Below are 50,712 nucleotides of genomic sequence, written 5' to 3' on the forward strand. Positions count from 1 at the left end.
TTCAACACAGGCAGATGGCAGACTGTCAACGGGCAAGCGTGGCTGTTGCAGCGATTTTGCTACCACCCGTTGAACCGTTCTGCCAGGCGATAGTTATACTGCCTACGTAGCAGCTGCAGCCATTGCTCCATTAGAGCTATCTGGCTGGTGGTAGGACGCAAGCGGTACTGGTAAGCGGTTCTCATGATGAATGCATTGTACCTGTTGAACGCTCCCGCCTCTCATCCTGACTCTGGCCGGCCCGCCCCCCTACATCCCCCCGTATACGGGGGGACTGGGGGGCTGGGGGGCTGGGATATAGGGGGGTACAGAGCGGGGCTTCCAGGACTACGTCCCGCTAGCGCGAACGGCGGATTAGCTAAAACTTGGCGCAACGTTTTCCCGGCGTCTCCCCTCGCCGCATCCCACCCTAGGTGAAGGTCTTCGGAAAACCTGTCTCCAAAGTCCTTAGGGATCCCCCCCTTTCCCCTACACTCAAGAGGGAGCTACCCTTAAGTTGGGAAATCGTCCAGATGGGCTATCGCCGCCGCGATTGGTTGGCCTACTGGCTGCTCAAGTGGCTGGTGGTCAACCCTTTATTTCGGGGACTGTATTTTGGCCGCACCTATGGCCAGGAAAACGTGCCGCGCCACGGATCCCTGATCATCGTCAGCAACCACGCCAGCCACTTGGATCCGCCGCTGGTGGCCAATGCGGTGCGCCGCCCGGTAGCCTTCATGGCCAAAGAAGAGCTGTTCCAGGTGCCGGTGCTGAAGCAGGTGATCCGGCTCTACGGGGCTTACCCGGTCAAAAGGGGAGGTGCGGATCGCAGCGCCTTGCGGGCCACAGAGGCAGCCCTGGCCCAGGGCTGGGCGGTAGGGATCTTTCTCAACGGCACCCGCACCCCCGATGGCCGCATCCCCCAGCCTCACCTGGGGGCAGCCTTGGTGGCAGCGCGCACCCAGACACCCTTGCTCCCCGTAGCCCTCTGGGGCACCGAGAAGGTGCTGCCCAAGGGATCCCGCTGGCCGCGCTTGTTTTGCCCCATCACGGTGCGCATCGGCAGGCTGATCCCCCCGCCGGCTTCCAGCGACAAAGCTGAGCTGCAGCAGGCAACCGCGGCCTGCGTGGAGGCCATCCATGCCCTCCTGGATCAGGGGCGCTGAGGGGCAATCAGAGTATCTTGAGCAACCAGATACTCGGCCACCGGCTTTCCCCCCAAGATGTGCTCTTGCAGCACCCGCTCTATCACCGGCGGCGTGGCCGAGTGGTACCAGAACCCGCCGGGGTACACCAACAACACCGGCCCAGGAACACCGTAGTTGCAGGCCCGCAGACAATTGGCCTTGGTGCGGTTGACGCGCAGAGGGCCCACGCCCGCCAGCTCCAGGTTCAACTGCTGGATCCGCAGCCTCAGGTATTCCCAGGCTTCCAGCCCCACCGCCTTTTCACAGCACTTGGGCTTGGTCTGGTCGGCGCAGAGGAACAGATGCCAATGGTAAGACGGAATCGGATCCGGCTGAGGTTCTGCAGATGGGCTTGCCGGCGTGGGAAGGGGAGCGGAAAGCTGGGTCATGTGAGGATCCGTGTCTCCTACTGCCACCGAATAATCACTAGATAATTATATGAGTAGTTAAAGAAGACGTCGGGCATCCCGACAAACCTTCTGACCCCTAGGAAATGGGGTAGAGGCCTGGGGATGTGCTGCCCTAGCCTGGATAAAAGGATCCCTCACCTGTCCGGCAATGCTGATCGATGCTCCCCAACAGCGGCTATTTCTCGCCCTCCTTCCCCCACCAGACCTGCAGGAGCAAGTGACCGCCATTAAACAACAGTTTGCCGAGCAATTCGCCAGCCGCGCAGCCCTGCGCTCGCCCCCTCACATCACCCTGGTGCCTCCTTTCGAGTGGCCCACTGCCCAGCTGGCGGCCCTGACAGGATCCCTAGAAGCATTTGCTAAGGAGCAGGCGCCAGTTGCCGTTGAGCTCTGTGGCTTCGGCGCCTTCCCGCCACGGGTTATTTATATTCACGTCGAGCCCTCCCCCGAGCTGCAACAGCTTCAGGCCAAGGCCCAGCGGCACATGAGCCTCCTTCTCAAGCAAGAAGAAGCAACGGCTCCAGCCCGTCCCTTTGTGCCCCACATGACTGTGGCCTTCCGGGATCTCCAGCCGGCCCAGTTCCGCGCCGCCTGGCCGCAGTTCAAGGCTCGCCTCTTCCAGGGATCCTTTCTCGCCTCTGCCCTGACCCTCCTCCTCCATGACGGCAAGCGCTGGCAGGTTTTTGCCGAATTCTCCCTCTCCGCCTCTGAGGGATTGAGGCAGGAAACAACAGCCTACTCAACCCAGTGAGCAGCCATATATTCAGCTAGATCCAGCACCCGCTGCGAGTAGCCCCACTCGTTGTCGTACCAGGCCATCACCTTCACCAGATCCCCGTCCAGCACGCTGGTCATCTCGGCATCCACAATCGCCGAGCAGTCGTGGCCGCGGTAGTCGATGGAGACTAAGGGGATATCGGAGTAGGCAATGATCCCTTTCATCGTGGTCTCTGAAGCGTCCTTGAGAGCCGCGTTCACCTCCTCGGCAATCACGCGCCGCTCCGTTTGCACCACCAAGTCCACCAGCGACACGTTGGGCGTGGGCACCCGTACCGCCACCCCGTTCAGCTTGCCCTTCAGTTCGGGGATCACCAGCGCCACCGCCTTGGCCGCCCCGGTGGTGGTGGGCACCATGCTCAACGCCGCCGCCCGCGCCCGTCGCAGATCGCGGTGGCCGCCATCCAAAATCCGCTGGTCACCGGTGTAGCTGTGGGTGGTGGTCATCGTGGCCCGCAAGACGCCGAACTTGTCCAGCAACACTTTGAGGATGGGGGCAAGGCAGTTGGTGGTGCAACTGGCGTTGCTGACAATGTTGTGCCGCACCGGGTCATAGGTGTGTTGGTTAACGCCATATACAAACGTGGGAATGTCGCCCCCCTTGGCCGGAGCGGTGATCACTACTTTTTTGGCTCCCGCCTCAAGGTGCTTAGAGGCCCCTTGATAGTCTACGAACACCCCTGTAGCTTCAATAACAAGATCCACCTTCCACTCTTTCCAGGGCAGGTTGCTGGGGTTGCGATCGGAAACGGCGTGGATATGCTTGCCGTTAACCAGCAGGCCACCCTCGACGGCCTCCACTTCCGCCCCTTGCAGCGGCCCGAGAATGGAATCGTATTTGAGCAGATGGGCAGCCGTGCGGGCGTCTGATGTGTCGTTGATGGCAACAATATCGAGATTGGACTGGGAGCGACCCAGCCAACACCGCAAAAAGTTGCGACCGATACGACCAAATCCGTTGATGGCTACCCTGACCACTGCTCTTAACCTCGCTGCTTGAAGTGCTTTGGGGCTGCTTAGCACATAATACCGCAACCCCTGGCTATTCTGAAGATAAAATTTGGGATCCCACCGCTTGATTTCTGGCCTCTTTTTTGAGTAGTATCAACTGATATTTAACTTTAGGGATCCCGGCCTGCCTGCAGGGGTTGGCTTTCCTCAAGCGGGGTAGCGCTGCTGCAGCAAGGCCATAGCCGAGGCCACGTTTTCGGCTCCCCGCTGTTCCAGCAGATCCGCGAACATGCTGTCGAGCCAAAAGAGGCGCTCGCCGATGATCTGGGTCCAGGCGCGGTAGAGCTTCAGCTGGACTTCCAGGGGCAATAGGAGCAGCCCCTCGCGGGAGAGGCGCAGGGTTTGCACTTCGGTCAGGCTCACCGCGGTAAAGGAACGTCGCCGTCCCGTCAGCAAGGAAAGTTCCCCAAACACGCGCCCGGCATGCAGCGTGGCCAGCCAATAATCGCCGGGATGGCGCATGTACTGGCGACGCAGCTCCACGATCCCGCTGAGAACTACGTATAGGTCGCTACTGGGATCCCCTTCTTGGAAGATCACCTGGCCGGGGGAAAAGCGGCTGGGCAGTAGGGCAGCCGTCAATGCCTTCCACTCAGCATCTTCCAAAAACTGAAAGAGCAAGTGCTCGCGAACGCGCTCAAACGGATAACGGCTGCTGCTCATCGGGCAAGCGGCTGGAAGTGCTTGGGGCCAGCTCTGTTTCATCCTACCGTCACCCCACGTTTTGGGTAGGAGGGATCCCTGCAAAAGGCTTGGGCGAGACCCAACTGGGCCATTTTCCAACACGTAGAATTTTTGCCGGCCATGGCGCCGGCAGAAGTTCTGTCCAGGCAGGCTGTAGGGGGTTCTCAAAAAAGCCGCAGAAGCTCGGCAGTCATTCCCGGAAAGCGGCAAAGATGTATACAAATCTCAAATGGAGAAAGCTCTCTAGGGATCCCGATCGATGCAGCCTGGCTCAATTGTTTGCTGCCGCCACCGCGAGTGGGTGGTGCTCCCCGCTGATTCCGAAGAAGGGGTAGTGCTGCGGCCCCTTACTGGTACGCCAGAGGATGCGATTCACATTCACCGACAACTGATGAACCTTGTAGGCGGCACCTTGCCCTTTGAGCGCATCGAGCCGGCCTTCTTCCCGCTGCCCTGCGCCGACCGAGTTGCCGATGCTGCAGCCGCCCATCTCCTCTGGCAGGCAGCGCGGCTTATCTTGCGCGAGGGCGCCACTCCCTTTCGCTCGCTGGGGCGCATCTCCATCCGGCCCCGAACCTACCAGTTTGTGCCGTTGCTCATGGCGCTGCGCCTTGATCCGGTGCGGCTGTTTATTGCCGACGACGTGGGAGTGGGCAAGACCATCGAAGCGCTGCTGATAGCCAGAGAACTTCTGGATCGCGGCGAGATCCGGCGCTTTTGTGTCCTTTGCCCGCCTTATTTGTGCGAGCAGTGGGCCAGGGAGCTGGCCGAGAAGTTTCACCTCGAGCCGGTAGTTATCCGCTCGGGGACGGTAGGGCAACTGGAGCGGCAAACCCCGCTGGGACAGAGCCTCTACGAATACTTCCCGGTGCAGGTGGCCAGCATTGATTTTGTCAAAACAGAGCGCAACCGCCCTCAATTTTTACAGTTTTGTCCTGAGCTGGTCATTGCCGACGAAGTGCACGGTGCGGCGGCGGCCAGTTCCGGCAGAGCTCAGCAGGAGCGGCATGCCCTTTTGAGAGCCATTGCCCAAGCGCCCAACCGCCACCTGATTCTGCTGACGGCTACTCCCCACAGCGGCATCCCAGAGGCCTTCCGTTCCTTGCTGGGGCTGCTGCGGCCTGAGTTTGAGGCGTGGGACTTTCAGGATCTCACTGAGAGCCAGCGCCTCGAGCTGGCCCGTCACTTTGTCCAGCGCACGCGGCGGGACATTAAGGAGACCTGGCAAGAAACCGCCTGCTTCCCAAGCCGAGAAGCTGAAGATGAGACCTATGACCTTTCGCCCCGCTACCGCGAGCTGTTTGAGCGCACCTATGCCTTCTGCGCGGAGCTGGTGCGCACCGGCCAGCAGATGGAACAGCGGCGGCGGCGAGTACGCTACTGGGGGGCGCTGGCTCTTTTGCGCTGTGTCATGTCCAGTCCGGCAGCGGCCTTGGCAGCGCTGGCCAATCGCGGTGCAGGCTCCCGGGAGGAAGAAGCTGAAGAGGCCGAGGAGAGCTTTAGCCGCTGGGTGTTCGAGTCAGCAGAAGAGCGTACTGACGACGAATTACCGCTGCCAGCCCTCGAAGCAGCAGATCAAACTCTGCCCGACAGCGACCGCCGCCGGCTGCGCGAGCTCGCCCGCCTGGCTGGTCAACTGCGTGGCGTAGACCAAGACACCAAGCTGGCGCGGGCCATCGAGCTAGTGAAGCGGCTCCTCAAAGAGAGCTTTCACCCCATTCTCTGGTGCCGCTATGTGGCCACGGCGGAGTATCTTGCCGACCACCTTCGACAACACCTGGGATCCGCAACTCAGGTAGCCTGCGTAACCGGCCGCATGGGCGACGAGGAGCGGGAGGCCAAGATTGCGGAAATGGCCGTTGACCAGCCACGGGTGCTGGTGGCCACCGACTGCCTCTCGGAAGGGATCAACCTGCAGGAAAAATTGACAGCCGTCATCCACTACGACCTGCCCTGGAACCCCAACCGGCTGGAGCAGCGGGAGGGGCGGGTGGATCGCTACGGCCAATGGGCCCCCCGGGTCAAGGTCATTCGTTTTTTTGGGCGAGATAACCCTGTGGACGGCGTGGTGCTAAAGGTGCTGCTGGACAAGGCGCGGGAAATTCGCCGCACCCTTGGCCCCCACGTGCCTGTTCCCGAAGCGAGTGAAAGCGTTACCCAGGCGGTACTGGAGGCGCTTTTTTTGCGCCAGGGATCCGGCTCAGGGGAGCGCCAGTTGGAGCTGGATCTGGGGATGGCAGAGGTGAGCCGGTTTCACGCCCGGTGGGATCGCTCTGCCGAGCAGGAGCGGCGCAACCGCACCCGTTTTGCCCAGCGATCCCTCAAGCCTGAAGAAGTGCAGCGGGAACTGGAGGCTACAGACGCCGTGCTGGGGGATCCGCAGGCAGTACAGCAATTTTTTCTCGCTGCCGCCCAGCGCCTGGGCCTGGCCGTGATCCCTGACCGGCAGTCTGGAGTCTTCCAGGTCAACCTCAGCCGAGAGGGCACGGCAACCCTGCCGGAGGCCATTCGTTCAGCCCTGCCCCAGCCCAAGGGTGGACACTGGCGGATTAGCTTTGTCTCCCCCACGCCAGAAGGAGCGGAGTACGTTGGCCGCAACCACCGCCTCATCGCTGCCCTGGCCCACTTTTTGCTGGAGAAGGCTCTAGATAATCCTGAAGAGGCCGTCGTCTCCCGCTGCGGGGTTGTGCGGACGCGGGCTGTGGCCGAGCTCACCACCCTCTTGTTGCTGCGCGTGCGCTACCTGGTGGAGCAGCCGCTGGCTCAGCCTCTGCTGACGGAGGAGGTGCTGGTGCTGGGAGGGGTTGGCCTGGAAAGAGGCGCAGCCCGCTGGCTGGAAACTGGGGCAGCGCTCCAGCTTTTGGCCAAAGCCACGCCAGATGCCAACCTGCCGCTCGCGGAAAAGCAGGAGTTGGTGCAGCATGTGCTAGACAGCCTCAGCCCCTGGCCGCCGACTGCAGAAAACTGGGGCCTAGGACACCCCCTTCAGCAAGGGATCCGGGAGGCCATTTGCCGGCGGGCTGGCGAGCTGGCTGATGCCCACAGGCGCATCCGACAGGCTATCTCCCAGCGCGTGCGCGGGCTGGAGGTTAAGCCGCAGTTTCCCCCGGATCTGCTGGGAATTCTTGTCCTACAACCTCTGCTGTCCAGATGAGCCAATTTCCTGCACTACGCCTTGAAGGGGGCCTCTTGGGGCCGGACATCCTGGAGCAGCTTTTGGCCGGCGAGCTGCCGGGCCAGAAGCCGAGAGACTTTGGGCTAGACGACAAGCGCAGCCTGACCGAGGAGATGGCCAGCGTCTTTGCCGATGCCCGCACCCAGTGGGAAGTTTTCCGCCGTCGGCTGGCCCGTCTGCCAGAAGGGGATCCGGCCACGTCGGTTACCCGCGATGCCTGGGTCATTCCCTTTCTCAGCCTTCTGGGCTACGAGCTGCGCTACAACCAGCGGGCCTACGAGATTGACGGCGCCACCTTTGCCATCTCCCACCGAGCTGGCGAAGCAGAGGACGCTCCGCCGGTGCACATTGTGGGGGTGCGCCAGGAGCTGGGACGGCTGGCTCCTACTGGCAGGCCGCGTCTAGCCCCTCACTCGCTGCTGCAGGAGTATCTCAACCGCAGCGAGCACCTCTGGGGCATCGTCACCAACGGGCTGATCCTCCCCCTGTTGCGAGACAGCACCTTTGTGCGCCGGCAGGCCTATGTGGAGTTTGACCTGCAGCAGATCCTGGAGGAGCAGCGCTTTAACGACTTTGCCATCCTGTTTCGCCTGTTGCACCGCAGCCACCTGCCCCAAAGGGCGGAGCAGGCGCGGGAGTGTTGGCTGGAGAAGTACTACCAGCAAGCTCTGGAACAGGGGGGGCGAGTCCGCGAGCGGCTGCGGGATGGGGTGGAAGAATGCCTCAAGGGCTTGGCCAACGGCTTTCTTGCCCATCCCAAAAACTCCCAACTGCGGGAGCGGCTGGCCTCTTCTGGATTGAACCGCCTCACCCCGGAGGAGTTCTACCGACAACTGCTGCGGCTGGTCTATCGCTTTTTGTTTCTCTTGGTCTCGGAGGAGCGGGGGCTAATTAGCGCCAGCCCCCTCTACCGGGATCACTACGGCGTGGGTCGGCTGCGGCGGCTTTTGGAGCGGCGCAGCGCTTTTACGGAGCATGAGGATCTCTGGTGCAGCCTGCGGGTGCTCTGGCGGGTGCTCTCCCAGGAAGAGCTGGCAAAGCATCTGGGGGCTGCGCCTCTCAACGGCGAGCTGTTTGCCCCTTTGAAGCTGGATGAGTGCAGCCTGAGCAACCGGGATCTGCTGCAGGCCTTCTGGCATCTGGCCTACTACCGAGAAAACGCGACCTCCCCGCCGCGCCGGGTTAACTATGCCGCTCTCGATGTGGAAGAGCTGGGATCCGTCTACGAAAGCCTGCTCGACTACCGGCCCCAGATCTTGTTTACTGCGCAGGCGACGCCTCAGTTTGAGCTCAGCTACGGCTCCGAACGCAAAAGCACCGGCTCCTACTACACCCCGCCAGATCTGGTGGCGGAACTTGTCCGCTCGGCCCTAGAGCCGGTGCTACAGGAGCGGCTGAAGTCTGCAGCCAGCCGCGAGGAAAAGGAACGGGCCATCCTCTCGCTGCGAGTTCTGGATCCCGCCTGTGGCTCTGGACATTTTCTCCTGGCGGCTGCCCGGCGTCTGGGCAAGGAGCTGGCCAAGGTTCGCACCGGGGAAGAGGAGCCTGCCCCTGAGACCGTGCGCGAGGCCATCCGCGACGTGGTGGCCCACTGCATTTACGGCGTGGACAAAAACCCCTTGGCAGTGGAGCTCTGCCGCGTGGCCCTCTGGCTGGAGGCCCATTGTGCCGGCAAGCCGCTTACCTTCCTCGACCACCGCATCAAATGCGGCGACTCGCTGGTGGGGATGTTGGATCTAAAAGTTCTGGACAAGGGCCTTCCCGACGCTGCTTTCGAGGCGGTGAGTGCCCACTCCAGGGAGGCTGCCCGCTCTCTGAAGAGGCGAAATCGCGCCGAGCGCAGGGATTTGGAAACGGGCCAGCTTTCTCTTTCTCTTGAGGCGGACCAAGTGGTGGCCCAGCTCAGCCAGGAGCTCCAGCAGCTCGAAGCCATCCAGGACGACTCGCCAGCCAACGTACGCCGCAAGCAGGAGCTCTACACTCGCTACTGTCAAAACCCAGAACACCAGAAACTGACAGAAGCCTGCAACCTCTGGACGGCGGCTTTTTTCCAGCACTTGACTTCAGACTTCTCGGCGGCCATTACCACGAAAGCAGTCAGCGAGCGGCTGCAAAATCGAGCCAACTCCCGCGCTCTGGCCACCGCCGTAGCCCTGGCCTGCGAGCAGTACTTCTTCCACTGGCCGCTGGAGTTCCCGGAGGTGTTTCACCTTACCCCCTCGCCCAACGCCTTGGGAGAGGGGGGCCAGGGGGGTGAGGGCGGCTTCGACATCATCCTCGGCAACCCGCCCTGGGAGCGCATCAAATTGCAGGAAGAAGAGTTCTTCGCCGTCCGCGACCCGCAGATTGCCCGCGCCGCCAACGCCGCCGCCCGCAAACGGCTGATCGCCGCCCTGCCGCAGACCAACCCTGCCCTGTGGGAAGCCTATCAGCGCGCCCTGCATGCCGCCGAAAGCGCCAGTCGCTTCCTGCGCGGCAGCGGACAATACCCCCTCACCGGCCGCGGGGACATCAACACCTACTCGGTCTTTGCCGAGCGCGTGCGAAGCCTCCTTAACTCTAAGGGACAAGCCGGCCTCATCGTCCCCACCGGCATCGCCACCGACGCCACCAACCAATTCTTCTTCGCCGACCTGGTGGAAAAGGGGCAGCTAGTTAGCCTGTTTGATTTTGAAAACCGCGAAGCGCTCTTCCCCGGCGTACATCGCAGTTACAAATTCTGCCTGCTCACCCTCACCGGCGGCCGCACCCCAACCGACGCCACTACCTTCACCTTCTTCGCCACCCATGCCGATCACCTGCGCGACCCGCGTCGCGTTTTCACCCTCACAGCGGACGACATTGCCCGCATCAACCCCAACACCCGCACCCTGCCGGTCTTCCGTACCCGGCAAGATGCCGACCTGACCCGCGCCATCTATCAGCGCGTGCCGGTGTTGGTTAACGAACACACGGGAGAAAACTCTTGGGGCGTGCGCTTCCTGCGCATGTTCGATATGTCCAACGACTCGCACCTCTTCCGCACCCGTGCAGAGCTGGAAAAGCAAGGTTACCGGCTGGTGGGGAATGTGTTTGTGCCCTCACCCCCTAGCCCCCTCTCCCACGCTGCGGGAGAGGGGGGAAGGATCGCAGCCCCCGACCTCTCTTCTCGCGCTGCGGGAGAAGGAGGGTACGAATTACCCAAGGCCAGCCAGGAACTGATTGCCAGGGCGCGGCAGTTGCGTCGCGAGGCGACGACCGCCGAAAGCCTGCTCTGGGAATTGTTGCGTGACCGTCGGCTGCTAGGCCGAAAATTCCGACGTCAACATCCGATTGGACAATTCATCGCTGACTTTTTCTGTGACGATGCCCGCCTGATCATTGAGATAGATGGCGCCGTGCACCGTGAACCCACTCAGCAGGAACGCGACCGTTTGCGGGAGGAAATCCTGCGCGAACATGGCTTTGCCATTCTGCGCTTTACCAATGACCAGATACTCGACCGCACAGAACAAGTCCTCCAAGAAATTGCTGCCTATGTCACTGCCCATTCCTACGAGCATCCTTCTCCCCTCTCCCAAAGCCTTGGGAGAGGGGCCGGGGGTGAGGGCTACCTCCCCCTCTACGAAGCCAAGATGATCTGGCACTATGACCACCGCTACGGGACGTATGAGGGCGTGCGCGACCGGAGCAGCACCCAACTGCCCACGCCTGATGAGCACCAGCACGCCGACCCGCACTTCGTCGTCCAGCCCTGGTACTGGGTGCGGGCCGAAGAAGTCGCAGCCCGCCTGGGCGAGTGGCAACGCGGCTGGCTGCTGGGCTTCCGGAATGTGGCACGTTCTACGGATGAGCGCACCGCCATCTTCAGCCTGCTGCCCAGGGTGGGGGCGGGACATAAAGCACCCCTTATCTTCTCTGAATCCCAATCTGCTGTGCTTGTTACAGCATGGTTGGCAAATTTCAGCAGTCTGGTCTTGGATTTTGTCACTCGCCAGAAAATTGGCGGTACTTCGCTTGGATTCTTCATCCTCCGCCAACTCCCCGTCCTGCCGCCGGATGCCTACACCCCCGAGGATTTGCGCTTCATCGTCCCGCGCGTGCTGGAGCTGGTCTACACCTCCTGGGACATGAAACCCTTCGCCGACGACGTATGGCGAGAGGCAGACGAAGGATTGCGGGCTGTGATTAGACCTCACCCCCCGACCCCCTCGCCCGCAGCACTGGGTGAGGGCTTCCCCTTCCCGCCGTTCACCTGGAACGAGGAACGCCGCGCCATCCTCCGCGCTGAACTGGATGCGTACTACGCCCGGCTCTACGGCCTCACCCGCAAGCAACTGCGCTACATCCTCGACCCGGCGGATTTGACCGAACGCGAACTGGAAGACATACTCGACCCGCGGGAAGAGGTGGCAGACCCGCTCGACCCGGCTGGCTACGCTACCCGCGCTGCTGCTAGCACCTTCCCCGGCGAAACCTTTCGCGTGCTGAAGGAGAAGGAGATACGTCAATACGGCGAATACCGCACCCGGCGGCTGGTGCTAGAGGCATGGGAGAAGCTGGCGCAACACTAATTTTTTCATTATGCGTAAACAGGGGAGCTTCCCATGCGGACTAACGTTGTCTTGGATGACGAGCTGATCGAGTTGATCGAGCGGGCTCGCCAGCTAACCGGCCTCAAGACCAGGCGCGAGATAATTCACGAAGCGCTGCGCACCCTCATTCGGCTCTACGAGCAAGCCGAGATCCGCAACTTACGCGGCAAGTTGAAATGGGAGGGAGATCTGCACGAGCAACGCCTCTCCTCTCCCTAAGATCTCCCAGCCCAAGCCTCAGGGCGATCCTCTTGCAGTCGCTAGAACACCTGCTAGGCTTAACCTAGCCAAAATGGCTTTGGAGAGCCCCGATGGCCACCATTTTTGACCTGCACGAGAGGGTTCTAAAGGACTACGCCAATTTCGTCCGCTCCTTTTTTCTCATTGCCGACCCACGGGCACAGGCGTTTGTAGACCAAGCTCTGGAAGAAGGGATCCACCTCTGGCCAGAGCCGCTTGTGCAGCTTAGCCCTGCCTACGTAGCCGGCCCAACCGTTGATGAGTTGGCTGAAACGGGGCGGATTGCTGAAGAAACAGCCCGCATCTTCCGCTCTGAGGACGGCAGACCCTTTCGTCTCTACCGCCACCAAGAGGAGGCCATCGCCAAAGCCTTGGCCGAGGAAAGCTTTGTGGTAACCAGCGGCACCGGTTCCGGCAAAAGCCTCTGCTATTTCCTACCCATCATCGACAACTGGATCCGCCAGGGGGGATCCGTGGGCCAGGTAACGGCCCTGGTGGTCTATCCCATGAACGCTCTGGTGAACTCCCAGTACCAGTCTTTACAAACTCTGCGCGAGCGCTACGAGCGCGCCTACCATCGCCCCTTTCCGCTGCGCTTTGCCAAATACACCGGCGAAACCGAGGAAAGCGAGCGGGAAAACCTGCGGCGGGATCCACCCCAGCTCCTGCTGACTAACTACGTGATGGCCGAGCTACTGTTGGTGCGCCCCGAAGATCAGCGCTTCCTCAGCCCCAACGGCCTGCGCTTTCTGGTCTTTGACGAGCTGCACACCTACCGGGGTCGGCAGGGGGCCGACGTGGCCATGCTGGTTCGCCGCCTCAAGGGACGCTGCGCCGCCAAGAACCTGGTGCACATTGGCACCAGCGCCACCATGATCTCCCGCCCCGAGGCCAGTGCCCTGGAGCGCCGCCAGACCGTGGCCGACTTCGCCAGCCGCTTCTTTGGCCATCCCTTCACACCGGAGCAGATTATCGAGGAGACCCTGGCCCCTTTGAGCGAAGGTGGCCCGCCTTCACCTGAAGAGCTCAAACCCGCCCTCGATCCCCCCTGGCCCACCGACCTAGCTAGCCTGCGCCGCCACCCCTTGATGCGCTGGTTGGAGTACGAGCTGGGCCTAGAGTTAAGTCCCGACGGCATCAAGCGCCGCGTGCCCAGGGAGCTCTCCGAGGTGGCCGCCCAACTGGCCCAACTGACCGGCACCGCTAGCGAAAACTGTGCGGCAACGCTGCGCCAGTTCCTTGCCCACGCCAGCAGCCTCAAAGACGACCGCAGCCGAGGAGTGGCCTTCAAGCTGCACCAGTTTATCTCCCAGGGCCGCACCCTCTACGCCACCCTGGAGAGTCGGGAAAAGCGGCAATTTTCCCTAGAAGGGCAGATGCAGGCGGGGGAGGGCAAGCTCTTTTTCCCCGTCAAGTTCTGCCGCCAGTGTGGGCAGGACTACTACCACGTCCTCAAGTCCAGGGATCAGTTCCTGCCCTATCCCGTGGGAGAAGAGGTAGAGCAGGACGAAGACCAGCAAGCCGGTTACCTGAGCTTGGATCCTCTTGACAACGAGTGGTCGCTGGAGCAGATCCCCGAAGACTGGTACACCCCTGAGGGCAGACTCAGGTCCGACTGGGGAAAGCGCGTCCCCCAAGCCGTCTGGGTGCGCCCGGATGGCTCCTTTTCCGAGTACCCCCAGGCGGAGGCGCAGAAGATGTGGTGGCAGCCCCACCCCTTTTCCCTGTGCCTGGCCTGCGGCGAGTACTACAGTGAGCGGGAGCGGGAGTTCGCCAAGCTGGCTTCCCTCTCCAGCGAAGGCCGCTCCAGCGCCACCACCATCCTTGCCACCTCCCTGCTGCGCCATGCCGAGCAAACCCAGGCCGCTTGCAGCAAGCTGCTGACTTTTACCGACAACCGCCAGGATGCCTCCCTGCAGGCCGGCCACTTCAACGATTTTGTGCATGTGGCCCTTCTGCGGGCCTCGCTCTATGCTGCCCTCCTCAAGAAAAAAGAGCTGGGCTTTGACGAGGTGGCCCAGGAAGTGGTGCGGGCTTCTGGCCTGGAGCTTGCCGACATTGCCCAAAACCCGGCTTTGGACCCTGCCTCGCCCAGTGCCGAGGAAGTGTGGCAGACCTTTAGCGAGCTAACCGAGTACCGGCTCTATGAAGATCTGCGGCGCGGCTGGCGGGTTACCCACCCCAACTTGGAACAGGTGGGCCTGCTGAAAATCGAGTACCGCGGCCTCGGGGAGCTCTGCCAAAATTCAGCCCTGGCTTCCCTTCACCCCTGGTTTGCCCAAGCCAGCCCTGAGGAGCAAGAGCAACTGCTGCGGGCTCTGTTGGATCGGTTTCGGCGCCAATTGGCCATCGATGTGCCCGTGCTCAAGGCAGAGCCCCAGAGAAGGCTGCGCCGGCGCGCCCAGCAATATCTCAATGAGTTTTGGGGCCTGGAAGAGCATGAGGAGTTGCGGACGGCTCGCTGCTTTGGCCAGAACCCTTCCCGGGAAAACGGGCAAATGCTCAGCCTGGGCCGCCGCAGCACCATTGGTCGCTTCCTCTGCAGGCGCCTTGATCTGAACCAAGAAGCCTACGACAGGTTTTTGGAGTCCCTGCTGTCTCTCCTGGTCAGCCAGGGCCTGCTACGGCGCCACGTGGAAAATGGCCAGGTAGCCTACCAGCTAGACGCCGGCTGTCTGCGCTGGTGTCTGGGGGATGGCCTGCCGCCGCCGGATCCTCTGTATTCCCGCAGCGCCCAGCAGGAGGGCTACACCTCTGTCCGCCGTCCCATCAACCCCTTCTTTCAGGAGCTCTACCGAGCCGGGGCAGCAGGGCTAGGATCCCTGGAAGCCAGAGAGCACACCGCCCAGGTGGTCCAGCCGGGGGAGCGGGAGCGGCGAGAGAGACGCTTCCGCAATGAGCCCGGGGAGCGCCGCCTTCCCTACCTCATTTGCTCTCCCACCCTAGAGCTGGGGGTCGACATTGCCGATCTGGATCTGGTGCACCTGCGCAACGTTCCCCCAACGCCAGCCAACTACGCCCAGCGCAGCGGTCGGGCCGGTCGCCAGGGGCAGCCGGGGCTCATCCTCAGCTACTGCGGCGCCTTCAACAGCCACGACCAGTACTACTTTCGCCGCCGGGCCGAAATGGTGGCTGGACGAGTGCGACCTCCCCGCCTGGACTTGGCCAATGAGTCGCTGCTGCGGGCCCACATCCACGCCGTCTGGCTAGCCCAGGTGCGCTTGCCCTTGGGCAACTCCATCGAAACGGTCATCGACTCAGCTCGGCCAGAGCTGCCCCTGCGGGAAGAGGTAGTTGCCTCCATTCAGCTAGGGGAGGCGGCGCGCCAAGAGGTGGCGGAGCGGGTGGAAGCGCTCTTGGCTGCTGACCGGGAAGTGCTAGAGCGCAGCGGCTGGTTTAGCCGGCGCTGGATCCAGCAGGTTATTGAAGAGGCCCCCCGCGCCTTTGACCGCGCTTTTGACCGCTGGCGGGAGCTCTATCGGGCCGCCACGCAACAGCTAGAAGCCGCCAACCAGCAACTGCAGACGGCTCGCCGCCGGGAAGACCAGCAGGAAGCCAGGCGCCGCCAGCAGGAGGCTCTGCGCCAGCGGAACCTGCTGTTGCAAATCGATACCCAGCGGGAGGAAAGCGACTTCTACCCCTACCGCTACTTAGCCAGCGAGGGGTTCCTGCCCGGCTACAACTTCCCTGCCTTGCCCGTGCGCGCCTGGGTGCCCCGCGGCAGCGAAGGGGAGTTTATCGCCCGGCCCCGGTTTTTGGCCATTCGCGAGTTTGCCCCCCACAACTTCCTCTACCACGAGGGCTGCCAGTGGGAATCGGTGGCCTTTCAGGCTCCGCCCGGCGGCCTGGAGGAGCGCAAAAGCAGCCACAAGCTCTGCTTTAGCTGTGGGGCCTTTGGGGATCCCTCCCTCGACCGCTGTCCGGTCTGCGGCAGTCAGTTCGATGGGCAAAACAGCCTCTTTACCCAGCTTCTGGAAATGCCCAATGTGCGCATGCGGCGGCGGGATCGCATTACTGCCGACGAAGAAGAGCGGCGGCGACAGGGATACGAGCTGCAGACTTTCTTTCAGTTTGCTCCCGAAAGTTCGGGCTACCGCGTCCAGGAAGCCGACGTGCTAAGGGGCGAAACTCCCTTGCTGCAGTTGCGCTATGCCCCAGCCGCCACGCTACTGCGCATCAACTCCGGCTGGCGGGGCAGTGGGGGGCGAGGTTTCCTGGTCAACTTTGACAACGGCGAAGTCCCTTCTCGAGCTCAGCTGGAGGGCCGTAGAGCCAGCTCGTCTAGCCAGATGTCCTTGCAGCCCATCCGCCTGGCAGTGCGCGCTACCCAAAACCTCTTGCTGGTGCGGCTGGTTCAGCCCAGCCTGGGGAATCTGCAGGCCCTAGAAACGACCCTGCGCTATGCCCTCAAGCGGGGAATCGAGGAGACCTTTGAGCTGGAGGAGACGGAGCTGGCGGCCGAGTCCATTGGCCAGGGATCCCATCGCGCCATCCTCCTCTACGAGACCGCCGAAGGGGGAGCTGGCGTTCTGCGGCGGCTGGTGGAAGAGCCCCATGCCCTTGCCGAGGTGGCCCAAGTGGCTCTGGAGATCTGCCACTTCCAGCTTTCGGAAGAGGGGATCCAAGATCGGCGACCGGAGTGCCGGGCAGCCTGCTACGAGTGCCTGCTCAGCTATGCCAACCAAAGGGAGGCGTTGGAACTCGACCGATACAAGATTCGAGATCTTCTGGGGGAGCTGGCCAACAGCCGCACCGAGCTGCGCTCCCTGGGCCGCTCCCGCCAGGAGCACCTGGAGTGGCTGCGCCAGCTCATCGATCCCCGCTCGGAACTGGAGCGCCGCTTCCTGGAGCTGCTGGCCGAAGGGGGCTATCGCCTTCCCGATGAGGCCCAGAAAGCCCTCGCCGAGCCCCGCTGCGTGGCCGACTTCTTCTACGATCCCAACATCTGCATCTTCTGCGACGGCGCAGTGCACGACGATCCCGCCCAGGCTGCCCAGGATCGCCAACTGCGCTCTCAGCTTTTGGGGCACGGCTACCGAGTAATTGCCCTGCGCTACGACCAAGACCTGCGGGAGCAACTGGCTCGCTACCCAGAGGTGTTTGGCAAGGGCAACTAATCCTGCTGGTGGGAAAACAGGTAAGCTCCCACCAGGGCCAGGATGGCCGCCAACCCTGCCAGCACCGCCACGGTGTACCAAGGGAACTCCGCCAGGGGCTGGTAGGCGGCTGCCCGCATGCCGATGCTGGCGTAGGAAAGGGGCAGGCAATAGACCAAGACCTCCAGGTAACTTGGCAACTGACTGGGATCAAAAAACGTGGCCCCCAGAAAGGACATGGGCGTAATCAGAAAGTTAGTCAGCACCCCCACACTCTCCAGGCTGGGCACCTTCAAGCCGGCGATTACCCCAATGCCGGCAAAGACGGCGCAATCCAAAAGCAGCACCAGCAGCGACAGGGGATGGAGCAGGCCCCAAGCACCGGTGCCCAGCACCCCCACCGCCAACACCCCCAAAGCCGTGAGCAAGCCGCGGACAATGCCCGCCAGCACCTTGCCCAAATGCAGCGCCAGCGGGTGTACCGGCAGCAACAGCAATTCCTCAAAGCTTTTGGTAAACAGCCGCGATCCGCAAATGGAGAAGGTGGTGCCGGCAAAGCTGATGGTCATGGCCGAAAGAGCCACCATCCCCGGCAAAATGAAGCGCAAGTAAGAACCGGCTGCGGTGGTTCCGGCCACGTCGGCCAAAGCCTCGGCCCGCAGGGATCCACCCAGCCCCACCCCAAAGGCGACGATGTAGATGAGGGGGGCCACCAGCCCCGAAGCCACCACCTGCCAGACCCGCCCGCGCAGATCCAGCCAGTCGCGCCAGAAGATGGTTAAACTGTCTTCCCAGATTTGCCGATAGGGTCGGTGCAAGGCCTGGTTCAGCATAGATCTTCCTCTTGCCAGCGCAGCTAGTAGCCGTAGTAGTTGGAGCGCCACGACCGCCACCAGGCCACCGGCAGCGCCAGCGCCTTGCTCAGGGTAGACACATAGGCGCGGGTGCGAAACACCTGGTAGTGGTTGCGCTCAATGGCGTTGAGGATCTGCCGGTAGAGCATCAGAGATGCCGCCACCGGCCAGCGGGAGTCCGGCTGCAGCGTGGGGATCCCCCGTTCCGCTTGGGCATAGAGCTCTCGAGCCCGCCGGATCTCGTAGTCCATCAGGGCCATCCAGCGCTCGTCGATGACGTAGTTAAACAGATCCCGCTCCGAGTAGTTGAAGCGGCGCAGATCCTCTAGAGGGAGGTAGATCCGCCCGCGGCGGGCATCTTCCCCCACATCGCGCAAGATGTTGGTCAGTTGCATGGCGATCCCCAGCGCCACCGCCTCCTCGCGGCCATCCCGGCCCGGCACAAACCCCATGATCTCCGAGCACATCAGGCCCACTACCCCGGCCACCCGGTAGCAGTAGACCCGCAGCTCTTCCCAAGTGGCATAGCGCCGAATGTCCAGATCCATGCTCTGCCCCCGCAGCATCTCGCGGAAGGGCTCAATCGAGAGGCGGTAGGTGCGGATGGTGTGGATGAGGGCCAGGTCGGTGGGAACTTGCGGCTCCCCCCCCTGGAACAAAGATTCCAGGTGGGATCCCCACTGCTCCAGCTTGCTGCGGGTGACCTCCACCTCAGCCTGGCTGGCCTCCAGCCCGTCCAGCAGCTCGTCCGTCTGTCGCAGCCAAGCATAGATAGCCCAGATGGCCCGCCGCTTAGGTCGGGGCAGGAGCAGGGATCCCAAATAGAACGTCTTGGCGTGCTTGGCCGTAATCTGGCGACAGAGGGCAAAAGATTGCTCCAGCGGACTCATCGGGCTTATCTCCAGGGGCGCGGGGCCAGATGGGGACAGCGAGGGCACATCTCAACACTACGGGAAAGCGGACAGGCTGGATAGCCCAGACGCTCAAGTTCCAGGAAATTGCCTTTCGGCGGCATTAAACCCCTGCTGTCGCCAAGCTCGCAGGCGAAGCAGAAGCTGGCTGAGACGGGATCCCTTTGCTGATGGCCTCAGCCGCCCACTTGCCGGAGAGGATAGCCCCCTCCATGCTGCCCAGAAAGGGCTGCAAGGTGTAGCTGCCGGCCAGGAAGAAGTTGGGAATGGGGGTGACTTGGGTGGGGCGGTATTGCTGCCGACCTGGCGTGGCTTTGTAGACCGAGCGCGGCGTTTTCACCACCACCCATTTGCGCACCCGCGCGGGGTTGGGGCCGGTGAGGTGCTGGGGGAAGAGTTTTTTCAGCTCCTCCAGCGTGGCGGCAAAGATCTCCTCATCGCTGCGCTCGATCCACTCGGCAGCCGGGGCCAGCACCAGCTCCAGCATCGAGCGCTTTGGATCCGCATAGGCGCGGCAGGTGTTGCTCATGTCGGCATACACGCTCAAGAGCGGCGAGCGGGAAAAGAGCGAGTGGTCGATGTGGGTGAGCTTGCGGTCAAACCAAATCTGCAGGCTGATCACCGGCACCCCTTCCAGCTCGCGCAGTTGCTGGAAATAGGGCATTTCCCACCACCGAGCCGGCAGCAGCTCCTTGAGCGCATCCACCGAAAGGGCCGACACGTAGGCGTCGGCAGTGACCTGCAAGGGCCCGGCAGGGGTGGCGAAGCGGAAGCCAGCCACGCTGCCATCGGGGTTGAGGTCGATGGCCTGCAATGCCGCATTCAAATGCACCTGGCCGCCGCGGGCTACGATATAGTCCACCATCGGCTGGCAAAGCCGCTCCGGCGGGGCGCCATCCAGATAGGCAATCTTAGAGCCGTCCTTTTGCCGCAAAAAGCGGTTTAGAGCCGTTAGGGGCACCATGGCCGAGATCTCGTCCGGGTTGATGAACGCCAACGCCTTGGAGACGGCAATGAAAATATCCGTGTTGACCCGCTCATCGATGCCCTGCCGGCGCAGCCATTCTAAGAGGCTGTAGCGATCCATCTGCTCCACGTAGCGCTGGCCGCGCACCATGGCCGGCACCAGCCCCAGGGCAAATTTCACCTTTTCGCTCCAGGTGAGCATGTCGTTGTTGCGCAGGATGCCGACAATGGCGTTAAAGGGAGCGGGAATGTCCGGCAGGTCAAAGCGGGAGTAGGTGCCCGGCTTGTCCGGCTGGTTGAAGATCAAGCTGTGTTCCTTCCACTGCAGGCGGTCGGAGATGCCCAGCTCCCGGAACAGTTGCAGGGTGTTGGGGTAGGCGCCGAAAAAGTTGTGCAGCCCCGTCTCGATCCAGTCCCCGTCGGCATCTTTCCAGGCGGCCACTAGCCCCCCCAGCACCTCCCGCCGCTCAAACAGCAGCGGCTGATGCCCGGCATCACAGAGATACTTGGCACAGGCCAGCCCCGCCAGCCCTCCCCCAGCAATGGCAACACGCATGATGATGACGATCAAGCAACACTTTCATTCTATTTGCAAACCGTTACAATCGCTCAGGCCGCAGGCAGGGAGGAGAGGATTTCCAGAGCCCGGGTTTCCCGCCGGGATCCGATCCCTGGTAGGATACGGGAGAAAAACTAGAAAAAAATTCTCTTGGCTCCAGGGGGAGGGACGACGATGGCCAAACAAACACTGGGATCCCTGCTGTCATCCGGCTTTGATCTCAAGGGCAAGCGTGTGCTGGTGCGGGCCGACTTCAACGTCCCTCTGGATCCCCAGGGCAACATCACCGACGACACCCGCATTCGCGCCTCCCTGCCCACCATCCAAGCCTTGGCCCAGGCGGGCGCCAAGGTCATCCTCACCAGCCACCTGGGCCGCCCCATCCAGAAAGACAAGGCGACCGGCGCCATCCAGATCGCCCGCGAGGGCAATAGCCTCGCCCCTGTGGCCGTCCGCCTTGCCCAGCTCCTGGGCCAGCCGGTGGCCTTTGCCCCCGATTGCATTGGCCCTGAGGCCGAAGCCGTGGTCAGCTCTCTGGAAAACGGCCAGGTGGCCCTGCTGGAAAACGTCCGCTTCCACCCCGAAGAGGAAGCCAACGATCCAGAATTTGCCCGCAAGCTGGCCTCCCTGGCCGACTTGTTTGTCAACGACGCCTTTGGCAGCGCCCACCGCGCCCACGCCTCCACTGCCGGCGTCACCGCCTACCTCCAGCCCGCTGTGGCCGGCTACCTGGTGGAAAAGGAGCTGCAATTTTTATCAGGCGCCATCGAGAACCCCCAGCGACCGCTAGCGGCCATCATCGGCGGCTCCAAAGTCTCTACTAAGATTGGCGTCATCGAGCGCCTGCTGGAAAAAGTGGACAAGCTTCTGCTGGGCGGCGGCATGATCTTCACCTTCTACCAAGCCCAAGGGATCCCAACCGGCAAGTCTTTGGTGGAAACCGACAAGCTGGATCTGGCCCGCTCCCTGATGGAGAAGGCCAAAGCGCGGGGCGTGGAGCTGCTGCTGCCGGTGGACGTGGTGGTCGCCGATAGGTTTGACAAAGACGCCAACGCCCAGACGGTTTCCATCCACGCCATTCCGGAAGACTGGATGGGCCTGGACATCGGCCCCGAATCGGTCAAAGCCTTCCAGGCCGCCCTGCAAGGGTGCAAAACCGTAGTCTGGAACGGGCCGATGGGTGTGTTTGAGTTCGACCGCTTTGCCGCTGGCACAGAAGCCATTGCCCGCACCCTGGCCGACCTCACCCAGGCCGGTGCCATCACTATTATCGGCGGCGGCGACTCGGTGGCGGCTGTGGAAAAAGTGGGCCTAGCCGACAAAATGACCCACATTTCCACCGGCGGCGGCGCCAGCCTGGAGCTGCTGGAAGGCAAAGAGCTGCCCGGCATCGCCGCCCTTAGCGAAGCGTAGGGTAGCTCGGCTCATTAACCCAAAAGCAGCAAAAAGCAAAAAAGTAGGGGCTGAGTTCAGCCCCTCTTTTAATCTGCTCGGCGCAGATGGCCGCAGCAATGGCGAGACGGGATCCGGCTTAGTGCATCACCACTTTAACGTTGGCGTTGTTCAAGCCAGGGCGCTTCACCTCGGCCAAGGTCTTGTTGACGGCGTACTTCTGGTTGATGGAGTTGATCAACTCGGTTTGGTTGTGCTTCTTGGCCACGCCCCACAGATCGGCGATCAGGTCGTAGGAACCGTCGGGGTTCTTGGACCAGCCCAGATCGTAGTCGCCCTCCAACTGGGCCACGATGTCGGCACGAACACGCTGGCCGTTGTAGCCACGCACATCGGCGTTCAGCTTAACGGTGTAGCCGAGATCGCGCAGGGAGTTAACCAGGATCTGGCCATCGGTGATCTTGGTGCGCAAGGTGCTAAAATGAGACATGGTGTTTCTCTCCTTTGTGTATGTGTAGGGGTTGGAACATCAACACAAACAATGGGCAACGCCTAGCGGGGAAGGTTGAGCTTTAGCCGTCTCTGCCTCTGCCAAGGCGATTCTGGCCTTTCACCCCCCTGCTAGAACTCCAGCCGCTGGTACTCGGCTACAGAGGCTGCTGCAGGCCGAGCCCGCTGCTGGGCCCATTCCCTCAACGCTACCACTTGCTCCGTCATGGTGCGAGATAGCGGTTGAGTTGCTTTCGTTGCTGCCAAAATGTCCAGTTGGGTAAATTCGCGGTTCTGGGCAAACGCTTCGTACATGGCAGCAATCAAAACTTGTTCGATCTCCGCGCCGGAGAAGCCCTCGCAGGCGGCGGCTAGCTGGCGCAGATCAAAGCGGCTGATGTCGCGCCGCCGCTTCTTCAGGTGGATCCGGAAAATCTCCATGCGCTCGTTAATGTTGGGCAGATCCACGAAGAAAATCTCGTCAAAACGGCCTTTGCGCAGGAATTCGCCCGGCAGGCGATCCACGCGGTTGGCCGTGGCCATGACAAACACCGGCGAGCGCTTCTCCTGCATCCAAGTGAGAAAGGAGCCAAAGATACGACTGGAGGTGCCGCCGTCGGAGTCGCTGGAACCTGCCGCTCCGGCGAAGGCTTTGTCCAGCTCGTCGATAAAAAGGATGGCCGGCGCCAGCGATTCAGCAGTGCGCAGGGCGCTGCGCAGGTTGGCCTCCGACTTGCCGACCATAGAGCCATCGTAGACCCGGCCCATATCCAGGCGCAGCAGCGGCAGGCCCCAGAGGCGGGCGGTGGTCTTGGCGATCAAGGACTTACCACAGCCAGGTACGCCCAGAATCAAGAGTCCCTTGGGCTGAGGCAAGCCATAGGCGCGGGCCCGCTCGGTAAAGGCCTCAGAGCGCTGCAGCAGCCAGCGCTTTAACTCCTCTAGGCCGCCGACAGCGTCGATGGTCTCGTCTTCTTCGATGAATTCGAGGATGCCGTTGCGCCGGATCAGCTGCTTTTTCTCAGAGAGGATGATATCCACCTCTGCCTCGCTGAGGCGGCCGTGCATCACCACCGCCTTGCGGTAAACTTTTTCCGCCTCGTCTTGCGTTAGGCCAAGGGCTGCCTTGACCAGCTTTTCCCGCGCCTCAGGGCTCAGGGATCCGCCGCGGGGAAGCTGCTCCAACTGCCGGTTGAGGGTGCGCTCCAGGGTGGCCATGTCCGGCAAGGGAAAGTCCACCACGCAAATGTCTTTTTCCAGCTCGACGGGAATTACCTGCACCGGCGACATCAGCAAGATGGTTTTGTGGGATCCCTTCAAGCTGGCGATGGCATCGCGCAGCCAGCGTTTGACTTCGGTGTTGTCCAAAAAGTCGTGCAGATCTTTGAAGACGCAGATGGCGGGATCTTTTTGCTCCATCACCCACTGAATAGCCGGCTGGGGGGATTGGGTGTTGTGCTGGGTGAGGCTGCGGGGGTTGCCGTATTCAACAATGCCGTGGGTAACCGTCCAGACAAACAGGCGCCGCTGCGGCTTGAGGGTGCGAGCGATCGCCGCCAGAGCTGCCTCCGCCCGTTCTTCCTCTGGAGTGACCAGGTAGAGCAGTGGGTATTGAGCTTGGATGAGAATGCTGAGCTCTTGCATGGGAAACACCAACTGCGCGGAGGGAAATCTAAGCGAAACCGACAGAAAGGAAGGAAAACGGCGTCTGGAGTTTGCCTGTCTTCAAAGTACTTGAGATATCCTGACTTGCTCTTTACTAACCCTTGTTTTATACCCCTCCTGTCTGCTCAAGCTCACAAAGAGGCATACCTTTGAAACAGCGCAAAAAGCCTTAGCAGGGCACCAGCTCGTCTTGTCGTTGCTCTTCGGAGGCCGAGGCCGCTCCCCAGTATTCCGGCTCCACCTCTTCGAGGATGGCTTCAGAAGCGGACTGCTGGTGAAGCGAAACCACCTCCCCATTGCGGATGACAAACGGATGGCCGCACTCAGGGCAGCGGTGGACGCGGTAGGCGCTGCCTTGCACCCCTTCGATGACCTCCGGGTGAAGCAGGTAGAAGGTGAGGGCCTTCTCCGCTACTGCCGACATCGGCTCCCGCTCCACGGCAGCCCGAATCTTCAGATTCCGGTGCAACTCGGGTGGGAGATACAACGTCACCTTTTGCTTGGCCTCTGCGCCTTCCACAACCTCTGGCCGCTGACTCATGGCTAACTGTTTCTCGTTGTATGCCGGACTTGCGGTTCATGATAGCTAGTCTGCCGCCTTGACAGCAAGTTTTTAATAATCTGTAACAATTTTCTCGGGAATTGCTCAGGCTTGCGGAGATCGCTTGCCGGCGGAGTAGGCTAAGTAGGAGACTCAAAGCGGAACGAGCAGTCCCCATGGAACGCCTGATCAACACCTTCAGCAAAAACTTCTCCACCTGGAGCCGTCGGTTTCTGGTGCAGGCCGGCGACGGTTTGGCCAGCCTGAAAGACACGGCTTTAGATAATGGCAATCTGCTCCTCTGCAAAGCCCGCATCGCGCTTGCGGATGCCAGCTTCACCACCCTGCGGGCGCTTCGGTCTCGCTTTGGTTCTGGTCGCTAGCTGCCCAAATCTTGCAGCCGGTAGAGGTGGGCGTAGAGCCCGTTGAGGGCCATGAGCTCGGCGTGGGATCCCTGTTCTTTCAGTTCCCCTCGCTGCAGCACGAGGATGCGATCCACGTGGCGGATGGTGGAGAGGCGGTGGGCGATGATCAGGGCGGTGCGATCCCGCAGCAGGGTTTCCAGGGCGGATTGGATCAGGGCCTCGGTGCCCACATCTAGGCTGGCGGTGGCCTCGTCCAAGACCAAGATTTTCGGATCCCGCCACAGGGCCCGCACAAAGCTGATGAGCTGTTTTTGGCCGCTGGAGAGGTTGCTGCCCCGCTCCCGCACGGGGGTGGCGTAGCCCTGGGGCAGATCGCGGATGAGCTCGTGCAGGTGGAGTTGACGGGCCACCCGCTCCACTTCTGCCAGCTCGCCCTCCTCTCCTAGAGTGATGTTTTGCTGGATATCTCCAGAGAACAAGAATCCATCTTGCAGGATCACGCCCAGGTGACGGTGCAGCTCGGCCTGAGGCAGGTGGCGAATGTCCACGCCGTCGATGCGGATGCAGCCGCGAGTTACTTCGTAAAGGCGGCAAAGTAGGCGAATGATGGAGCTTTTGCCAGCGCCGGTGGGCCCCACGAGGGCGACCTTTTCGCCGGGGCGGATGGTGAAGCTGAGGTCTTTGAGCACCCACTCGCCGGGGTTGTAGGCAAACCAAACATGCTCGAACTGCACCTCTCCTTTGGCGGTTGGGGGCAGGTGGCGGGGGCTGACGGGATCCCGGATGGCGACGGGCAGGCGGAGGATGTGGTCGATGCGTTCCACGGCGGTGAACCCCGCCTGCAGGGCGGTAAACTTTTCCGCCAACTGGCGCAGCGGGTTGAAAAAGCGCTGGGAAAAGAGGATGAAGGCGTAGAGGCTGCCGAAGGTGAGAGGTTCTCGGGGCAGGGATCCCAGCCACTCCCCCCTGCCGGCTGCCAGCACCTGCTGCCCGCCCACCCAGAGGAGAGCGGCCACCGCCAGCCAGGCAACCCACTCCAAAACGGCGGAAAGGGCAGCGTCGTAGAGGATGGTCTGATCCACCTCTTGGATGTAGCGGCGGTTGATGGTTTGAAAAATCTCGCTGTTGAGCCGCTCCCGCCGAAACAGTTGCACCACGGCAATGCCCAAGACGTTTTCCTGGATCCAGGCGTTGAGCTTAGAGAGCTCTTCCCGCACGCGAAAGTTGGCATCGCGAAAGCGGCGCTGCAGCTCGACCACTACAGCGCTGGCTGGCAGGACGATGAGGATCAGCAGCAGGCCCAGATCCCAGCGCTGGCTGAGCATCACCACCCCGATTACCAGCAGGGTAAAGAGGTCGCTGACGATGCCGACCGCGCCGGTGGAAAACACATCTCCCAAGGCCTCCACATCGCTGGTGATGCGGGTGATCAACTTGCCCACCGGGGTGCGATCGAAAAATTGGGCCGGCAGGGCCAGCACGTGGGCGAAGAGATCGTTGCGGATGTCGCGGGTCATCAACTGCCCCAGCTTCTGGCTGCTATACCCTTCCAGGGCCTGAAAAACCCAGCGGGCCAGCAGGGTGAGGATCAACAGGCCCGCGTAGGGCCAGAGGCCGGCGAGGATCCCACTGTCGCCTTGGGCAAGCGCTTGGGCGATGGGGCCGTCCAGGGCCCGCTGCAGGATCAACGGCTGCACCGCATCGGCTAGGGCCAGGGGCGGCAAAAAGGCCAAGGCCGCCAACAACAGCTTCAGGTGCCGACGGGCATAGGGCCAGAGCAGCCGCAGCAGCCGCCAGTCGCTGCGGGGATCCCTACTCAAATCGGCATCGGGGGAAGAGGTGGCAAGGCTCACGGACTTACACCCAAAAAGATGAAGACGACTCATGGAGAGCCCTGATCTACTCTAAGCTCTCTCCCTGATGAGGCTTGGCCCTCACCCCCGTCCCCTCTCCCTCTGGGAGAGGGGGGTTGGGGGCGCCGCTTGTTGCTGGGGGGACAGATGGAAAACCGGCGGTTTCAGGGCCTGCCGGGGCAGGTTTCAAAGAGGCCTAGAAGACAAGCCTTAGCGGAAGCCGTTGCTCTGCTCCCGCAACTGGGCAGAAAACTGAGAGGGGATCAGCTTAGTGCCCACACCGGCATCGGTCAGCAGCTCCAGGAGCAGGGAGTGAGGGGAGCCGCCATCCAGGATGTGGGCAGCGCGCACCCCTTGGGCCAAGGCGCGAATGCAGCACTGCACCTTGGGGATCATTCCCCCTCTGACCACCCCTGTCTGGATCAACTGGCGGGCCGTCTCGATATCCAGGAGCGTAATCAGGGAGCTGGGATCCTCAGGATCCCTGAGAATGCCTGGGGTATCGGTAAGGAGGATTAACTTCTCTGCCCCTAAAGAGGCTGCCAGCTCCCCGGCCACGGTGTCGGCGTTGATGTTGTAGGCTTGGCCGGTCTCGTCAGCGGCCACGCTGGAGATCACCGGGATCTGGCCGCCCTCCAACAGAGTTTGCACCAACTGGGGGTTGATGCTGCTGACTTCCCCCACAAAGCCGATTTCCGCCCGGCCCTGGGAGCGGGCTCGAATCAAATTGCCGTCCCGCCCGCACAGCCCCACCGCCGAGCCGCCGGCCAAGCTGATGAGCTGGACAATCTGTTTGTTGACTTTGCCCACCAGCACCATCTCCACCACCTCCATGGTGGCCGCATCGGTCACCCGCAGGCCGTCCACAAACTTGAAGGGGATGTCCAGCTTCTGGAGCCAACTGTTGATTTCCGGCCCCCCGCCATGCACCAGCACCGGCCGAATGCCGACACAGGCAAGAAAAACAATATCCCGCAGCACCTCAGCTCGGCGCTCCTGCTGCACCATGGCGGCGCCGCCGTATTTGATGACCATGATGCGCCCCTGGTACTGCTGGATGTAGGGCAGGGCTTCGAGGAGAATCTGCGCCCGTGTTAGGGGATCACAGGCCACAGCCTGAGAGCTGGTTGCTGCCGAAAGAGAGGCGTTGCTCTGCACGGCCAAAAGTCCCGTGTAAAACTTCCCGAAGATCGTACTAGAAACTAGCAGACGGCTAGCTGCGCAAGGTAACCGGAAAGTGCTTTTCTAGCTGGGCCCTCACCTGGTTTTGCGCAGCTTCCACTTCGGCATCGGTGAGCGTGCGATCCAGAGCGCGGTAGACCAGCCGGAAGGCCAGACTGCGCTGCCCTGGCGGTACCCCTTGGCCGCGGTACTCGTCAAAAAGCTGCACCGACTGCAACAGAGGGCCTGCCGCCTGGCGGATTACTTTCTCGATGTCTGCCACCGATAGCTCCAGCGGCGCAAAGAAGGCGATATCCCGATCCGAGGCCGGAAAAGGCGAAAAGGGGGAAAATTGCACTAGGCCCCGCTTCTCCAGGCTGGCCAACAAGGGATCCAACTCCAGCTCAAACCCATAGACCTCCTCCGGCAAATCCTTCTCCTGGCAAAGGCGGGGGTGCAACTGCCCAAATAGGCCAATGCGGGATCCCTCGATCCAGATGCCGGCCTGGCGACCGGGGTGCAACAGCGGCGATTGCGCCTCAGGGGGATCCGGGCGAAACTCTGGGGTAAACCCCAGCCGCTCCAGCGCCGAGACCAAGAGCCCCTTGGCCTCAAACCAGTCCATGGGCCGGTTGTGGTGCCGCCAGTCATTGGGGTTGAGATCCCCGCCCAGGATGCCGCCCAAGTGCTCCGCCTCCTGATAGGGCTCAGGGCTGGAGGGAGGGGCATAGGCAAAGACGTGGCCAATCTCAAAAGCCTGCAGCGGGCCGTTGCCCTGATCCCAGTTGAAGCGAAAAGCCTCCACCAAGCCCGGCAACAGCGCCTTGCGCACAGCGGAGTACTCGGGGGAAAGCGGATTGGCGATTTTGACCAAGGAGCTGTCCTCCTCTGCCGGACAGAGGGAGATGTGGTACACCTCCGTCAGGCCGATGCCCCGCATCACCTCGCGAATTTGCCGGGTCAAAGTTTCCCGTGCAGAGAGGGATCCCACCTGCGGCTCCGTGGGCAGGGTTTCCGAGAAGCGGTCGTAGCCGTAGAGACGGGCAAATTCCTCAATCAAGTCGATCTCCCGTTCGACATCCCGCAGGCGGTAGGGGGGAACAGACACCTGCCAAACGCAGCCGGCCACGCCTGCTGTCTCCGTAGCAGGGAGGGGGGGAGCCTCCGGGGCAACTGCCTGACAGCGGGAAAGCTGAAAGCCCAAGGCCGGCAAGATCTCCTCCACATCCTCTGGCCGCACCTCTTCCCCCAACACGTCGATGAGGCGCGACAGCCGCAGCTTCAGCGTCCGCTCCAGCGGTGGCCGTTGGTCAAAGGTGGTGAGGCCAACCACCGATCCTCCCGCCAGCTCCAAAATCAACTGCACCGCCCGATCCCGCGCCAGGTCGAGGGTGGCAAAATTAACCCCCCGCTCATAGCGGGCCGAGGCTTCCGTGCGCAGTCCCTGCGAGCGGGCCGAGCGGCGCGTCACCACCGGGTCGAAGAGGGCGGCCTCCAAAAAAATGCTGGTGGTGGCCGAGCTCACTTCTGTCTCTTCTCCCCCCATCACACCTGCTAGGGCTACCGGCTGGCCGCCGGCCACGATGAGATGGCTTTCAGGGTGCAAGGTGCGGGTTTGGCCGTCCAGGGTTTTCAGGGTTTCTCCCGCCTGGGCAAAGCGCACCTCAATAGTGGGCTTCTTCTTGCCCATGACCTGCAGCAGGCGATCCCAATCGAAGGCGTGCAGGGGCTGGCCCCATTCCAGCAAGATCAAGTTGGTAACATCGACAACATTGTTGATGGAGCGCATGCCAGCGGCGGCCAGGCGATGCTTGAGCCAGTCGGGAGAAGGGCCGACCTTCACTCCCTCGATCAACACGCCACTGTAGGCGGGGCAGGCCTTGGCGTCGGCAATGCGCAGGTTGAAGTTGGGGATGGGCTTGGCCTGTAGGGGCTGAACCGGCGGCAGGCGCAGCGGGTTGCGGGTGAGGGCGGCCACCTCGCGGGCGATCCCCACCATGCTCAGAGCATCGGCGCGGTTGGCGGTGGAAGTGAGATCCAACACCACATCGTCCAGGCCTAGCAGCGGGCGGGCGTCAGACCCCAGCGGGTGGGCCTTGAGATCCAAATCAGGCGGAAATTCGTGGATCCCTTCCGAAGCCCTCTCCAGCCCCAGCTCGGCCAAAGAGCAGATCATGCCTTCCGAGAGCACTCCCCGTTTCTCCGCTTTGGCAATGGTCAGGTTCACAGCGGGCAGATGAGTGCCCGGCGTGGCCACAGGAACCAGCAAGCCGGCGCGGGCGTTGGCCGCTCCGCAGACGATGGTGGCCGGTTGCTCAGATCCCAAGTCCACCTGGCAAACGCGCAGCTTGTCAGCATTGGGATGGGGCTCGGCGGCTAGGATCCTGCCCAGCACCACCCCTTCTGCCCAACTGCGGCGATCTTCAATCTCCTCCACCTCAAACCCCACCAGAGTGAGGGCTTCTGCCAATTCTTCCGGGGAAAGCTCAAAGTCCACCAATTCCCGCAGCCACTTCAAGGAAATGCGCATCGCTGAGCCATCGCTGCAAACGCCGCACCCATTATCGCTCACTCCGAGTTCGGGCCAAAGGCAAGCAAGGCGCGCAAACTTCCCCTCGCAGGTAAGATGGTTACGCCGTGCCGAGGTACTGGCATCGAGGCAAGACGGCGCGTCTTTCAGGCTGTGGATGTGGGTATGGGACAACGGCAACTCTTGCGCGGGATCCTGATCGGTCTGGGCCTTCTGGCTGCCCTGGTGGTGTGGGCTATCACCTGGCTGCTCACCCAAAGCCCTCTGGCTTTGTTGCTATCTCGCCCGGCGCTGCCGCCGATTGTGGGCCTAGCTCCCCGTTCCACCCAGGCGCTGTTGCTGCTGGCCGCCCCTCTCGAGGATTTGCAGGCATTTTGGCAAGCGGCAACCCCCGCTTCCCAGCGACGCGCCACTCGTCAGCAGTGGCGGAAGTTTTTCTCCGGCGCAGGCCCGGGCTGGTTGGGAGCCATGCTGGCCGGGGGAGCCCTGGATTTCGAGCGGGAGGTGCAGCCCTGGCTGGGGAAAAGCACCCTCTTGGCCAGCTTGCCGGAGTGGGGCACCTTGGTTGCCTTGGAAACTCGCGACGCGGCGCTTGCCCAATTCGAGCTGAACCTGTTGTGGGAGCGGCAGAGCTTGGCCGGCTTGCCAGTGCAGGTGGATACCTACAAGGGCATTCAGGTGGTGTCCAGCCCGCTTCCGGAGTTGCAGGGGTTCACGGCAGCCCTTTTCGGCGAGCGCTATGTGCTGCTGGCAGAACAGGCTGCTGCCATTCGCGCCGCCATCGATGCGTGGCAGTTGCCGCAGTTGTCGTTGGTGAGCAAGCCGCAGTTTCGGCAGGTGATCCAGCCGCTACAGGAGGCGCATGTGGGTTGGGCTTTCTGGCAAAATCCGGAATCGCCCTCTCCCGACGCTCTGGCGTTGCAGGCAGTGGGGCTGGGGCTAGGGGTCAACTTTCGGGGGTTGGTGGCCGAAACTGCCGCCCTTTGGCATACGCCTGCTGAGTTCGCTTTGCCGACGGTAGAAGCTTTTCATCCGCAGGTTATTCGGCATCTGCCCGACGAGACGCTAGCGCTAATTTCCGGACAGAACTGGGCCAACCTTTGGCAGAGCTTGGGGCGGATGCAACCCCTGAGCCTCTTCGGCCTGCGGCTGGATCCCGGCCAATGGCTGCAGCAGTTGCAATTGCAGGTGGAGCTGGACTGGCAGCACTTGTTGCCGGAAAGGGGAGAGTTCGCCCTTGCCTTTTTGCCCACGGATGGGGAACTGGCCTGGCTGTGGGTTGGCAAGAGGCCGGATGCGCCAACGCTGGATGAGCGGGCAATCGCCCAGGGCTGGCAGGTGGTGTCGATTGCAACTAAGCATGGCACCGCCACTGTCTGGAGCAAGCCGGCGGCCCAGCCGCAACCCCAGCCAAGCCACTCCACGCCGCGAGAAGACATCCCCCTCTTGGCCGGTGGGCTGCTGCAGGTCAGCGGCAGGGGAGGCTCTCCCCGGGTGCAGGCGGCAGAGGCTCTTCCCCAAGCCCTGCCCGCCATCCCGGAAGCATCGCCTCTCTCGGCCCAGGTGTACCACACCGACCGGGAAGGCTACTCCTACCTGGCTTCTTCTTTGGCGGCTTTGGAAGCGGCCCTGGCGGATCCTCCCTTGAGCGCCAGCCGCGCCTGGCGCAGCCTGGTGGCCCCCCTGCCCCACCGCAACCTGGGCTATGGGTACGGATCCCTGGGGGTTCTACCGGAAACTTGGCTGCCCCAACTGCAGGGATCCCGCTGGTCGTCCACGCGCCTGGCCTTCGCCACCACTGCCCTGACGCTGTCCGAGGCTCCCTATCCGGATCGGGGGCACTGGCTCCTCCAGAGGGGCAAGCTATTTTGGCAGTGGTACTGAGTGGAGCCCGTCAAACTATCCAGGGATCCCGGCAGCCGGGGTGAATGTACTTGCCCAAGTAGAGCTGGTTGCCCGTCTCGTTCCACTGCACAAAGTCGAAAATTTGGGTGAGCAGGAGCATTCCCCGCCCTGACTCTTCCGTTTCCAGGATGCCGCAGCGGCAGCGGTTTAGCTCCTCCTGGGGACGAAAGCCGGATCCCTGATCCCGCACCAGCCACTGATAAAACGGCTCGGAGCTGGCGTATTCGACGATCACCCTCTTGTTGGGATCCAGGCCATTGCCGTGGCGAACGGCATTGATGATCGCCTCTTGCAGGCCCAAACGCACCTCCGCCCTCCAGGGGGGGGGAACTTTGGCAATCAACAAATCCAGAACCGGCTGGGTATAGAGGGTGGAGGGAAAGCTGATAACGCTCCAGGAGCAGTGGGCTGGCTTGAGGGAGAGGGCAATCACAGGGGCAGTCGGGGGCACAACGCTCTTTTTCCATCCTAGCCAATCCCCGTTGGCCTCAGCCCGGTCGGGCCAGATTCCGGCAGGGATCCTTTTTGGCGTACCATCTTGAGTGGTAAAGCTCTTCGCGGTTACCCTGATCGACTATGGTGATCAAAGTTGGGGATAAGGTTAGGGTGCGCTCTATTCAGGATCGCGGACAAGAAGAGGTGAGCGCGCTGGTGGGCAAGGAGGCTGTGGTGCTGGCACGGCGGGTGGTCGATGGCAGTGGCATCGGCTACATTTTGGAATTTCCCGATCGCTCCCGGCACTGGTTTTTCGAGAGCGAGCTGGAAGTGGTCGATTCCGGCCACGCCAAGGATGAGCCGAGTTGAGCAGTCTGGCTACCGGCTAGACAGTGGATTAGTGGCAGTTGCGGTGTCGGATCCTCTCTGCGTGTAAGTTGCCGCAAGGTGGCCGCCCCAGCTCTCAGTTTCCTCAAGCCTACATTTCAGCTTCAGGTAGCCGGCCTGGGAGATGCCGTTCTCTTTTCCGATGGAGTTCTCGCCATATCAGGTTGGGAGCATCAAGCTCAGGGCCGCTGTTGTCCCGTTGCCGTTGTCTGGATAAGTGGTCGTGGCTTCTCTTCCCCATTTGAATCGTCGTTTGCTGGCCCGCCAGATGGCCGCCCAGGTGGATGGCCTGACCGTCAAAATGGCTGCCGCTGCTCTGGAGGCAATGCTAGACAGCATCAGCCAATGTCTGGCGGAAGGAGGATCGGTGCGGCTGGCGCGCTTTGGCACCTTCTCGTTGCGCTACCGCCCGGCCCGGCAAACCTATCACCCGCGCACCAAGGCCCCCATCCACATCCCCGCTGCCCAGGTGCCCCATTTCGTCCCCAGCCCGGAACTGGGGCGACCCAGGAGGGATCCCCAAGAAGAAGCGGAAGCGCTGGCATCCGTCTAGAATGGCCGTTTTGCTCTGGTTTCGCACCGATTTGCGCCTGCTAGATCACCAGCCGCTGACGCGGGCTTGCCAGCAGGGATCTCTCCTCATTCCCCTCTATTGCCTAGATCCGCGCCACTTTGGACAGACGGCCTTTGGCTTTCCCAAGACCGGCTCTTTCCGCGCCCAGTTCCTGCTGGAGAGCCTGGCCGACCTGCGGCAGCAGCTCCGGGCCCGCGGCTCTGACCTAGTCATTCGCCAAGGCCAGCCGGAGCAGGTGATCCCGGCCCTGGCGCGGGAGTGGGGGGTGGAGGCCGTCTATGCCCACGAAGAGGTGGGCACCGAGGAGGAGGCGGTTGCTGAGGCCCTGCAGCAAGCGCTGCAGCCCTTGGGGATCCGGCTCCATCTGGACTGGGGTCACACCCTCTACCACCCCGAAGATCTCCCCTTTGCCCTGGCAGACCTGCCGGAGGTGTTTACCCGCTTTCGCCAGCAGGTGGAAGCCAAGGCCGAGGTTCGCGCTCCCCTGCCCATCCCTTCCCTGCCGCCCCTGCCGCCGGGGCTAGATCCTGGCCCCCTGCCCACCCTGGCGGCGCTGGGGTTGAGCTTGCCGCCGCCGGATCCCCGCGCCCGCTTTGTCTATGCCGGCGGCAGCACCGCCGCCCAGGCCCGCCTGCAGACCTATATCTGGGATCTGGACCGGCTGCGCGTCTACAAAGAAACCCGCAACGGCATGCTGGATCCCAACGACAGCTCGCGCCTTTCTGCCTGGTTGGCGTTGGGCTGCATCTCCCCTCGCGTTGTCTACGCCGAAGTCAAGCGCTACGAGGAGGAGCGGGTGCGCAACGAATCCACCTACTGGCTGGTGTTTGAGCTGCTGTGGCGGGACTACTTTCGCTTCATCTTGGCCAAGCATGGGGCCAAGCTGTTTCGCCCCGCAGGGATCCAGGGGATGCCCATCCCCTGGCAGCAGGACGGGGATCGCTTCCAGGCTTGGTGCCGCGGCGAGACCGGCTACCCCCTGGTGGACGCCAACATGCGGGAGCTGGCAGCCACCGGCTTCATGTCCAACCGCGGGCGGCAGAATGTGGCCAGCTTTCTCACCAAGAACCTGGGGATCGACTGGCGTCTGGGGGCGGAATGGTTTGAATCGCTGCTGATTGACTACGACGTGGCCAGCAACTACGGCAACTGGAACTACACCGCCGGCGTAGGGAACGATGCCCGCGGCTTCCGCTACTTCCACATTCCCAAGCAATCCCGCGACTACGATCCCCAGGGCCACTACCTGCGCCACTGGCTGCCGGAACTGGCCGGGATCCCCGGGGACAAGATCCACGAGCCCTACCGCCTCAGCGCCGCCGAGCAAAAGCAGTTTGGCGTGCGGCTAGGGGTGGACTATCCCCGCCCCGTGGTGGATCTGGAAAAGTCCCTGCAGGCCAGTCGGCGGGCTTACGAAGCGGCCCTGGCCCGCCACCGTGGCGGCTAGGGGGATCCCCTCGAAACGGGAGTGGCGGGCTGGGGGACGACGCGGCTAAGACGCCGCAAGCCAGGCAGGCCAGCATCCACCACCACCAAGCTGCCGTCTGGCAAGGCAAGTAGAGAGCCAGGCCGCTGGAAGCGAGCTGAGACCACCGGGCCATCCTGCCAGCCCGGCTCATCCCCCCCGGCCAGGGTAGAGACCTGCCCGCTGGGCTGAAGACGGCGAATGCGGCGGTTGTCTTGGTCAGTCAGCCAGAGGACCCCCGCACTGTCGAAAGCCAGCCCCGCAAGGGTTTGAAAACGGGCCTCCGCCAGAGGGCCATCGCGGTAGCCTGCTTCCGCCTGGGAGAGGGTGGTCAGGTGTCCGTCGGCAGAGAGCCGGCGCAGGCGATGCCTATCGGCAATCCAGAGGTTACCCGCCTTGTCCACTGCCAGAGCTGTCGGCTCCAGAAGCTGGGCTTGGTCTGCCGGCCCATCCGCGGATCCCGGCTGGCCGGTGCCAGCGGCCGTCGTCACTTTGCCCGTGGGAGTGATGCGGCGGATGCGGCGGTTGGCGCGATCGGCCACGTAAAGGCTGCCGTCCAGACCCAGGGCCAGGCCAAAGGGTTCGCGAAACTGCGCCTCGTCGCGCTCTCCATCTCGGTGGCCGGCTGCACAAGTGCCGGCAAAGGTGCTCACCCGCCGCTGTCGGCTGATGTAGCGCAGGCAATAGTTGCCGCTGTCGGCCACCCACAACCCCCCCTTGGGATCCCAAAGTAGCCCTTGGGGGGAGTGAAACTGGGCCTGCTCCGCCACCCCATCCCGGTGGCCGGCCTTGCCGCTGCCCGCCCACACCTCCAGTTCCCCTTCGGGGGAAAGCCGGAAAATGCGGTGCTGGGCCGGGTCGGCTAAGTAAAAGAACCCCTCGGGGTCTGCGGCAATGCCGCCGATCTGCTGCAGGGAGATCCCGGCCTCCCCCTCGTTATCGGAGCTGCTGCCCTCCGGCTTGGCTGCCGCAGCGGTGCGGCCATCGAGGAGGGTCTCCACTCGCCAGCCCGAGGCCGCTGTAGGAGTGGGGGTGGGAGTGGGCCACTCGTAAATCCAGGTTCCCAGTCCTTGTCCTTCAGCGTCGGCCACCGCCACCCAGACCGTGCCGGAAAGGGAGGCTGGCGGCATCACCGTCAGACTGTTGCGGCTGCGCAAGCGAATTTCCCCCCTCAGGATGCGCTCCGGATTGGCGGCTGAGGCAAAAAGAACGCTTTCCACCCGCTCCAGATTTTCCCCCGACAGCAACAACGGCTGGCCAGGCGCCGGCACCCCTGCCCCTGCGTGCAGCAGCGGCACTTCCACCTCGGAGAGCACCAGCAGGCTCAGGCGGCGACTGCTGCTGTCAGCGCTTCCAGAGCGGGCAGAAAGAGTCAGGGATCCCTTTCCTTGTGCCAAGGTGGTGGATCCCCGATAGGCGACAGCCCTAAGCTCGGCTTCGCCAGCGGGCGGGTCGGTAAAGGTGAAGGTGGCTGGTTGCCCCGGGCGTAGGGGCGCGTTGGCAGTCTGGCGATAGCTGCCCAGGTTAATGCTCAGGTCGATCCCTTCCACCCCCGGCCAGGTGGGGGTGCGGGCCAGCCAGCGCTCCACCTCAGAAGCCGGCAGCTGGGCCACCAGATCGGATCCCTGTTCTTGGAGCAGCAAAACGATGCGGTTGCTGGGCACCGCCAAACCCGATTGGCGGGCCTGTTCGAGCGTGAGGGCAAAGGTGGAAAGACCAAGGGGAGTTGGCGTGAAAACTGGCTGCAGGGTAGAAGGGGGAACAAGGCTGGGAGAGACATTCGAGGAAGAGAGCTTGCCGCAGGCTGAGAGGGCCAGCACCAGGGAACTGAGCGCAGGCAGGGAGAGCAGCGCAGGGGAAACCCGTCGTTGCATCGTGCAGCTCATCCTCTTCCACAAACTGGGAAGTGGCAGCAACCCAAACCCCTCATGTTGACACCGACTACCTAAAAGCCGGCAGAAATTGCCCCGCTGCCTTCCTTCCGACAGCCACGCCCCAGCGTCTATTGGGCAAGGAGAAGCCCCCGAACCACCGTCCTGGGCCTTTAACCCTAACTCTATTCATGCTTAACCTGTCTCACCCAAGGGTGAGTTGCACCCCTCACTCCCTCTATCCTTACGCAAATCCCTTTCGAAAAGCCAGCTGCAATCTGATGCTTACTAAGCCAGGTCTGTTTTTGTTCGCCCAACGGTCAGAGAGGGGATCCCGAGCAGAAGCTTTCGCTGCCGTCGCTTCTGGGGATCGGTGCCCCTCAGCTTGCCTCCGCCCCAGGCAGATCTGAGGACTACCGGCACCCCTAGCGCAATTCAGGTTTCTGCCGCCAAAGAGGTGAGGCTGCCCCAAGCGCCAGAGCAGCCAGAAGCATCAAGCTCCCCCACTGGCGACCCGCAGGGCTTGGGTTCATCTTGCCCTTCTAGTAGCAGGACACTGCCGGATGCCCCTTAATGTACCAGCGCCACGGGAGCTCCGCACCGCGGGTAATGCCGATGCGGGTGGTCTGGACAATGGGGAACTGTGCCTCCCAGGCAGGGGATCCCTCCAGCCAAATGCCTTCCTGGCCGACTGCCACCGGCTCCAGCCGCCAGCCATTGTGGGATCCGTCGATGCGCAGCGCTTGGCAGAGCAGGCCCGGCCCCGCCGCCACCCGCGCCGGTTTCAAGCGCTTGTTGGCCGGGATCCACTCCGGCAGGCGATCCAACTGGGCTGCCCGGATCAAAACCGCTGACGCGATCCCTTCCGCCTCGGTGACGATGTTGAGACAGTGGTAGAGGCCGTAGATGCGATAGACGTAGAGATGGCCGGGCGGCCCGAACATCACCTGGTTGCGGCGGGTCTTGCGGCGATAGGCGTGGCATGCCGGATCGCCGGCGGTGTAGGCTTCCGTTTCCACAATCTGCGCCCGCACCTGCAGCCCATCGGCAAATTGCCGCACCAGCACCATGCCCAGCAACGTAGGCGCCACCAGCGGCGCCGGCTTGCTTAACCACTCCCAAGCAGCCACAGCCGGCTCGGCAACTTTCATCCCCCGGCAACAGCAGGGACGATGCTCACCTCATCCCCATCCTGTAGAGGCGTGTCCGATCCCTGGAGGAAGCGAATGTCTTCGCTGTTGACATAGAGATTGACAAAGCGGCGCAATTCCCCCTTTTCATCGCACAGCCGCGCCTTGATGCCCGGATAGGTCTGCTCCAAGGCCTCCAGCAATTCCCGAACGGTGGATCCCTCGCAACTTACCACCTCCTGATCCCGGGTGAGCACCCGCAGCGTGGTGGGAATTAACACCTTGACTGCCATAAGCCAATGCTTCGTCCAGCGACCAACCTTAGAAGACTAGGGTAGCAGCACCCCGTCAATGCCGTGAATCACCCCGTTGGAAACCGGAATATCCGCCAAGTTCACATTGGCCCCGTTGACCCGGATGCTGCCATCGGCTCCCACCTGCACCCGCAGCGGCAGCCCCGCCAAGGTGGTCAGAGTGGCCGATTGGCCAGGCCGCAGGTCAAACGAGGTAATCCGCCCCGGCACCACATGATAGGTGAGGATGCGGGTGAGCTGATCCCGATTGGCCGGCTGCAACAACGTCTCCACGGTGCCCGGCGGCAGTTGCCCAAAGGCCACATCGGAAGGGGCAAAGACCGTGAACGGCCCCGGCCCCGCCAACGCCGTGTTCAGCCCCGCCGCCCGCAAAGCCGTCGCCAACGTCGAGTAGCTGCTGGGCAAAGTTTCCAGCTCAACGGCAATGGTGTTCAGCCCCTGAGGCCGAGCCGTGGGAGCCAAAGCAAGGGGGGTCAACACCGCCACTGCCACCGGCAAGCAGCGACGCGCAAAGTGACGGACAGAACGGAGGATAGGCATGGTGCAGAGCTCCTGAGCGAGTGGGTCTGTGCCAGGGATCGTAACAGTTCTTCATTAAGACGCCGTTAAGAGCCCAGGGGGATCCCTCTCGCTTCAAACCGAAGCCTCCTGCCAGTCCAGCCGCTCCAGAGTGCGGGCGCGCTCCAATGCCTGTTCAAAGCTCTCCAGCTTGGGCGAGATCACCAGCGGATGGCCCACGTGCGCCTGCACCGCCTCCTGGGTTTTCAAGCCATTGCCGGTAATATAGGCTACCGTAACCGCCTCAGGATCAAGCTGGCCCGATTCGGCCAGGCGTTTGAGCACGGCAATGGTGGTGCCGCCAGCCGTCTCGGTGAAGATGCCCTCGGTCTCGGCCAAGAGCTTGATGCCGGCCACGATCTCGGGATCCGTGGCCGTCTCGATCTGGCCGCCGGTCTTGCGGGCAATCTCCAGGGCATAGATGCCATCAGCAGGGTTGCCGATGGCAATGGATTTGGCGATGGTGTTCGGCTTAACGGGAGTAACAAAATCCCGCCCCTCGCGGAAGGCCTGGGCGATGGGCGCACAGCCCCGGGCCTGGGCGCCGTGGAAAATAACCGGCTTTTCTGCCACCAGGCCCACCTTCACGAACTCCTGAAAACCTTTGTAAACCTTAGTGTACAGGGATCCCGACGCTAGCGGGATCACTACCTGATCCGGCAGTTGCCAACCTAGTTGCTCCGCCACCTCGTAGGCTAAGGTTTTCGAGCCTTCTGCGTAGTAGGGGCGCAGGTTAATGTTGACGAAGCCCCAGCCGTAGCGATCCGCCACCTCGGCGCAGAGGCGGTTCACCTGGTCGTAGTTGCCCTCCACGGCCATGACGGTGGGATTGTAGATGAGGGATCCCAGCACCTTGCCCGCCTCCAGATCCGCCGGGATGAAGATAGTGCACTCCAGGCCGGCATGGGCGGCAATGGCAGCCGTGGAGTTGGCCAAATTGCCCGTGCTGGCGCAAGAGACCGTGGTAAAGCCCAGCTCCTTGGCGCGGGTCAAGGCTACCGACACCACCCGATCCTTGAAGCTGAGGGTGGGCATGTTGACGGCATCGTTCTTGAGGTAGAGGTTTTTTAACCCCAGCCGCCGGCCCAGCCGCTCCGCCTTCACCAGCGGCGTCATGCCGGTGCCCACATCGATGGGCCGCTCCGAAAGGACCGGCAGGAAAGGTCGGTAGCGCCAGATGGAGAGCGGCCCGGCCTGGATGCTCTGCCGGCTGACAACGCTCTTGAGCCAGTCGTAGTCATAGACCACTTCCAGGGGGCCAAAACACAGGTCGCACACGTGCTTGGCCACCGGCTCATACTCGGCCCCACATTCCCGACAGCGCAAGCGCCTAAAGCCCACCTGGAGGGTGCGCAAGGCCGAGCTGGGCGGCAAATCGGCAGGGCTGAGCGGGCGGTGGGAAAGGGTTTGGGTCATAGGAAGCCTCAGACAGGAGAAAGGGCTGGATCTTGTTTACCCGTCGTCGAGGGCAATCTTATCACCCGCGATCGACCCCGTCAACTAAACCCGACTAAAATAGTCTGAATTAGATCCGGCTGGGGAGAGCGGGATCCTAGCCGGTTTGGGCAACCTCGGAGCGGCAGACTGGTGGAGGTCTGGCTTTCTCTTGCCGAGATTTGGGGATAGCCCTCTATCCGTCGCTAGACTGGAGAAACAAGCTGTAACAACCTAATTGGGATAGGGGATCCCGGTATTCCGCGGGGGCGATCCTATGCTCAAAGTTGGACGGGACAACGTGGACTTTCTCGACCACTATGACGTGATCGTCGTGGGTGGGGGACACGCTGGCTGTGAAGCGGCCCTGGCGGCAGCGCGGCTGGGCTGTAATACCTTGATGCTGACGTTGAACCTGGACAAGATCGCCTGGCAGCCCTGTAACCCCGCTGTGGGGGGCCCGGCCAAGTCGCAACTGGTGCACGAAATCGACGCCCTTGGCGGCGAGATGGGCAAAGTTACCGACCGCACCTATTTGCAAAAGCGGGTGCTCAACCGCTCGCGGGGGCCGGCGGTATGGGCCTTGCGGGCGCAAACCGACAAACGCGAGTACGCGCGGGTAATGCGCTCGGTGGTGGAAAACCAGCCCAATCTGAGCATCCGCGAGGGCACTGTCACCGACCTGGTGCTGGGGCGCAACGATGAGGTGGTGGGCGTGGTTACCCATTTTGGCAGCGTCTTCGGCTGTGGGGCGGTGATCCTGACCACGGGCACCTTTCTGGGAGGGCGCATCTGGATTGGCCGCCACTGGCAGCCTGCTGGCAGAGCGGGGGAATTTGCCGTCGAAGGCCTGACCGACACCCTGCGCCAACTGGGCTTTGAGACAGGTCGGCTGAAGACGGGCACCCCTGCCCGTGTGGATCGCCGCAGCGTCGATTTTTCCGTGATGGAGCGGCAGCCAGGGGATCCCGACCTGCGCTGGTTTAGCTTTGACCCGGAGGTGTGGGTGCCGCGGGAGCAGATGGACTGCTATCTCACCCGCACCACGCCGGAGACCCACCGCATCATCCGCGAAAACCTCCACGAGACGCCGGTCTACGGCGGCTGGGTGGAGGCCAAGGGGCCCCGCTACTGCCCCAGCATCGAAGACAAGATCGTCCGCTTTGCCGACAAGGAAAGCCATCAAATTTTTATTGAGCCAGAGGGGCGGGATCTGCCGGAGCTCTACATCCAGGGGTTCTCGACGGGGATGCCAGAAAAGATCCAGATCCAGATGCTGCGCTCCCTGCCCGGCCTGGAGCGGTGCGTCATGCTGCGGCCTGCCTACGCCGTGGAATACGACTATCTGCCGGCCACCCAGCTCTACCCCACCCTGATGACCAAGAAGGTGCAGGGGCTGTTCTGTGCCGGCCAAATTAACGGCACCACCGGCTACGAAGAGGCAGCAGCCCAGGGTCTGATCGCCGGGATCAACGCCGCCCGATTGGTGCAAGGCAAACCCTTAGTCACGCTGCCGCGCGAGTCCAGCTACATTGGCACCCTCATCGACGACCTCTGCACCAAAGAGCTGCGGGAGCCCTACCGCATGCTCACCAGCCGCTCCGAATACCGCCTTATCCTACGCGCCGACAACGCCGACCAACGCCTCACCCCCCTGGGGCGGGAATGGGGCCTCATCGACGACCGCCGCTGGGCCCTCTTCCAGGCCAAGCAGGCCCGCATTGCCGCCGAGATCGAGCGCCTAGAAACCCAGCGGGTCAAGGCCCACGACCCCGCCGGGATCCACCTCAGCCAACTGACCGGCCAGGGGATCAAAGGATCCGCCACCTTAGCTGAGCTCCTGCGCCGCAACCAGATCCACTACGCCAACCTGCTAGAGCTGGGGTTGGGAAATGAGGAGCTGGATCCCTTTGAGCAGGAGGCAGCAGAAATTGCTGTCAAATACAGCGGCTACATCCAGCGGCAACAAGCCCAGATCGAGCAGGTGAGCAAGCAGTACCACCGCCCTCTGCCTCCCGATCTGGACTACCACTCCATTCCCACCCTCTCCAAAGAGTCGCGGGAGAAACTGGCAGCAGTCCGGCCTCTGACCGTAGGCCAGGCCGCTCGCATTGGCGGCGTCAACCCTGCCGACATCAACGCCTTGCTCATCTACCTCGAGGTGAGACAGCGTCAGCGAGCGACGGCAGAACCTGTTGGCAGCTCGCGGTAATCTTTGCGCCCAGCCGTGTAGAGAGCAGGGATCTCCTCCAGCGCCATGCGCGAAGCCACGCCCAAATCCAAGGGAGAGACCTCCCCGCGCAGCCAGTGACAGAGGCCAGCTGCCCCAATCATGGCGGCGTTGTCGGTACAGAGGTTTGGGGGCGGGATCACCACCCGCAGGCCCTTTTGCTGGCCCGCTTCCAGAAGGCGAGCGCGCAGCTCCCGGTTGGCAGCTACCCCGCCAGTCAGCAGCAGGGTTGAGAGGCCAAGAGCTTCGGCGCAGGCCACTGCTTTTTCCGTGAGGACGCGCGTTAGGCAGGCCTGAAAGCTGGCGGCAATGTCGGCAATGGGCAGCTCCTCCTGGCCTTCCTGCTGCAAGTGCTGGACGAGGCGCAGCACAGCCGTCTTCAGGCCACTGAAGCTGGTGTCGTAGGGGTGGTCCAGCTTGCCTTCCGGCAGGGGAAAGCGATGGGGATCCCCTTGTTGCGCCCAGCGGTCGATCTGGGGCCCGCCCGGATAGCCCAGCCCCAACAGCCGCGCCACCTTGTCAAAGGCTTCGCCGGCGGCGTCGTCGCGGGTGCGGCCCATCGTCTGGTACTCCCCGTAGTCCTTCATCCAGATCAGGCTGGTGTGGCCTCCTGAAACCAAAAGGCCCAGGCAGGGGGGACGCAAGTCGGCTGCTGCCAAAAAGCCGCTGAACAGGTGGCCCTCCAGGTGGTGCACCCCGATCAAAGGTTTGTTGTAGAGCAGCGCCAAGGTCTTGGCCGCCATCAGCCCCACCAGTAAGGATCCCACCAGGCCCGGCGCACAGGTGACGGCAACAGCATCCACCTCGGCCATGCCCAGCCCAGCCTGCTGCAGGGCGGACTCCAGCACAAAGGGCAGAGTTTCCACATGGCGGCGGGCAGCCACCTCCGGCACCACGCCCCCGTAGGCTGCATGGAGGTCGATCTGGCTAGCCACCACAGAGCTGAGCTGCCGTGGGGCAAAGGTCGGCCAGGCCGCATCTGCCTCCACCACAGCCACAGCTGTTTCATCACAACTGGTTTCAATGGCGAGGAGGCGGGGCATAGAGGAAAGGCGGGAGTTTCCTTAAGAATTGTGTGAGCTAAAACTCGCAATCCGTTGGAGCGAGGTACTCGGGAGTATGATACTAACCGTTTAGTGCCCGTTGCTGCACTTAGCATTCCTGCACATTTAACAGACCTAGACCCCTAGCTTAAGGACACATCCTGCTATGCGAACCCTTTTGAGTCTCCTTTTAGCCCTTTGCCTGGCGCTTGGCCTCGCCCAGGCTGTGCAGGCAGAGCCCTTGATCGGTCTGAAGCCTTGCAGCGAAGTTCCCGCTTTTCAGGCCCTGATGAACGAACGGCTGAGCAGCCTCGAAGAGAAGATCCTCAATGCCAGCCCTAACCTGGCTCCTCTCTACCAGCAAAAGTTGGCCCAAACCGAGAAGCGCTTTGAGCGCTACAGCAAGCTGCTCTGTGGCGAAGAAGGCTTGCCCCACCTGGTTACCGATGGCCGCTGGAGCCATGCAGGCGAGTTTCTCATCCCTGGCCTGCTTTTCCTCTACATCGCCGGCTGGCTGGGCTGGGCTGGGCGCTCCTATCTGATTGCTGTCCGGAATAGCGACGAGCCGGAGATGAAAGAAAGCATCATCGACGTCCCCTTGGCGCTGCGCTGTTTCCTCACGGCTTTGGCCTGGCCTGCCGCTGCTTTCAAGGAAATTGCCAGCGGCGAAATTCAGGAGCCGGAAGAGGCCGTGCCCATCTCTCCTCGCTGAAGAAGGGGCTTCTCCTCGGCTTTTGGCTTAGCTTCACCCATCCAACTTGAGAGGTGTGTATGTCTGATTTCACCAAGTTTCTCACCACGGCTCCAGTGGCCTTTATCTTGTTTTCCAGCTTCGTTTTTGCGCTGTTCATCGAGATCAACCGCTTCTTCCCCGACATTTTGACGTTCTGAACTCGCAAGCCAGGGATCCCCAGCCGCGCCAGCAACACCCACAGGGATCCCTGGTCTTTTAAGCCAGACTTTTTGGAATTTGAGGTTTTTCTAACCCTTTTTGCACTGGAACCAGAGTTGCCGACATGGTTGAACCCACTGCCGATACCGTTTCTCCTAATAGGGGATATATCGCCGTCCCGGAAGGGGATCCGCAGATTGGCGATTTCTGGACGCCGATCAACCACGCGCCTGTTGTCCGTCTGTTGATAGACTGGTTGCCCATCAACCGGCCGGGATTGAGCTCCATTTGGCGGGGTTTGGAAATTGGCATGGCCCACGGCTATTGGTTGGTGGGGCCTTTTGCCAAGCTGGGGCCGCTGCGCAGCGAGCCCATCGGCCTGCTGAGCGGTTTCCTGGGAGCCTGTGGCCTGATCTTAATCATGACGGCAGCTCTCTCTCTCTACGGCACCGTCTCCCCGCAGCGCAACGACGGGCCGGTGCAGGGATCCCAATCTTGGAGCGAACTGGCCGCCGGCTTTTTGGTAGGGGGCATGGGCGGGGCAATCGTCGCCTACCTGCTTCTGCTCAATGGAGATCTGTTGTTTCCCAATTTTGGTTAAGCGGCTTCCCCTCTCCATCCATCCCCTTGTCTTGGACGGCCTTGCGAGTCTCTCCATCCTCTGCTGAGCGGCGGCTTGGCCAGATGGGCTCTGCTTTCCAGCTTTTCGCGTTGATGCCGGCCCGCTTGCCCACAGCTTCCCTGGATTTTGCTCTCCAGCTTCTTGACGGGGTTTCAGCTGGCTTTTCAAGGCTTGCAGCGTCTTTGTGATCCAATAACCTGAGCAGGCGAGGGAAAAGTTCAGGGCAGCAGTGAGACTGGCAGAAGGCAGGAAGCTTGCCCTAGCATAGACTGAGCCAGCCAGTGGAGTCTCGAATTTGCTATGAACCGACGGCAGCGGTTCTAGGCATTTTTCCAAATAGCCAAATAGTTTTTGTAAGCTGTCGTGAGCGATCTCCTGTCCGATCCCACTTCTGCAAGCTTCTCTTTGGCTGAGATCGGTCGCCTGTCGCCTGCAGCCCTGGCCTACCTGGGAGATGCCATTTACGAACTGCACGTGCGACGGCAGCAGTTGTTTCCTCCCACTCGGCCAGAGCTTTACCATCGGCAGGTGGTAAGGCGGGTACGCGGATCTGCTCAGGCCAGATTGTTGTTGGCGCTTTTGCCCTATCTCAGCCCTGAAGAGCGGGAGATCGTCCGCTGGGGCCGCAACGGCTGCGGTCGTCCACCCCGCCACTTGCCCTTGGCCGACTACCAGAATGCCAGTGGCCTGGAAACCATCTTGGGCTACCTTTACCTCACCGATCCCGAGCGGCTACGCCACATTCTCGCTCTCACCGATGTTTTGGCCAAGACGATAGGCGAGGGGGAAGGTTAAGATCGGCTTTTACTCTGCACCGTTCTCTGCCCATGCCCAAGCCTTCCCAATGCAAACCTCCCTTACGGCTGTCTCGCCGGAGCAAGCTGCAGCGGCAAGGGGCGGGGCAACCCTTCAACAAGCCCAAGCAGACCAAACGGCGCGAGGGGGGCTCCCCGCTCCATCTCCAGCCGGCGGCGCAAGAGCCGCCCGTAAAGCCGCTTCGTCGCAAGGCTGAGCAGGAGCGCCCCCAGCCAAATCCCAGCCCTCCCGTTGCCAGTCCAGAAGACGGGGAGCTGCAGGTTAACCGGGATCCCGAAGCCGAACCTGAACAAGAGATCATCTACGGTCGCCAAACCGTGTTGGCTGCGCTGAGAAGCCAGGCCACCCTTAACCGAGTGTGGGTGCTGCCGCGGTTGCGCTACAGCCCCCAATTTTGGTCTTTGTTGGAAGAAGCCAAAGCACGGGGTACCGTCATCGATGAGGTGTCTCTCCAGCGGCTAAACCTTCTCACCGCTGGAGCCAACCACCAGGGGATCGCCGCCCAGGCCACCCCTTACCGCTATGTGGATCTGGAAGAGCTGGTGGAACAGAGCCGCCAGTCCGGCCCCCATCCGGTGCTGGTGGTGCTGGACGGGATCCAGGATCCCCACAACCTGGGGGCTATTGCCCGCAGCGTGGAGGCGTTTGGCATGCAGGGGATGGTGATCCCACAGCGGCGGGCGGCAGGCGTCACTGCGACGGTGATGAAGGTGGCAGCGGGGGCCCTCTCTACTTTGCCGGTGGCGCGGGTGGTGAACTTAAATCGCGCCCTGGAATATCTTAAAGGGCAGGGGTTTTGGGTCTATGGCACCACCAGCCAGGGGGCTGCCCCTATCTACAGCGCCGACTTTCGCCGACCTATTGCCTTGGTGGTGGGATCCGAAGGGGAAGGCATCAGCTTGCTCACCCAGCGCCACTGCGACCAACTGCTGTCGATCCCCTTGGCGGGCCGCACGGAAAGTTTGAATGCTTCGGTGGCGGCGGGCATCGCCCTCTACGAGATCCACCGGCAGCGCTCCCCCCACCGAGGTCGAAACATTTCTCAACAAATCCTCAACGAAGGCAGTAGAATCTAGGTGATTGCAAAAGATCCTGAGTCATCCTTTGCGCTTAATAGGGGGGATGGATCCCGTGGGCAACCCTTTGGTCTGGCTGTTGGATAGGCTGCGGGGCCTAGCAGTCTGGGTTGAGATCACCACCGACGACTGCACCTATTACTACGGCCCCTTCGCCAGCGAGAAAGAAGCAGAGGCGCATAAAGGTCGCTACATCGCCGACCTGAAGGCGGAGGGGGCTGAGAAGATCGAGGTTCAGATAAAGAAAATGCGCCAGCCGCAGTCGCTGACGGTGGTCCGCACTCCTTCGCGGGTTCGTTCCTGATGACGGCTATGGTTTACCAGGTAACCGTTCATCACCGGGGCCAAACCTACCGGTTTACCGCGGCGGCAGATCAGACAGTTTTACAGGCGGCTCTCGAACACGGCCTAGAGCTGCCCTCTTCCTGCCAGGCGGGAGTCTGTACCACCTGTGCAGGGAGGCTGAAGTCGGGATCCGTGGCCCAGCCTGACGCCATGGGGATCGGGCCGGAACTCAAGGCTCAGGGCTTTGTGCTGCTGTGTGTAGCCTATCCTACTTCCGATCTAGAGGTGGAGACGGACCAAGAGGAGGAGGTCTATCGTCTCCAGTTTGGCTCCTAGCCCTGCTTGGATATCCACCCCCGTTGAGGGCAATTCTGTGCGGGTTACTCAAAGGAGTTCTAACGGCCTGTGAAGCTGCACTTTCTCCGCCTTTCCCTGCCCCTAAGCCTGCCGGTTTCTGCTGCTCGACTGGAGGGATCCCTTACCGAGCAGGTGGCCCAGGAGCTAGGACAGCCAGCTCAGCTTCTGCGCTGGAGCCTGACGGCGGTGGAGGGGGATAGGGCTTGGGTGGAGGTAGTAGCTACTACCGACGATGGCCATTCCGATTGAAGACAGCCCACCCCTCTCCTTAGGAAGAGGGGAGTTGGGGATAGCGCCCGCGCCGCCGGCGCGTTCGCAACTGCGTTGCCTATCGGGTCTGAAAGAGTTTTCCCAAGACCTCAGAGGCTAGCGGGAATCATTTCGTTGCTACGCTGAAGGACAGAAATGGCTAGCGGTACCCTCGGCAGTTTTTGTCCTTTGGCCAATGTCTGTCCCCACATCTGAACCAATGTCGGCTCCAATGTTGGCCGAGCAGCATCCCCCTGTTGCCCTCACCATTGCCGGATCCGATAGCGGCGGCGGAGCGGGCATTCAAGCGGATCTGCGCACCTTTGCCTTCCAGCGCGTCCACGGCACTTCCGCCCTCACCTGCGTAACTGCCCAAAACACCCTCGGGGTCAACCGCGTGGATGCGCTGCCGCCGGAGGCGGTGGCCGCCCAGATTGAGGCGGTGGTGCAGGATATCGGGGTGCAAGGGATCAAAACCGGCATGTTGCTCAATGTCGAGATCGTGCGGGAGGTGGCCCGCCAAGTGGAGCGGTGGGCCCTGCAGCCGCTGGTGGTGGATCCGGTGATGGTCTCCCGCACCGGGGCCAAGCTGCTGGCAGAAGACGCCATCCAGGCCATCCGCGAGCGGCTGATCCCGCTGGCCCAGGTCGTTACCCCCAACCGCTACGAGGCCCAGATTTTGGCAGGGATGGAGCTGCAGTCATTGGCGGATATGGAGGAGGCGGGCCGCCGCATCTACGCCCTGGGCTGTAAGGCGGTTTTGGTCAAGGGGGGAGGTATGCCAGGGGAACTGCAGGGGGTGGATGTGTGGTTTGACGGCGAGCGGCTGGAGATCCTCAAAAGCGAGCGCATCCCCACCCGCCACACCCACGGCACCGGCTGTACCCTCTCGGCAGCCATTGCGGCGCAACTGGCTTGGGGCAAGGATCCCTTGGCGGCGACGCTAGCAGCCAAGGCCTATGTTACCGAAGCCCTGCGGCATCCTCTGGCCATCGGCGCAGGACAAGGGCCGGTGGGGCACTTCTACCCGCTTCTCCAGTCTTAGCCCCCTTCTTCGCAGCCGGCAGCCGCTCAGGCTGCCGGGGGAGGTTGAACGGCCCCGCTGGCTAGAGCAGTTCCCGCACGTTCACCACTTTGCCGCTCACGGCCGCCGCCGCCACCATGGCCGGGCTCATGAGCAGGGTGCGCCCACTGGGGGATCCCTGGCGACCCTTAAAGTTGCGGTTGGAAGAAGAGGCGCTAATCTGCCGGCCTACGAGGCGGTCTGGGTTCATGGCCAAACACATGGAGCAGCCGGGATCCCGCCACTCAAACCCTGCCGCCTCAAAGATCTCGCGCAGGCCCTCGCGTTCCGCCTCCTGCTTGACCCGCTCCGAGCCGGGCACGACAAACGCCTTCACTCCAGGCGCTACTCGCCGTCCTTTGGCAATCTTGGCCGCCTCCCGCAAATCGCTCAAGCGGCCGTTGGTGCAACTGCCAATGAAGCAGACATCCACTGGCGTGCCCACGATGGGATCCCCCGGCCGCAAGCCCATGTAGGCATAGGCTTCCTTGGCCAGCTCCCGCTCGCTTTCCGGCAGCTCTTCCGGTGCCGGGATCCGCTCGTCCACCCCAATGCTCTGACCAGGGGTGATTCCCCAGGTTACGGTGGGGGCGATCTCTGCGGCCTGAAACACCACCACGTCGTCGTAGACGGCGTCGGGGCCGCTGGCCAGGCTTTGCCACCAGGCCACTGCCTCCTCCCAGTCGGATCCCTGAGGAGCAAACTCCCGTCCCTTTAGATACTCAAAGGTTACCGCGTCGGGATTGACGTAGCCGCAGCGGGCTCCCCCCTCGATGGACATGTTGCAGAGGGTCATGCGCTCCTCCATGCTCATGGCCTCGATGGTGCTGCCGCCGTATTCGTAGGCGTAGCCCACCCCGCCTTTGACCCCCAGCTTGCGGATGATGTGGAGGATCACATCCTTGGCGTAAACCCCCGGCCCCAACCTGCCGTGCACCTCGATGCGGCGCACTTTGAGCTTGGACAAGGCCAGAGTTTGGGTGGCCAGCACGTCCCGCACCTGGCTGGTGCCGATGCCGAAGGCAATGGCCCCAAAGGCCCCATGGGTAGACGTGTGGCTATCGCCGCAGGCAATGGTCATCCCCGGCTGCGTCAGCCCCTGCTCCGGCGCAATCACATGCACGATCCCCTGCTGGCCGGAGCCGCTGTTGTAGAAGCGGATGCCATATTGGCGACAGTTGCGCTCCAGCTCCTGGATCATCTCCTCTGCCAAGGGATCCGCAAAAGGTCGCGCCCGGTTGTCTGTAGGGATAATGTGATCTACCGTAGCCACCGTCCGCTCCGGAAAGAGAACCGGCAGATGGCGCTCCCGCAGCATGGCAAAAGCCTGGGGGCTGGTGACCTCGTGGATGAGGTGCAGGCCGATGAACAACTGCGTCTGCCCCGAGGGCAAAACCCGCACCGTATGGGCGTCCCAGACTTTGTCGAACAACGTCCTCTCGCTCATCTTCCTCTCCGGCCTGCGGCCAAGCCAGTTTTGAGCTGCTTTCCGTAGAGCATGACTCTAGTCAATAATAAGCTCAACTATACTGAAAATAATGTATAATATGTTCAGTACGGATTACTACCAGTTGATCTTTCTGTTTA

General features: G+C 62.2%; 42 protein-coding genes and 1 pseudogene. 22 read left to right on the plus strand and 21 right to left on the minus strand.

Features of this window, described 5'->3' with window-relative positions; translation table 11 throughout:
* Positions 1 to 62: 62 nt before the first annotated feature.
* Positions 63 to 185: pseudogene (locus tag ACVW0R_RS08670) on the minus strand (helix-turn-helix domain-containing protein); the annotation flags it as partial.
* A 327-nt stretch (positions 186 to 512) separates the two neighbouring features.
* On the opposite strand from ACVW0R_RS08670, the gene ACVW0R_RS08675 reads away from it, so the two are divergent.
* Positions 513 to 1,145, plus strand: coding sequence for a lysophospholipid acyltransferase family protein (locus ACVW0R_RS08675; RefSeq protein ID WP_011429237.1), 633 nt, complete (start codon positions 513 to 515; stop codon positions 1,143 to 1,145).
* On the opposite strand, the gene ACVW0R_RS08680 is transcribed toward ACVW0R_RS08675, so the two are convergent.
* A complete protein-coding gene (locus ACVW0R_RS08680) occupies positions 1,133 to 1,555 on the minus strand; it encodes a (2Fe-2S) ferredoxin domain-containing protein (RefSeq protein ID WP_011429236.1) in 423 nt (140 codons plus the stop codon). The genes ACVW0R_RS08675 and ACVW0R_RS08680 overlap by 13 nt on opposite strands.
* Positions 1,556 to 1,724: 169 nt before the next feature.
* On the opposite strand from ACVW0R_RS08680, the gene ACVW0R_RS08685 reads away from it, so the two are divergent.
* The gene (locus ACVW0R_RS08685) at positions 1,725 to 2,327 is read left to right on the plus strand and encodes a 2'-5' RNA ligase family protein (RefSeq protein ID WP_011429235.1); all 603 of its coding nucleotides are present in this window, start codon (positions 1,725 to 1,727) and stop codon (positions 2,325 to 2,327) included.
* Here the strand turns inward: ACVW0R_RS08685 and gap are convergent.
* Together gap and ACVW0R_RS08695 are read right to left on the minus strand one after the other, a co-directional pair.
* Positions 2,312 to 3,331: a type I glyceraldehyde-3-phosphate dehydrogenase gene (gene gap, locus ACVW0R_RS08690; RefSeq protein ID WP_011429234.1), complete on the minus strand. Its 1,020-nt coding sequence runs from the start codon at positions 3,329 to 3,331 to the stop codon at positions 2,312 to 2,314. The genes ACVW0R_RS08685 and gap overlap by 16 nt on opposite strands.
* 180 nt (positions 3,332 to 3,511) lie before the next feature.
* The gene (locus ACVW0R_RS08695) at positions 3,512 to 4,027 is read right to left on the minus strand and encodes a cyclic nucleotide-binding domain-containing protein (RefSeq protein ID WP_457501922.1); all 516 of its coding nucleotides are present in this window, start codon (positions 4,025 to 4,027) and stop codon (positions 3,512 to 3,514) included.
* 280 nt (positions 4,028 to 4,307) lie between these two features.
* Here ACVW0R_RS08695 and ACVW0R_RS08700 point away from each other — a divergent pair, with 280 nt between their 5' ends.
* From ACVW0R_RS08700 to ACVW0R_RS08715, 4 genes are all read left to right on the plus strand, one after another.
* Positions 4,308 to 7,202, plus strand: coding sequence for a helicase-related protein (locus ACVW0R_RS08700; protein WP_457501923.1), 2,895 nt, complete (start codon positions 4,308 to 4,310; stop codon positions 7,200 to 7,202).
* Positions 7,199 to 11,776 (plus strand): DUF559 domain-containing protein, encoded by a 4,578-nt coding sequence (locus ACVW0R_RS08705; protein ID WP_457501924.1) that lies wholly within the window; start codon positions 7,199 to 7,201, stop codon positions 11,774 to 11,776. Before ACVW0R_RS08700 ends, ACVW0R_RS08705 begins: the two co-directional genes overlap by 4 nt.
* 33 nt (positions 11,777 to 11,809) lie before the next feature.
* Entirely contained in the window at positions 11,810 to 12,016 is a 207-nt protein-coding gene (locus tag ACVW0R_RS08710; RefSeq protein ID WP_099887262.1) for a type II toxin-antitoxin system VapB family antitoxin, read from the plus strand.
* A 92-nt stretch (positions 12,017 to 12,108) separates the two neighbouring features.
* Entirely contained in the window at positions 12,109 to 17,154 is a 5,046-nt protein-coding gene (locus tag ACVW0R_RS08715) for a DEAD/DEAH box helicase (protein WP_457501925.1), read from the plus strand.
* Here ACVW0R_RS08715 and ACVW0R_RS08720 read toward each other — a convergent pair.
* The 3 genes from ACVW0R_RS08720 to pds form a co-directional block, all read right to left on the minus strand.
* Positions 17,151 to 17,966, minus strand: coding sequence for an ABC transporter permease (locus ACVW0R_RS08720; RefSeq protein ID WP_457501926.1), 816 nt, complete (start codon positions 17,964 to 17,966; stop codon positions 17,151 to 17,153). The two genes, ACVW0R_RS08715 and ACVW0R_RS08720, sit on opposite strands and share 4 nt — an antisense overlap.
* Positions 17,967 to 17,989: 23 nt before the next feature.
* Positions 17,990 to 18,877, minus strand: coding sequence for a phytoene synthase (locus ACVW0R_RS08725; RefSeq protein ID WP_041438059.1), 888 nt, complete (start codon positions 18,875 to 18,877; stop codon positions 17,990 to 17,992).
* Between the two features lie 124 nt (positions 18,878 to 19,001).
* On the minus strand, positions 19,002 to 20,420 hold the full coding sequence (pds, locus tag ACVW0R_RS08730) for a 15-cis-phytoene desaturase (RefSeq protein ID WP_457501927.1): 1,419 nt from the start codon (positions 20,418 to 20,420) through the stop codon (positions 19,002 to 19,004).
* Between the two features lie 177 nt (positions 20,421 to 20,597).
* Here pds and ACVW0R_RS08735 point away from each other — a divergent pair, with 177 nt between their 5' ends.
* Positions 20,598 to 21,836 carry a phosphoglycerate kinase gene (locus tag ACVW0R_RS08735; RefSeq protein WP_011429225.1) on the plus strand — a complete coding sequence of 413 codons (1,239 nt, stop codon included), beginning with the start codon at positions 20,598 to 20,600 and terminating at the stop codon, positions 21,834 to 21,836.
* Between the two features lie 118 nt (positions 21,837 to 21,954).
* Here the strand turns inward: ACVW0R_RS08735 and ACVW0R_RS08740 are convergent, their stop codons facing one another.
* The 3 genes from ACVW0R_RS08740 to ACVW0R_RS08750 all read right to left on the minus strand — a co-directional run bounded on the left by ACVW0R_RS08740 (position 21,955) and on the right by ACVW0R_RS08750 (position 24,510).
* Positions 21,955 to 22,305, minus strand: coding sequence for a DUF1257 domain-containing protein (locus ACVW0R_RS08740; RefSeq protein ID WP_011429224.1), 351 nt, complete (start codon positions 22,303 to 22,305; stop codon positions 21,955 to 21,957).
* Between the two features lie 131 nt (positions 22,306 to 22,436).
* Positions 22,437 to 23,948 carry a stress-responsive protein Ycf46 gene (gene ycf46 / locus ACVW0R_RS08745; RefSeq protein WP_011429223.1) on the minus strand — a complete coding sequence of 504 codons (1,512 nt, stop codon included), beginning with the start codon at positions 23,946 to 23,948 and terminating at the stop codon, positions 22,437 to 22,439.
* 190 nt (positions 23,949 to 24,138) lie between these two features.
* Positions 24,139 to 24,510, minus strand: coding sequence for a hypothetical protein (locus ACVW0R_RS08750; RefSeq protein WP_099812529.1), 372 nt, complete (start codon positions 24,508 to 24,510; stop codon positions 24,139 to 24,141).
* A 176-nt stretch (positions 24,511 to 24,686) separates the two neighbouring features.
* Here ACVW0R_RS08750 and ACVW0R_RS08755 point away from each other — a divergent pair, with 176 nt between their 5' ends.
* The gene (locus tag ACVW0R_RS08755; protein WP_041438058.1) at positions 24,687 to 24,893 is read left to right on the plus strand and encodes a hypothetical protein; all 207 of its coding nucleotides are present in this window, start codon (positions 24,687 to 24,689) and stop codon (positions 24,891 to 24,893) included.
* On the opposite strand, the gene ACVW0R_RS08760 is transcribed toward ACVW0R_RS08755, so the two are convergent.
* From ACVW0R_RS08760 to pheT, 3 genes are all read right to left on the minus strand, one after another.
* The gene (locus ACVW0R_RS08760) at positions 24,890 to 26,728 is read right to left on the minus strand and encodes an ABC transporter ATP-binding protein (protein ID WP_011429221.1); all 1,839 of its coding nucleotides are present in this window, start codon (positions 26,726 to 26,728) and stop codon (positions 24,890 to 24,892) included. The genes ACVW0R_RS08755 and ACVW0R_RS08760 overlap by 4 nt on opposite strands.
* A 210-nt stretch (positions 26,729 to 26,938) precedes the next feature.
* Complete coding sequence (argB, locus tag ACVW0R_RS08765) at positions 26,939 to 27,841, minus strand: acetylglutamate kinase (RefSeq protein ID WP_457501936.1); 903 nt, start codon at positions 27,839 to 27,841, stop codon at positions 26,939 to 26,941.
* A 100-nt stretch (positions 27,842 to 27,941) separates the two neighbouring features.
* Positions 27,942 to 30,419, minus strand: coding sequence for a phenylalanine--tRNA ligase subunit beta (gene pheT, locus ACVW0R_RS08770; protein WP_457501928.1), 2,478 nt, complete (start codon positions 30,417 to 30,419; stop codon positions 27,942 to 27,944).
* A 96-nt stretch (positions 30,420 to 30,515) separates the two neighbouring features.
* On the opposite strand from pheT, the gene ACVW0R_RS08775 reads away from it, so the two are divergent.
* Positions 30,516 to 32,303 (plus strand): DUF3352 domain-containing protein, encoded by a 1,788-nt coding sequence (locus ACVW0R_RS08775; RefSeq protein ID WP_240530349.1) that lies wholly within the window; start codon positions 30,516 to 30,518, stop codon positions 32,301 to 32,303.
* A gap of 10 nt (positions 32,304 to 32,313) precedes the next feature.
* On the opposite strand, the gene ACVW0R_RS08780 is transcribed toward ACVW0R_RS08775, so the two are convergent.
* Positions 32,314 to 32,757: an ATP-binding protein gene (locus tag ACVW0R_RS08780; protein ID WP_099834683.1), complete on the minus strand. Its 444-nt coding sequence runs from the start codon at positions 32,755 to 32,757 to the stop codon at positions 32,314 to 32,316.
* Between the two features lie 143 nt (positions 32,758 to 32,900).
* Between ACVW0R_RS08780 and petP the strand changes: the two genes are divergently transcribed.
* From petP to ACVW0R_RS08795, 3 genes are all read left to right on the plus strand, one after another.
* Entirely contained in the window at positions 32,901 to 33,128 is a 228-nt protein-coding gene (gene petP / locus ACVW0R_RS08785) for a cytochrome b6f subunit PetP (RefSeq protein ID WP_240527287.1), read from the plus strand.
* A gap of 241 nt (positions 33,129 to 33,369) precedes the next feature.
* Positions 33,370 to 33,699, plus strand: a complete 330-nt coding sequence (locus tag ACVW0R_RS08790; RefSeq protein ID WP_240527754.1) for an HU family DNA-binding protein — start codon at positions 33,370 to 33,372, stop codon at positions 33,697 to 33,699.
* Position 33,700: 1 nt separating this feature from the next.
* Positions 33,701 to 35,167 carry a DASH family cryptochrome gene (locus ACVW0R_RS08795; RefSeq protein ID WP_457501929.1) on the plus strand — a complete coding sequence of 489 codons (1,467 nt, stop codon included), beginning with the start codon at positions 33,701 to 33,703 and terminating at the stop codon, positions 35,165 to 35,167.
* Here the strand turns inward: ACVW0R_RS08795 and ACVW0R_RS08800 are convergent.
* From ACVW0R_RS08800 to thrC, 5 genes are all read right to left on the minus strand, one after another.
* Positions 35,164 to 37,059, minus strand: coding sequence for an NHL repeat-containing protein (locus ACVW0R_RS08800; RefSeq protein WP_457501930.1), 1,896 nt, complete (start codon positions 37,057 to 37,059; stop codon positions 35,164 to 35,166). The genes ACVW0R_RS08795 and ACVW0R_RS08800 overlap by 4 nt on opposite strands.
* A gap of 539 nt (positions 37,060 to 37,598) precedes the next feature.
* Positions 37,599 to 38,207 (minus strand): DNA-3-methyladenine glycosylase, encoded by a 609-nt coding sequence (locus ACVW0R_RS08805; RefSeq protein WP_457501931.1) that lies wholly within the window; start codon positions 38,205 to 38,207, stop codon positions 37,599 to 37,601.
* On the minus strand, positions 38,204 to 38,479 hold the full coding sequence (locus ACVW0R_RS08810; RefSeq protein WP_011429210.1) for a ubiquitin-like small modifier protein 1: 276 nt from the start codon (positions 38,477 to 38,479) through the stop codon (positions 38,204 to 38,206). The genes ACVW0R_RS08805 and ACVW0R_RS08810 overlap by 4 nt, the downstream gene beginning before the upstream one ends.
* Before the next feature lie 36 nt (positions 38,480 to 38,515).
* Entirely contained in the window at positions 38,516 to 39,040 is a 525-nt protein-coding gene (locus tag ACVW0R_RS08815) for a fasciclin domain-containing protein (protein ID WP_099812536.1), read from the minus strand.
* Between the two features lie 93 nt (positions 39,041 to 39,133).
* A complete protein-coding gene (gene thrC / locus ACVW0R_RS08820) occupies positions 39,134 to 40,474 on the minus strand; it encodes a threonine synthase (protein ID WP_457501932.1) in 1,341 nt (446 codons plus the stop codon).
* Between the two features lie 295 nt (positions 40,475 to 40,769).
* Between thrC and mnmG the strand changes: the two genes are divergently transcribed.
* A complete protein-coding gene (gene mnmG / locus ACVW0R_RS08825; RefSeq protein ID WP_457501933.1) occupies positions 40,770 to 42,704 on the plus strand; it encodes a tRNA uridine-5-carboxymethylaminomethyl(34) synthesis enzyme MnmG in 1,935 nt (644 codons plus the stop codon).
* Here mnmG and tsaD read toward each other — a convergent pair.
* The gene (gene tsaD, locus ACVW0R_RS08830) at positions 42,665 to 43,765 is read right to left on the minus strand and encodes a tRNA (adenosine(37)-N6)-threonylcarbamoyltransferase complex transferase subunit TsaD (protein ID WP_457501934.1); all 1,101 of its coding nucleotides are present in this window, start codon (positions 43,763 to 43,765) and stop codon (positions 42,665 to 42,667) included. The two genes, mnmG and tsaD, sit on opposite strands and share 40 nt — an antisense overlap.
* Positions 43,766 to 43,931: 166 nt before the next feature.
* On the opposite strand from tsaD, the gene ACVW0R_RS08835 reads away from it, so the two are divergent.
* The 9 genes from ACVW0R_RS08835 (at position 43,932) to thiD (ending at position 49,107) form a co-directional block, all read left to right on the plus strand.
* Positions 43,932 to 44,477: a photosystem I reaction center subunit III gene (locus ACVW0R_RS08835; RefSeq protein WP_011429205.1), complete on the plus strand. Its 546-nt coding sequence runs from the start codon at positions 43,932 to 43,934 to the stop codon at positions 44,475 to 44,477.
* Positions 44,478 to 44,536: 59 nt separating this feature from the next.
* Positions 44,537 to 44,656 carry a photosystem I reaction center subunit IX gene (locus ACVW0R_RS08840; protein ID WP_011429204.1) on the plus strand — a complete coding sequence of 40 codons (120 nt, stop codon included), beginning with the start codon at positions 44,537 to 44,539 and terminating at the stop codon, positions 44,654 to 44,656.
* 125 nt (positions 44,657 to 44,781) lie between these two features.
* Positions 44,782 to 45,258, plus strand: coding sequence for a photosystem I reaction center protein subunit XI (locus ACVW0R_RS08845; protein WP_011429203.1), 477 nt, complete (start codon positions 44,782 to 44,784; stop codon positions 45,256 to 45,258).
* Between the two features lie 384 nt (positions 45,259 to 45,642).
* Positions 45,643 to 46,074 carry a ribonuclease III domain-containing protein gene (locus ACVW0R_RS08850; protein ID WP_011429202.1) on the plus strand — a complete coding sequence of 144 codons (432 nt, stop codon included), beginning with the start codon at positions 45,643 to 45,645 and terminating at the stop codon, positions 46,072 to 46,074.
* 32 nt (positions 46,075 to 46,106) lie between these two features.
* Complete coding sequence (gene rlmB / locus ACVW0R_RS08855; protein ID WP_011429201.1) at positions 46,107 to 47,171, plus strand: 23S rRNA (guanosine(2251)-2'-O)-methyltransferase RlmB; 1,065 nt, start codon at positions 46,107 to 46,109, stop codon at positions 47,169 to 47,171.
* Positions 47,172 to 47,217: 46 nt separating this feature from the next.
* The gene (locus ACVW0R_RS08860; RefSeq protein WP_011429200.1) at positions 47,218 to 47,475 is read left to right on the plus strand and encodes a DUF1816 domain-containing protein; all 258 of its coding nucleotides are present in this window, start codon (positions 47,218 to 47,220) and stop codon (positions 47,473 to 47,475) included.
* Entirely contained in the window at positions 47,475 to 47,792 is a 318-nt protein-coding gene (locus ACVW0R_RS08865) for a 2Fe-2S iron-sulfur cluster-binding protein (protein ID WP_168173317.1), read from the plus strand. Before ACVW0R_RS08860 ends, ACVW0R_RS08865 begins: the two co-directional genes overlap by 1 nt.
* Before the next feature lie 69 nt (positions 47,793 to 47,861).
* The gene (locus tag ACVW0R_RS08870; RefSeq protein ID WP_011429198.1) at positions 47,862 to 48,062 is read left to right on the plus strand and encodes a hypothetical protein; all 201 of its coding nucleotides are present in this window, start codon (positions 47,862 to 47,864) and stop codon (positions 48,060 to 48,062) included.
* 220 nt (positions 48,063 to 48,282) lie between these two features.
* Positions 48,283 to 49,107, plus strand: coding sequence for a bifunctional hydroxymethylpyrimidine kinase/phosphomethylpyrimidine kinase (gene thiD, locus ACVW0R_RS08875; RefSeq protein WP_228375400.1), 825 nt, complete (start codon positions 48,283 to 48,285; stop codon positions 49,105 to 49,107).
* A 61-nt stretch (positions 49,108 to 49,168) separates the two neighbouring features.
* Here thiD and leuC read toward each other — a convergent pair whose 3' ends face one another.
* Positions 49,169 to 50,572: a 3-isopropylmalate dehydratase large subunit gene (gene leuC / locus ACVW0R_RS08880; protein ID WP_457501935.1), complete on the minus strand. Its 1,404-nt coding sequence runs from the start codon at positions 50,570 to 50,572 to the stop codon at positions 49,169 to 49,171.
* Positions 50,573 to 50,712: the final 140 nt, after the last annotated feature.

It is taken from the genome of Thermostichus sp. MS-CIW-15, assembly GCF_054060575.1.

Coding starts and splice junctions, on each gene's coding strand:
- ACVW0R_RS08775 (WP_240530349.1), top strand. CDS start 30,516: ATGGTTACGCCGTGCCGAGGTACTGGCATCGAGGCAAGACGGCGCGTC.
- petP (WP_240527287.1), top strand. CDS start 32,901: ATGGTGATCAAAGTTGGGGATAAGGTTAGGGTGCGCTCTATTCAGGAT.
- ACVW0R_RS08705 (WP_457501924.1), top strand. CDS start 7,199: ATGAGCCAATTTCCTGCACTACGCCTTGAAGGGGGCCTCTTGGGGCCG.
- ycf46 (WP_011429223.1), bottom strand. CDS start 23,948: ATGCAAGAGCTCAGCATTCTCATCCAAGCTCAATACCCACTGCTCTAC.
- ACVW0R_RS08725 (WP_041438059.1), bottom strand. CDS start 18,877: ATGAGTCCGCTGGAGCAATCTTTTGCCCTCTGTCGCCAGATTACGGCC.
- ACVW0R_RS08835 (WP_011429205.1), top strand. CDS start 43,932: ATGCGAACCCTTTTGAGTCTCCTTTTAGCCCTTTGCCTGGCGCTTGGC.
- ACVW0R_RS08740 (WP_011429224.1), bottom strand. CDS start 22,305: ATGTCTCATTTTAGCACCTTGCGCACCAAGATCACCGATGGCCAGATC.
- ACVW0R_RS08720 (WP_457501926.1), bottom strand. CDS start 17,966: ATGCTGAACCAGGCCTTGCACCGACCCTATCGGCAAATCTGGGAAGAC.
- ACVW0R_RS08800 (WP_457501930.1), bottom strand. CDS start 37,059: ATGCAACGACGGGTTTCCCCTGCGCTGCTCTCCCTGCCTGCGCTCAGT.
- ACVW0R_RS08680 (WP_011429236.1), bottom strand. CDS start 1,555: ATGACCCAGCTTTCCGCTCCCCTTCCCACGCCGGCAAGCCCATCTGCA.
- ACVW0R_RS08865 (WP_168173317.1), top strand. CDS start 47,475: ATGACGGCTATGGTTTACCAGGTAACCGTTCATCACCGGGGCCAAACC.
- ACVW0R_RS08840 (WP_011429204.1), top strand. CDS start 44,537: ATGTCTGATTTCACCAAGTTTCTCACCACGGCTCCAGTGGCCTTTATC.
- ACVW0R_RS08845 (WP_011429203.1), top strand. CDS start 44,782: ATGGTTGAACCCACTGCCGATACCGTTTCTCCTAATAGGGGATATATC.
- ACVW0R_RS08735 (WP_011429225.1), top strand. CDS start 20,598: ATGGCCAAACAAACACTGGGATCCCTGCTGTCATCCGGCTTTGATCTC.
- ACVW0R_RS08715 (WP_457501925.1), top strand. CDS start 12,109: ATGGCCACCATTTTTGACCTGCACGAGAGGGTTCTAAAGGACTACGCC.
- ACVW0R_RS08810 (WP_011429210.1), bottom strand. CDS start 38,479: ATGGCAGTCAAGGTGTTAATTCCCACCACGCTGCGGGTGCTCACCCGG.
- ACVW0R_RS08710 (WP_099887262.1), top strand. CDS start 11,810: ATGCGGACTAACGTTGTCTTGGATGACGAGCTGATCGAGTTGATCGAG.
- tsaD (WP_457501934.1), bottom strand. CDS start 43,765: ATGCCCCGCCTCCTCGCCATTGAAACCAGTTGTGATGAAACAGCTGTG.
- ACVW0R_RS08685 (WP_011429235.1), top strand. CDS start 1,725: ATGCTGATCGATGCTCCCCAACAGCGGCTATTTCTCGCCCTCCTTCCC.
- leuC (WP_457501935.1), bottom strand. CDS start 50,572: ATGAGCGAGAGGACGTTGTTCGACAAAGTCTGGGACGCCCATACGGTG.
- mnmG (WP_457501933.1), top strand. CDS start 40,770: ATGCTCAAAGTTGGACGGGACAACGTGGACTTTCTCGACCACTATGAC.
- ACVW0R_RS08750 (WP_099812529.1), bottom strand. CDS start 24,510: ATGAGTCAGCGGCCAGAGGTTGTGGAAGGCGCAGAGGCCAAGCAAAAG.
- ACVW0R_RS08815 (WP_099812536.1), bottom strand. CDS start 39,040: ATGCCTATCCTCCGTTCTGTCCGTCACTTTGCGCGTCGCTGCTTGCCG.
- ACVW0R_RS08805 (WP_457501931.1), bottom strand. CDS start 38,207: ATGAAAGTTGCCGAGCCGGCTGTGGCTGCTTGGGAGTGGTTAAGCAAG.
- ACVW0R_RS08860 (WP_011429200.1), top strand. CDS start 47,218: ATGGATCCCGTGGGCAACCCTTTGGTCTGGCTGTTGGATAGGCTGCGG.
- ACVW0R_RS08675 (WP_011429237.1), top strand. CDS start 513: ATGGGCTATCGCCGCCGCGATTGGTTGGCCTACTGGCTGCTCAAGTGG.
- pheT (WP_457501928.1), bottom strand. CDS start 30,419: ATGCGCATTTCCTTGAAGTGGCTGCGGGAATTGGTGGACTTTGAGCTT.
- pds (WP_457501927.1), bottom strand. CDS start 20,420: ATGCGTGTTGCCATTGCTGGGGGAGGGCTGGCGGGGCTGGCCTGTGCC.
- ACVW0R_RS08795 (WP_457501929.1), top strand. CDS start 33,701: ATGGCCGTTTTGCTCTGGTTTCGCACCGATTTGCGCCTGCTAGATCAC.
- ACVW0R_RS08755 (WP_041438058.1), top strand. CDS start 24,687: ATGGAACGCCTGATCAACACCTTCAGCAAAAACTTCTCCACCTGGAGC.
- ACVW0R_RS08695 (WP_457501922.1), bottom strand. CDS start 4,027: ATGAGCAGCAGCCGTTATCCGTTTGAGCGCGTTCGCGAGCACTTGCTC.
- thrC (WP_457501932.1), bottom strand. CDS start 40,474: ATGACCCAAACCCTTTCCCACCGCCCGCTCAGCCCTGCCGATTTGCCG.
- thiD (WP_228375400.1), top strand. CDS start 48,283: ATGTCGGCTCCAATGTTGGCCGAGCAGCATCCCCCTGTTGCCCTCACC.
- ACVW0R_RS08700 (WP_457501923.1), top strand. CDS start 4,308: ATGCAGCCTGGCTCAATTGTTTGCTGCCGCCACCGCGAGTGGGTGGTG.
- rlmB (WP_011429201.1), top strand. CDS start 46,107: ATGCCCAAGCCTTCCCAATGCAAACCTCCCTTACGGCTGTCTCGCCGG.